General features: G+C 73.5%; 58 protein-coding genes (1 of these 58 only partly in view). 39 read left to right on the top strand and 19 right to left on the bottom strand.

Annotated features, from left to right (window positions below):
• Positions 1-165: 165 nt before the first annotated feature.
• Positions 166-1,122, bottom strand: a complete 957-nt coding sequence (locus ACFYP3_RS28475; RefSeq protein WP_388838345.1) for an IS481 family transposase — start codon at positions 1,120-1,122, stop codon at positions 166-168.
• Positions 1,123-1,238: 116 nt separating this feature from the next.
• On the opposite strand from ACFYP3_RS28475, the gene ACFYP3_RS28480 reads away from it, so the two are divergent.
• Genes ACFYP3_RS28480 through ACFYP3_RS28490 form a run of 3 tightly spaced genes read left to right on the top strand, consistent with a single transcriptional unit; the run spans position 1,239 to position 4,636 of the window.
• Complete coding sequence (locus ACFYP3_RS28480) at positions 1,239-1,925, top strand: epimerase (protein WP_388838348.1); 687 nt, start codon at positions 1,239-1,241, stop codon at positions 1,923-1,925.
• A 57-nt stretch (positions 1,926-1,982) separates the two neighbouring features.
• A complete protein-coding gene (locus ACFYP3_RS28485; RefSeq protein WP_388838351.1) occupies positions 1,983-4,280 on the top strand; it encodes an AAA family ATPase in 2,298 nt (765 codons plus the stop codon).
• Positions 4,281-4,285: 5 nt separating this feature from the next.
• On the top strand, positions 4,286-4,636 hold the full coding sequence (locus tag ACFYP3_RS28490; protein ID WP_351302793.1) for an NTP pyrophosphohydrolase: 351 nt from the start codon (positions 4,286-4,288) through the stop codon (positions 4,634-4,636).
• Positions 4,637-4,643: 7 nt separating this feature from the next.
• Here the strand turns inward: ACFYP3_RS28490 and ACFYP3_RS28495 are convergent, their stop codons facing one another.
• Positions 4,644-5,093, bottom strand: a complete 450-nt coding sequence (locus tag ACFYP3_RS28495) for an SH3 domain-containing protein (protein ID WP_388838354.1) — start codon at positions 5,091-5,093, stop codon at positions 4,644-4,646.
• 471 nt (positions 5,094-5,564) lie between these two features.
• Here ACFYP3_RS28495 and ACFYP3_RS28500 point away from each other — a divergent pair, with 471 nt between their 5' ends.
• From ACFYP3_RS28500 to ACFYP3_RS28510, 3 genes are all read left to right on the top strand, one after another.
• Positions 5,565-6,227, top strand: coding sequence for a response regulator (locus tag ACFYP3_RS28500; protein WP_388838357.1), 663 nt, complete (start codon positions 5,565-5,567; stop codon positions 6,225-6,227).
• Positions 6,228-6,279: 52 nt separating this feature from the next.
• Positions 6,280-6,654 (top strand): YbjQ family protein, encoded by a 375-nt coding sequence (locus ACFYP3_RS28505; protein WP_388838359.1) that lies wholly within the window; start codon positions 6,280-6,282, stop codon positions 6,652-6,654.
• 95 nt (positions 6,655-6,749) lie between these two features.
• A complete protein-coding gene (locus ACFYP3_RS28510; RefSeq protein ID WP_388838362.1) occupies positions 6,750-7,379 on the top strand; it encodes a class I SAM-dependent methyltransferase in 630 nt (209 codons plus the stop codon).
• On the opposite strand, the gene ACFYP3_RS28515 is transcribed toward ACFYP3_RS28510, so the two are convergent.
• Together ACFYP3_RS28515 and ACFYP3_RS28520 are read right to left on the bottom strand one after the other, a co-directional pair.
• Complete coding sequence (locus ACFYP3_RS28515; RefSeq protein ID WP_388838365.1) at positions 7,358-7,582, bottom strand: helix-turn-helix domain-containing protein; 225 nt, start codon at positions 7,580-7,582, stop codon at positions 7,358-7,360. The two genes, ACFYP3_RS28510 and ACFYP3_RS28515, sit on opposite strands and share 22 nt — an antisense overlap.
• 2 nt (positions 7,583-7,584) lie before the next feature.
• Complete coding sequence (locus tag ACFYP3_RS28520; RefSeq protein WP_388838368.1) at positions 7,585-8,535, bottom strand: DMT family transporter; 951 nt, start codon at positions 8,533-8,535, stop codon at positions 7,585-7,587.
• 29 nt (positions 8,536-8,564) lie between these two features.
• On the opposite strand from ACFYP3_RS28520, the gene ACFYP3_RS28525 reads away from it, so the two are divergent.
• The 3 genes from ACFYP3_RS28525 to ACFYP3_RS28535 are packed head-to-tail and all read left to right on the top strand — an operon-like array spanning position 8,565 to position 11,366.
• Positions 8,565-10,178, top strand: coding sequence for a PLP-dependent aminotransferase family protein (locus ACFYP3_RS28525; RefSeq protein WP_388838371.1), 1,614 nt, complete (start codon positions 8,565-8,567; stop codon positions 10,176-10,178).
• Positions 10,179-10,221: 43 nt separating this feature from the next.
• On the top strand, positions 10,222-10,683 hold the full coding sequence (locus ACFYP3_RS28530) for an LAETG motif-containing sortase-dependent surface protein (RefSeq protein WP_388838374.1): 462 nt from the start codon (positions 10,222-10,224) through the stop codon (positions 10,681-10,683).
• 8 nt (positions 10,684-10,691) lie between these two features.
• Entirely contained in the window at positions 10,692-11,366 is a 675-nt protein-coding gene (locus ACFYP3_RS28535) for an RNA polymerase sigma factor (protein ID WP_388838376.1), read from the top strand.
• A 319-nt stretch (positions 11,367-11,685) separates the two neighbouring features.
• Here the strand turns inward: ACFYP3_RS28535 and ACFYP3_RS28540 are convergent, their stop codons facing one another.
• On the bottom strand, positions 11,686-11,883 hold the full coding sequence (locus ACFYP3_RS28540; protein ID WP_388838379.1) for a hypothetical protein: 198 nt from the start codon (positions 11,881-11,883) through the stop codon (positions 11,686-11,688).
• A gap of 38 nt (positions 11,884-11,921) precedes the next feature.
• On the bottom strand, positions 11,922-12,374 hold the full coding sequence (locus ACFYP3_RS28545; RefSeq protein ID WP_388838382.1) for a MarR family winged helix-turn-helix transcriptional regulator: 453 nt from the start codon (positions 12,372-12,374) through the stop codon (positions 11,922-11,924).
• A gap of 195 nt (positions 12,375-12,569) precedes the next feature.
• Here ACFYP3_RS28545 and ACFYP3_RS28550 point away from each other — a divergent pair, with 195 nt between their 5' ends.
• The 3 genes from ACFYP3_RS28550 to ACFYP3_RS28560 all read left to right on the top strand — a co-directional run bounded on the left by ACFYP3_RS28550 (position 12,570) and on the right by ACFYP3_RS28560 (position 16,022).
• Positions 12,570-13,802: an MFS transporter gene (locus ACFYP3_RS28550; protein WP_388838385.1), complete on the top strand. Its 1,233-nt coding sequence runs from the start codon at positions 12,570-12,572 to the stop codon at positions 13,800-13,802.
• 46 nt (positions 13,803-13,848) lie between these two features.
• A complete protein-coding gene (locus ACFYP3_RS28555) occupies positions 13,849-14,277 on the top strand; it encodes a heme-binding protein (protein WP_388838388.1) in 429 nt (142 codons plus the stop codon).
• A 122-nt stretch (positions 14,278-14,399) separates the two neighbouring features.
• The gene (locus ACFYP3_RS28560) at positions 14,400-16,022 is read left to right on the top strand and encodes a glycoside hydrolase family 20 protein (RefSeq protein WP_388838518.1); all 1,623 of its coding nucleotides are present in this window, start codon (positions 14,400-14,402) and stop codon (positions 16,020-16,022) included.
• 56 nt (positions 16,023-16,078) lie between these two features.
• Here ACFYP3_RS28560 and ACFYP3_RS28565 read toward each other — a convergent pair whose 3' ends face one another.
• Positions 16,079-16,900 (bottom strand): endonuclease I family protein, encoded by an 822-nt coding sequence (locus tag ACFYP3_RS28565; RefSeq protein ID WP_388838391.1) that lies wholly within the window; start codon positions 16,898-16,900, stop codon positions 16,079-16,081.
• A gap of 218 nt (positions 16,901-17,118) precedes the next feature.
• Here ACFYP3_RS28565 and ACFYP3_RS28570 point away from each other — a divergent pair, with 218 nt between their 5' ends.
• A complete protein-coding gene (locus ACFYP3_RS28570; protein WP_388838394.1) occupies positions 17,119-17,685 on the top strand; it encodes a DJ-1/PfpI family protein in 567 nt (188 codons plus the stop codon).
• Between the two features lie 51 nt (positions 17,686-17,736).
• Here the strand turns inward: ACFYP3_RS28570 and ACFYP3_RS28575 are convergent, their stop codons facing one another.
• Complete coding sequence (locus tag ACFYP3_RS28575; protein WP_388838396.1) at positions 17,737-18,552, bottom strand: glutamate ABC transporter substrate-binding protein; 816 nt, start codon at positions 18,550-18,552, stop codon at positions 17,737-17,739.
• A 532-nt stretch (positions 18,553-19,084) separates the two neighbouring features.
• Between ACFYP3_RS28575 and ACFYP3_RS28580 the strand changes: the two genes are divergently transcribed.
• Positions 19,085-19,633, top strand: a complete 549-nt coding sequence (locus ACFYP3_RS28580) for a TerD family protein (RefSeq protein ID WP_388838398.1) — start codon at positions 19,085-19,087, stop codon at positions 19,631-19,633.
• A 157-nt stretch (positions 19,634-19,790) separates the two neighbouring features.
• Here ACFYP3_RS28580 and ACFYP3_RS28585 read toward each other — a convergent pair whose 3' ends face one another.
• Positions 19,791-20,423, bottom strand: coding sequence for a TetR/AcrR family transcriptional regulator (locus ACFYP3_RS28585; protein WP_388838401.1), 633 nt, complete (start codon positions 20,421-20,423; stop codon positions 19,791-19,793).
• A gap of 154 nt (positions 20,424-20,577) precedes the next feature.
• Here ACFYP3_RS28585 and ACFYP3_RS28590 point away from each other — a divergent pair, with 154 nt between their 5' ends.
• From ACFYP3_RS28590 to ACFYP3_RS28620, 7 genes are all read left to right on the top strand, one after another.
• On the top strand, positions 20,578-21,504 hold the full coding sequence (locus ACFYP3_RS28590; protein WP_388838404.1) for a phosphatase PAP2 family protein: 927 nt from the start codon (positions 20,578-20,580) through the stop codon (positions 21,502-21,504).
• Complete coding sequence (locus ACFYP3_RS28595; RefSeq protein WP_388838407.1) at positions 21,501-22,448, top strand: DMT family transporter; 948 nt, start codon at positions 21,501-21,503, stop codon at positions 22,446-22,448. The genes ACFYP3_RS28590 and ACFYP3_RS28595 overlap by 4 nt, the downstream gene beginning before the upstream one ends.
• A gap of 111 nt (positions 22,449-22,559) precedes the next feature.
• On the top strand, positions 22,560-22,826 hold the full coding sequence (locus ACFYP3_RS28600; RefSeq protein ID WP_365267034.1) for a GlsB/YeaQ/YmgE family stress response membrane protein: 267 nt from the start codon (positions 22,560-22,562) through the stop codon (positions 22,824-22,826).
• A 176-nt stretch (positions 22,827-23,002) separates the two neighbouring features.
• Positions 23,003-23,482: a ribonuclease E activity regulator RraA gene (gene rraA / locus ACFYP3_RS28605; protein WP_388838410.1), complete on the top strand. Its 480-nt coding sequence runs from the start codon at positions 23,003-23,005 to the stop codon at positions 23,480-23,482.
• A gap of 72 nt (positions 23,483-23,554) precedes the next feature.
• Positions 23,555-25,210, top strand: coding sequence for a peptide-N4-asparagine amidase (locus ACFYP3_RS28610; protein ID WP_388838413.1), 1,656 nt, complete (start codon positions 23,555-23,557; stop codon positions 25,208-25,210).
• 27 nt (positions 25,211-25,237) lie between these two features.
• Complete coding sequence (locus ACFYP3_RS28615; RefSeq protein ID WP_388838416.1) at positions 25,238-26,935, top strand: protein kinase; 1,698 nt, start codon at positions 25,238-25,240, stop codon at positions 26,933-26,935.
• A 100-nt stretch (positions 26,936-27,035) separates the two neighbouring features.
• On the top strand, positions 27,036-27,974 hold the full coding sequence (locus ACFYP3_RS28620; protein WP_388838419.1) for a phytoene/squalene synthase family protein: 939 nt from the start codon (positions 27,036-27,038) through the stop codon (positions 27,972-27,974).
• Here the strand turns inward: ACFYP3_RS28620 and ACFYP3_RS28625 are convergent.
• Together ACFYP3_RS28625 and ACFYP3_RS28630 are read right to left on the bottom strand one after the other, a co-directional pair.
• A complete protein-coding gene (locus ACFYP3_RS28625) occupies positions 27,958-28,722 on the bottom strand; it encodes a transglycosylase SLT domain-containing protein (protein ID WP_388838422.1) in 765 nt (254 codons plus the stop codon). The two genes, ACFYP3_RS28620 and ACFYP3_RS28625, sit on opposite strands and share 17 nt — an antisense overlap.
• 376 nt (positions 28,723-29,098) lie before the next feature.
• Positions 29,099-30,046: a dihydrodipicolinate synthase family protein gene (locus ACFYP3_RS28630; RefSeq protein ID WP_388838425.1), complete on the bottom strand. Its 948-nt coding sequence runs from the start codon at positions 30,044-30,046 to the stop codon at positions 29,099-29,101.
• 119 nt (positions 30,047-30,165) lie between these two features.
• Here ACFYP3_RS28630 and ACFYP3_RS28635 point away from each other — a divergent pair, with 119 nt between their 5' ends.
• The 5 genes from ACFYP3_RS28635 (at position 30,166) to ACFYP3_RS28655 (ending at position 35,614) form a co-directional block, all read left to right on the top strand.
• Complete coding sequence (locus tag ACFYP3_RS28635; RefSeq protein WP_388838428.1) at positions 30,166-31,098, top strand: LysR family transcriptional regulator; 933 nt, start codon at positions 30,166-30,168, stop codon at positions 31,096-31,098.
• Positions 31,099-31,171: 73 nt separating this feature from the next.
• Entirely contained in the window at positions 31,172-32,257 is a 1,086-nt protein-coding gene (locus ACFYP3_RS28640; protein ID WP_388838431.1) for an S-(hydroxymethyl)mycothiol dehydrogenase, read from the top strand.
• Between the two features lie 171 nt (positions 32,258-32,428).
• Complete coding sequence (locus ACFYP3_RS28645; RefSeq protein WP_388838521.1) at positions 32,429-33,733, top strand: alpha/beta fold hydrolase; 1,305 nt, start codon at positions 32,429-32,431, stop codon at positions 33,731-33,733.
• 214 nt (positions 33,734-33,947) lie between these two features.
• Positions 33,948-34,709 carry a PIG-L deacetylase family protein gene (locus ACFYP3_RS28650; protein WP_388838434.1) on the top strand — a complete coding sequence of 254 codons (762 nt, stop codon included), beginning with the start codon at positions 33,948-33,950 and terminating at the stop codon, positions 34,707-34,709.
• A 71-nt stretch (positions 34,710-34,780) separates the two neighbouring features.
• Positions 34,781-35,614 (top strand): enoyl-CoA hydratase/isomerase family protein, encoded by an 834-nt coding sequence (locus tag ACFYP3_RS28655; RefSeq protein ID WP_388838437.1) that lies wholly within the window; start codon positions 34,781-34,783, stop codon positions 35,612-35,614.
• Here the strand turns inward: ACFYP3_RS28655 and ACFYP3_RS28660 are convergent.
• The 3 genes from ACFYP3_RS28660 to ACFYP3_RS28670 are packed head-to-tail and all read right to left on the bottom strand — an operon-like array spanning position 35,601 to position 38,543.
• A complete protein-coding gene (locus ACFYP3_RS28660; RefSeq protein ID WP_388838440.1) occupies positions 35,601-36,401 on the bottom strand; it encodes a hypothetical protein in 801 nt (266 codons plus the stop codon). The genes ACFYP3_RS28655 and ACFYP3_RS28660 overlap by 14 nt on opposite strands.
• A 38-nt stretch (positions 36,402-36,439) precedes the next feature.
• Positions 36,440-37,339, bottom strand: coding sequence for an SDR family oxidoreductase (locus ACFYP3_RS28665; RefSeq protein WP_388838443.1), 900 nt, complete (start codon positions 37,337-37,339; stop codon positions 36,440-36,442).
• Positions 37,340-37,388: 49 nt separating this feature from the next.
• On the bottom strand, positions 37,389-38,543 hold the full coding sequence (locus tag ACFYP3_RS28670) for a hypothetical protein (protein ID WP_388838446.1): 1,155 nt from the start codon (positions 38,541-38,543) through the stop codon (positions 37,389-37,391).
• Between the two features lie 223 nt (positions 38,544-38,766).
• Between ACFYP3_RS28670 and ACFYP3_RS28675 the strand changes: the two genes are divergently transcribed.
• The 7 genes from ACFYP3_RS28675 (at position 38,767) to ACFYP3_RS28705 (ending at position 45,036) form a co-directional block, all read left to right on the top strand.
• Entirely contained in the window at positions 38,767-39,744 is a 978-nt protein-coding gene (locus ACFYP3_RS28675) for an NADPH:quinone oxidoreductase family protein (RefSeq protein WP_388838449.1), read from the top strand.
• Entirely contained in the window at positions 39,741-40,934 is a 1,194-nt protein-coding gene (locus tag ACFYP3_RS28680; RefSeq protein WP_388838452.1) for an acyl-CoA dehydrogenase family protein, read from the top strand. Before ACFYP3_RS28675 ends, ACFYP3_RS28680 begins: the two co-directional genes overlap by 4 nt.
• Positions 40,931-42,073, top strand: coding sequence for an acyl-CoA dehydrogenase family protein (locus tag ACFYP3_RS28685; protein WP_388838455.1), 1,143 nt, complete (start codon positions 40,931-40,933; stop codon positions 42,071-42,073). Before ACFYP3_RS28680 ends, ACFYP3_RS28685 begins: the two co-directional genes overlap by 4 nt.
• Positions 42,074-42,267: 194 nt before the next feature.
• A complete protein-coding gene (locus tag ACFYP3_RS28690; RefSeq protein ID WP_388838458.1) occupies positions 42,268-42,876 on the top strand; it encodes a hypothetical protein in 609 nt (202 codons plus the stop codon).
• Between the two features lie 295 nt (positions 42,877-43,171).
• The gene (locus ACFYP3_RS28695) at positions 43,172-43,711 is read left to right on the top strand and encodes a GNAT family N-acetyltransferase (protein ID WP_388838461.1); all 540 of its coding nucleotides are present in this window, start codon (positions 43,172-43,174) and stop codon (positions 43,709-43,711) included.
• 59 nt (positions 43,712-43,770) lie between these two features.
• Positions 43,771-44,142, top strand: a complete 372-nt coding sequence (locus tag ACFYP3_RS28700) for a tyrosinase family oxidase copper chaperone (protein WP_388838463.1) — start codon at positions 43,771-43,773, stop codon at positions 44,140-44,142.
• A 30-nt stretch (positions 44,143-44,172) separates the two neighbouring features.
• Positions 44,173-45,036 carry a tyrosinase family protein gene (locus ACFYP3_RS28705; protein ID WP_388838465.1) on the top strand — a complete coding sequence of 288 codons (864 nt, stop codon included), beginning with the start codon at positions 44,173-44,175 and terminating at the stop codon, positions 45,034-45,036.
• Between the two features lie 77 nt (positions 45,037-45,113).
• Here the strand turns inward: ACFYP3_RS28705 and ACFYP3_RS28710 are convergent, their stop codons facing one another.
• Complete coding sequence (locus tag ACFYP3_RS28710) at positions 45,114-45,401, bottom strand: chaplin (protein ID WP_388838468.1); 288 nt, start codon at positions 45,399-45,401, stop codon at positions 45,114-45,116.
• 95 nt (positions 45,402-45,496) lie between these two features.
• A complete protein-coding gene (locus tag ACFYP3_RS28715; protein WP_388838471.1) occupies positions 45,497-45,823 on the bottom strand; it encodes a hypothetical protein in 327 nt (108 codons plus the stop codon).
• Positions 45,824-45,921: 98 nt separating this feature from the next.
• Here ACFYP3_RS28715 and ACFYP3_RS28720 point away from each other — a divergent pair, with 98 nt between their 5' ends.
• Positions 45,922-47,403, top strand: a complete 1,482-nt coding sequence (locus tag ACFYP3_RS28720) for a carboxylesterase/lipase family protein (RefSeq protein WP_388838474.1) — start codon at positions 45,922-45,924, stop codon at positions 47,401-47,403.
• On the opposite strand, the gene ACFYP3_RS28725 is transcribed toward ACFYP3_RS28720, so the two are convergent.
• Complete coding sequence (locus ACFYP3_RS28725) at positions 47,381-48,667, bottom strand: alpha/beta hydrolase (protein ID WP_388838476.1); 1,287 nt, start codon at positions 48,665-48,667, stop codon at positions 47,381-47,383. The two genes, ACFYP3_RS28720 and ACFYP3_RS28725, sit on opposite strands and share 23 nt — an antisense overlap.
• A gap of 266 nt (positions 48,668-48,933) precedes the next feature.
• Here ACFYP3_RS28725 and ACFYP3_RS28730 point away from each other — a divergent pair, with 266 nt between their 5' ends.
• On the top strand, positions 48,934-49,962 hold the full coding sequence (locus ACFYP3_RS28730; protein ID WP_388838479.1) for a TolB family protein: 1,029 nt from the start codon (positions 48,934-48,936) through the stop codon (positions 49,960-49,962).
• A 100-nt stretch (positions 49,963-50,062) separates the two neighbouring features.
• On the opposite strand, the gene ACFYP3_RS28735 is transcribed toward ACFYP3_RS28730, so the two are convergent.
• Positions 50,063-50,749, bottom strand: coding sequence for a GNAT family N-acetyltransferase (locus ACFYP3_RS28735; RefSeq protein WP_388838482.1), 687 nt, complete (start codon positions 50,747-50,749; stop codon positions 50,063-50,065).
• Positions 50,750-50,889: 140 nt separating this feature from the next.
• Between ACFYP3_RS28735 and ACFYP3_RS28740 the strand changes: the two genes are divergently transcribed.
• The 4 genes from ACFYP3_RS28740 (at position 50,890) to ACFYP3_RS28755 (ending at position 53,924) form a co-directional block, all read left to right on the top strand.
• Complete coding sequence (locus tag ACFYP3_RS28740; protein ID WP_388838484.1) at positions 50,890-51,690, top strand: alpha/beta fold hydrolase; 801 nt, start codon at positions 50,890-50,892, stop codon at positions 51,688-51,690.
• Between the two features lie 54 nt (positions 51,691-51,744).
• Positions 51,745-52,413 (top strand): (2Fe-2S)-binding protein, encoded by a 669-nt coding sequence (locus ACFYP3_RS28745; RefSeq protein ID WP_388838487.1) that lies wholly within the window; start codon positions 51,745-51,747, stop codon positions 52,411-52,413.
• An 83-nt stretch (positions 52,414-52,496) separates the two neighbouring features.
• On the top strand, positions 52,497-52,784 hold the full coding sequence (locus tag ACFYP3_RS28750; protein ID WP_388838489.1) for a hypothetical protein: 288 nt from the start codon (positions 52,497-52,499) through the stop codon (positions 52,782-52,784).
• 405 nt (positions 52,785-53,189) lie between these two features.
• A complete protein-coding gene (locus ACFYP3_RS28755) occupies positions 53,190-53,924 on the top strand; it encodes an alpha/beta hydrolase family protein (RefSeq protein WP_388838492.1) in 735 nt (244 codons plus the stop codon).
• Between the two features lie 10 nt (positions 53,925-53,934).
• On the opposite strand, the gene ACFYP3_RS28760 is transcribed toward ACFYP3_RS28755, so the two are convergent.
• A protein-coding gene (locus ACFYP3_RS28760) for a S8 family serine peptidase (RefSeq protein WP_388838495.1) crosses the window boundary here: on the bottom strand, positions 53,935-54,678 show its end. The gene runs 1,032 nt beyond the window's last position; only the last 744 of its 1,776 coding nucleotides appear in the window; its start codon lies beyond the right edge, outside the window — the gene reads right to left on this strand; it ends in the stop codon at positions 53,935-53,937.

Here is a 54,678-nt window from a genome sequence, read left to right on the forward strand (position 1 = left end):
GCCCGCTGGGCATCGGTGACCGACAACGGCGGAATCTTCGGGCCTGGACGACTCATGCCCGACTAACAGTGAATCTCTGACTCAGGTCACTAGGGGTGTCTTTCGGATGTTTCCCGCTCGCCGGGGGAGCCGCGGGCTGGTCCACGAAGAGCGCCACGACAGGGCCTAGGTGTATTGACCCGCAGCCTTGTTGATTCGGCTGATGGGTGGCTTGCCTTTGAGTGCGGTGTGGCAGCGGTGGTGGTTGTAGGTGTGGAGGAAGTCTGCCAGGGCCGCTGTCCGTTCGTCGTTTGAGGTGTAGGGCCGCAGGTAGGCCCATTCGTCGAGCAGGGTGCGGTTGAAACGCTCGACCTTGCCGTTGGTTTGCGGCCGGTAGGCGCGGGTGCGCTTGCCGGCCGCGCCGAGGTCGGCGAGTGCCTTCTTCCAGGCCTTGGCCTTGCGGTAGGACCAGGCGTTGTCGGTCAGCACCCGTTCGATCCGGTCGATGCCGTGGCCGGCAAAGAACGTGGCCGCCCTGCGCAGGAAGTCCGCGCAGGTGTCGGCCTTCTCGTCGGTGTGGATCTCGCTGTAGGCCAGGCGGGTGTGGTCGTCGACCGCGGAGTGGACGTAGTCGTAGCCCACGCCGGTCTTCCTGGCCCGCCCGGCCTGGCGGCCCAGCATTTTGTGGCCGCCGCCGTCGGGTATCCGGCCGAGTTTCTTCACGTCGACGTGGACCAGCTCGCCTGGCCTGTCGCGTTCGTAGCGGCGGATCACGGTGCCGGTCGGGCGGTCCATGTAGGAGAGGCGGTGCAGACCGTGCCGGGTCAGGATGCGTTGGACGGTCGAGGCGGGCAGGCCCACAATGGGCCCGATGCGGGCGGGGCCGAGCTTGCGGGCCTGCCGCAGCTCACACACCTGGGCCTCGACGGTGGCGGCGGTCTTGTGCGGCATCGAGTGCGCCCGGCTGGAGCGGTCAGTCAGGCCTGTATCGCCCTCGGTCCGCCACCGGCGGACCCATTTGTGGGCGGTGGCCCGCGATATACCCATCTCTGCCGCGACATGCGCGACAGGCCGGCCCGAGCGGACACGTTCGACGAGCAGTCGCCTACCGAAGACGGTCAGACGGGCATTACGGTGGGACACGAAGACCTCCGTGCGGTGAGTTCCTAGACAGCTCCCACCACACCGGAGGTCTTCGCCATGTTCAAGACCCACCGAGCGTCAACAACGCTCATGATCAATACACCTAGGCTGCTGCCGTGAACGTCATCCTCTTCGGCGCGACCGGCATGCTCGGCCGGGGCGTCCTGCGCGAGTGTCTGCGCGACGACTCCGTCGAGAGCGTCCTGGTCATCGGACGCACCCCGCTCGGCGTGAGCCACCCCAAACTGCGCGAGCGCGTCCAGGCGGACCCGTCCGACCTGGTCGCCGCGGAGGTCGACCCGGCCGCGTACGACGCCTGCTTCTTCTGTCTCGGGGTCTCCTCCGTCGGCATGAAGGAGGACGACTACCGGCGCGTCACCCACGACCTGACGCTCGCCGTGGCCCGGCCGCTGGCCGCCGCCAACCCCGGTCTGACCTTCGTCTACGTCTCCGGCGAGGGAACGGACAGCACCGAGCGGGGCCGTTCCATGTGGGCCCGGGTCAAGGGGAAGACCGAGAACGACCTCCTGGAACTGCCTTTCCGCGCCTACATGTTCCGCCCCGGCATCGTCCAGCCGGTGCGCGGCGTGCCGTCCAAGACCCGGCTCTACCGCGTGCTCTACGCGCTCACCGCGCCCCTGGTCCCGCTGCTGCGGCGGGTCGCGCCGAACCTCGTCATCACCTCCGACACCCTCGGCCGTGCCATGATCGCCGTCGCCACGCCCGGCACCGCGGTCCCCGGCCACGTCCTGCGCCCCGCCGACATCAACCGCCTGGGCGCCGCCCCGACCAGGGAAAACTGAGTACCGGGCAGCCCCTCCCACAGGTGAGAATGGGCCATCTCAATCCGGGAGGAACCCATGAGCCAGGACACCCTGACTCTGCATGACCTGCTGCCCGCCCAGGCGCTGGCGGCCTCGATCGACGCCGGGTACGTGACCCGCAAGTCGCACCCCGAGCTGCCGCTGTCCATCTACACGTACACGAGGACGGCCCAGTACGAGCGCGTCTGGGACGAGGTCACCACCCGCTGCCGCGGACTCGTCGCCGACGACGCCACCGGCGCGATCGTCGCCCTGCCACTGCCGAAGTTCTTCAACGTCGGCGAGCACGAGGCGGGCATGCCGTACGCGCCCGCGCTCCCCGACGAGCCGTTCGAGGTGTACGACAAGGTCGACGGCAGCCTCGCGGTCGTCTTCCACTACGCGGGCCGCTGGCGGGTCGCCTCCAAGGGTTCCTTCATCAGCGCCCAGGCCACGTGGGCCCAGCGCCGGCTCGACGCGAAGGACACCGCGGCCCTGCGCCCGGGCACCACCTACCTCGCGGAGATCCTGTACCCGCAGAACCGCATCGTCGTCGACTACGGCGAGCGCCGGGACCTCGTCCTCCTCGCCGCCTTCGGGCCGGACGGCACCGAGGTGCCGCTCGCCGAGGCCGCGCCGCACTGGGAGGGCATCGGTTCCGTCGTCACGGTGTGGCCCGCCATGCCGCTCGGCGAGCTCATCGCGCTGACCGAGTCCAACACGCTGCCCGGCGGCGCCACCGCGACAGGCATGGACGCGGAGGGCTTCGTCCTGCGCTTCGCGTCCGGCGTGCGCGCCAAGGCCAAGCTGTCGGAGTACGTGCGGCTGCACAAGGTGCTCACCGGCGTCACCGAGCGGGACGTCTGGCGCGGCCACGGCATCCAGCGCTTCGCCGGCCTGCCCGCCAAGCAGCTCGCCCAGGGCCTGAACTGCACGGTCGCCGAGATCGAGGCGTGGGGCGGAAAGCCGCTCGACGCGCTGCTGCAGCAGGTCCCCGACGAGTTCGACCACTGGGTGCGCGAGGTCATCGCACGCCTGGAGGAGCGGGCCGCGCGGCACGAGCGCGCGATCGACGAGGCCTTCGCGGGTCTCGCGCACCTGGCCGCCGACCGGGGCGCCTTCGCCCGCGCGGTCAAGGAGCTGGACGACCGTACGATCCGCCCCGCGATGTTCATGCGGCTGGACGGCCGGACGACCGAGCTCACGACCTGGCGGCAGGTGCGGCCGGAGACCGCCGACCCCTACATCGGCGACGAGGAGAACCGGACCGTGTCGGAGGAGGAGCGCGCACCCGCGTCCGCGTCGACACCCGCGCCCGCGCCCGCGGCCACCGCACCCGCGTCGGCGCCGAGGGTGGCGCCGCGCGTCCCGGCGCCCGCCGCGGAGGAGGCCGCCGCGGACCCCACGGCGCAGGAGCCCCCGCTGCCCGTCGTGCACCTCATGACCGGCCTGCCCGCCTCCGGCAAGACCACCGCGGCCCGCGCCCTCCAGGCGCAGTCCGGCGGCCGGATGCGGCGCGTCAACCTGGACGATCTGCGCGCCATGCTCGACCTGCCGGACCCCGGGCGGGGCCGGTCCTGGGCGCACGAGCAGACCGTGCTGGAGGTCCAGGACGCGGCCGTCCGCGCGGCCGTGGACGGCGGCTTCGACGTGGTCGTCGACAACACGCACCTGACGAAGCACATCCCGAAGCGGCTCAAGGCGGCCGTCGGCGGGCTCGCGACCTTCGTCGTGCACGACTTCACCGACGTCCCGCTGGAGGAGTGCCTGCGCCGGGACGCGGCCCGCGAACGGCAGGTGGGCGAGGAGATCATCCGGGTCCTGGCCGAGAAGCACGCGAAGGCCCGCAAGGGCGGCTGGCGGCTCACGGCCGAATGGCTGAACGGGACGTCCGGCGTGACGGCCGTGCCGCCCGTGACCGCGTACGTCCCCGACCCGGCGCTGCCGTCGGCGGTGATGTGCGACATCGACGGCACGCTCGCGCTGACCGGCGACCGCGGACCGTACGACTTCTCGCGCTGCGAGCTCGACCTGCTCAACGAGTCGGTCCGGCACGCGCTGGACGCGTTCAAGCGGGCCGACGGCGACGTGATCGTGCTGCTGTCGGGACGCGGTGAGGAGCACCGGCCGCAGACCGAGTCCTGGCTGCGGCGCCACCGGGTGCCGTACGACGAGCTGTGGATGCGGGCGGCGGGCGACACGCGCCGCGACGACGTGGTGAAGGCGGAGCTGTTCGACGCCCACGTCCGTCACCGGTACGCGGTACGGGTCTCGCTCGACGACCGGGACCGGGTGGTCGCGGTCTGGCGCCGGATGGGCCTGCCCACCTGGCAGGTCAACTACGGGGACTTCTAGCCGTCATGGCGGGCGTGCTGATCGTGGACGGCGCGAACGTCGTCGGCTCCGTGCCGGACGGCTGGTGGCGGGACCGGCGGGGCGCGGCCGAGCGGCTGCGCGACCGGCTGGCCCGGCGCGGCGGGGACGAGGAGATCATCCTCGTCGTCGAAGGCGCCGCCCGCGGCGTCGAATCCGTTCCCGGGGTGCGCGTGGACGCGGCCCCCGGGAACGGCGACGACCGGATCGTGGAACTGGCCGCGGCGCATGCGGACCGCGGCTGCGTCGTGGTCACGGCGGACCGGGAACTGCGCGAACGGGTCCGGGCGTACGGCGCGGAGTGCGTGGGACCCCGTACCGTACGCCCGGCGGACTGACCCGGGGTCAGTGGCAGTACTTCACCTCGGAGAGGTTCTTGACCCAGCGGGCGGAGACCCAGCGCTGCTTCCCGTAGGCGGCGCGGTTCGGGGCGTCCATCCCCTCGTCCAGGTTCTCGTTGTCGTTCTCGTCGTACAGCCGGTACCAGAGACGGTTCCCGTCGACCTTCTCGCCGTACTTCTTGCACTCGATCTCGAGCTTGTTGTTCGGGTACACGTGGCCGAGGGCCCGCGACTGGGTGGTCGGCTTGCTGCGGACCTTCAGCGGGCCCTTGGAGACGACCTTGCCGATGGCGTGCCTGTAGTCCGGGTACGTGCCGGGCCGGCCGTCGCCGACGACGATCTCACGCGGCGGTCGGTTGTCACCGTCGTCCGCCACTGCGGCGCCCGCTCCGACCAGACCGAGAACCAGGCTTCCGGTGGCGACAGCGAGGATGGTTCTGGTGGGCTTCAGCATGAGCCGGCTCCTCTACGAAGACGTCCGCCGGCCGCGTCGTGCGGCGCGGTGGCGGCAACCAGGCGGTTGCCAGGGACGACTATGACGAGGGCGGAGGTCGTAGCCCCGGTGGCTCACCGGCTTTTAGCCCGATACGAGCAATCTGTCCTACCGGTGCGCGGCGGCCGTGCCCGCCCCCGAACGGGCACGGCCGCGCAGCGGGGCCCCGGGGGGACAGGGCCGGCACCGGCCGGTGGACCGGTGCACGCAAGAACCTACGTGCGGACCGGTTCCGGCCGCGCCCATCCACGGGCTGAGACCGGCCTACCCCCTTGGGTGTCGACGCTGTACAACCAGGGGTGTACCCAAGGGGGATTGACGTGCGCTTCGTCCACGGCACCGCCGGCGGGGGAACCGCCGGGCCCGCCTCAGAGGGCGGCTGGGAGGGCGGCCTCCGGGTCGCCGTGTCACGACCGGGAGGGGGTGCCGGGGATGCCGTCCGTACTCGTCGTCGATGACCAGTTCCTGATCCGGTCCGGACTGACCGCGCTGCTGACCGCCGCACCGGGCTACGAGGTCGTCGGCGAGGCCTGCGACGGCGAGGAGGCGGTCCGGCTCGCCGCCGAGACCCGGCCTGACGTCGTCCTCATGGACATCCGGATGCCCGGCACCGACGGGATCGCCGCGACCGAGCGGATCCTGGCCGGCCAGGACCCGGCCGACGGCGGGCCCAAGGTGCTCGTGCTGACCACCTTCGACTCCGACGAACACGTCTTCCACGCGCTCCGCGTCGGCGCCAGCGGCTTCCTCGTCAAGGACGCCCCGCCCGAGCGGCTGCTCGCCGCCATCGCCACCGTGCACGCCGGTGAGATGCTGTTCAGCCCCCGGGCCCTGCGCGGACTGATCGACGCCTACGCCGCCCCGGCCGCCCGCGCCCCACACCCCGGCCTGGACACGCTGACCCCGCGCGAGCGCGAGGTGCTCGCCCTCGTCGGCGCCGGTCTGCCCAACGCCGAGATCGCCGTACGGCTCGTCCTCAGCCCGGCCACCGTCAAGACGCACGTCCACCGCTGCATGAGCAAGCCGGCCCTGTCCAGCCGCGCCCAGGCCGTCGTCGTGGCCCACGAGTTCGGCCTCGCCGCCCGAATGCGCTGACCGCGCGGCCCCCCGGATGCGGGCGGCGGAGACCCGGGCGAGAGTGGGGCCCATGGGTATCGAAGACTACGGCGGCGGGGTCGGCGCACATGAGACCGGCGTCCTCGTCGTCACGACCAACGACGTCCCCGGCTACCGGGTCGAGCAGGTCATCGGCGAGGTCTTCGGCCTCACCGTGCGCTCCCGCCACCTGGGCAGCCAGATCGGCGCGGGCCTGAAGTCGATGATCGGCGGCGAGCTGAAGGGCCTCACCAAGACCCTGGTGCAGACCCGCAACCAGGCCATGGAGCGGCTCATCGAGCAGGCGAAGGCGCGCGGCGCGAACGCCGTGCTCATGATGCGCTTCGACGTCACCGACGCCGCCGACGTCGGGACCGAGGTGTGCGCGTACGGGACGGCCGTGGTCCTGGTCCCCGCCTCCACCTGACGCGGAAATCGACATCGGCTGCCCGCCATGAGGAAGCGGCCCTGCCCCGCCCCCGCAGTCAGTACGGTGGTTCTCCCGAGACGAAGGGCGGACCGATGAGTCAACGCAAGTCTGCGGCAGAGGTGTTCGACGCGCTGGGGGAGCGCTACGAGGAGGTGTTCGGGCAGGTGCCCGGCCAGCTCGCGGCGCTCGACTGGCTCACCGCGCGGCTGCCCGGCGGGGCCCGTGTGCTGGACGTGGGAAGCGGCACCGGGCGGCCCACCGCCGAGTCGCTGGTCCGGGCCGGCTGCGACGTGACCGGCATCGACGTGTCGGCTGCCATGGTCGCCCTGGCCCGCACCCGGGTCCCGGGAGCGCGCTTCGAACAGGCCGACGTGCGCACGTACACGCCCGAGGCGGGCGGGTTCGACGCCGTGTGCTCCTTCTTCCCCCTGCTGGTGATGGACCAGCCGGAGGTGGCCGGGGCACTGGACCGCATGGCCTCCTGGGTCGCGCCGGGCGGGTACTTCGTGATGGCCACCGTGCCCGGGGACATCCGGGGCCTGGACATCGAGTGGATGGGCCACGAGGTGACGGTCAGCAGCCTGTCCACCGCGGACCACCTGGCCCGGCTCGCCGACCGCGGCCTGGAGGTCCTGCACCACCACACCGCGCCCTTCCAACCCGCCGACCCGCTGGCGGGCCCCGAGGAGCACCTCTTCTGCTACGCGCGCCGCAGCCCGTGACGGATCAGTCGACCCGGCCCCCGGACCGACTGCTGGGCGCGTAGGCGTACGGGTGCCCCGCCGACGCGGCGGCCGAACAGCCGGCTGAAGTAGGCCGCGTCCTCGTAACCGACGCGCCGGGCGAGCCCGGCGACCGGCAGGTCGGCGCGGGCCGCCAGCGCCTTCGCCCGGCTCAGCCTGCTGCCGAGGAGTGGGCCCGGCACCCTCAAGGGGACGCCTCCGCCCGGTCGCCGCGGGGCGTGCGGACGGACGGTCCGGGGGCGCGGCCCGGGCGCAGACCCACGGCCAGCCCCACGACCACCACCGACAGGCCCAGCCACACCGCCGGTCCGGGGACCCCGCTCCCGGCGAGGACCCCGGCGCCGGCCGCGGCCACCGGCGCGACGCCGGTCAGCAGTCCGGCGCGGCCCGCGCCGACGGCCGCGACCGTCCGGTACCAGAGCAGGAACGCCACCGCCGTCACCATGACGGCGAGGTACCCCGCCGCCGCCCACTGGGCCGGCCCGAGCGTCCCCAGGTCGGCAGGGCGCTCGAAGAGCACCGTGAGCCCCAGCAGCATCAGCGCCCCCAGCCACACCGCGTGCACGGACACCCCCCACGCGCCGTGCCGGCGCAGCACCGGGACGGCGAGGAGGGTGAACCCGGCCTCGCAGCCCAGCGCGAGCGCGGCCCAGCCCACCCCGGCGGCGTCCGTCCGGCCCGTCCCCTCGACCAGCACCGCCCCGACCACCACCACGGGAGCCGCCACCAACACCTGACGGCTGGGCCGCCGCCCCTCCAGGAACGGGCCGATCAGCCCCAGCAGGATCGGTACGGAGGCCACCGCGACGGCGATGACGGCCGGTTCGGCGTGCGCCACCCCGCGAACGACGGCCACGTTGAACAGCACCAGCCCGGTCGCCGCGATCCCGGCCAGCCACAGCCACTCCCGGCCGCGCGGCCGCAGCACCGGCACGCCTGCGGCCCGGGCCAACGCGGCCAGCAACAGCGCGGCGGCGGCGTACCGGACGGCCTGCGTGGCGAACAGCGGGGCGTCGACGAGCGAACGGGAGACGGTGACGCTGCTGCCGACCAGTGCCATGCCCGTGACGCCCGGGGCCAGATCCCGGAAGGCGGTCGAGCCTGCGGTGGTGTTCGAGGCGGAAGTTCTCTGCATGCGATCCAGCGTGGCCCCACAATGGACCCGTGAGCAGGTCCAATGAAGGCGCGATCCAGGGGTCCAAAAATCCCAGCTCCACAACCGAAAGGGGCACGCGTGGGAGGTCACGAGCCGAGGGGTCCACGGGCCCGAGCGGTTCGGACTTCCTCCAGCTCGACCTCGGCCAGGCCCCACCGGGCGGCCGCACCGACTGGCTGGCGGGCCGGCTCCGTGCCGCCATCGCCGACGGCACGCTGCCCGTCGGCAGCAGGCTTCCGGCGAGCCGCGTCCTCGCCGCCGAACTGCGCGTCTCCCGCGGTCTCGTCACCGAGGCCTACCAGCGCCTCGCCGAGACCGGCCAGGTCCGCGGCCGGGGCCGCGGCGGCACCGTCGTCGTCGCGGCCCCGCCCCCGGCGGCGGGGCCGACGCCCGCTCCGCACCGCGGCGGGCTGGTGGACGCCCTGCGCGCCATGCCCTGCCGGATCGACCTCTCGCCCGGGGTCCCCGACCTCACGGCCTTCCCGCGTACGGCATGGCTGCAGGCCGAGCGCCGGGTGCTCGCCGGCCTGACCCCGGCCGACTTCGGCTACGGCAACCCCCAGGGCGCGCCCGCCCTGCGCGCGGCGGTCGCCGGCTGGCTGGCCCGCAACCGCGGCATCCGCGCCGACCCCGACGAGGTCGTGGTCGTCGCGGGCGTCGCCCAGGCCCTGGGGTTGCTGGCGCAGGTCCTGCGCGAGGAGGGCGTGCACCGCGTCGCGGTGGAGGACCCCGGCTCGCTCGGCGCCCGACAGCAGCTGGAGTACGGACGGCTGGAGACCGTTCCCGTACGGGTGGACGAGGCGGGGCTCGACGTCGCCGGGCTGCGCGCGAGCGGGGCTCGGGCCGTGCTGCTCACCCCGGCGCACCAGTTCCCGACCGGGGTGGTCCTCGACGGCGGGCGCCGCCGGGACCTGCTCGGCTGGGCCGCTGCCGGGGGCCTGGTCATCGAGGACGACTACGACGCCGAGCACCGCTACGACCGCGCCCCCGTCCCCGCGCTGCGCGCCCTGCTGCCCGAGGCCGTCTGCTACGCCGGCAGCGTCTCCAAACTCCTCGCCCCCGCCCTGCGCCTGGGCTGGCTGCTGGTGCCGCCGCGGCTGCGCGACGCGGTGACCGCCGCCAAGCGCTACGCCGACCTCGGCAACCCGGTCCTCGCCCAGCTGGTCCTCGCCCGGCTGATGGACTCGGGCGAGCTGGAGCGGCACCTGCGCCACGTCCGGCGCCGCCACCGCCGGCGCCGCGACGCCATGCTCCGGGCCCTCGCCGAGCACCTGCCGGAGGCCCGGGTGCACGGCGCGGCGGCCGGCCTGCACCTGATGGTCACCTTCGACGGCGCGGGCTTCGAGGACACGGCCCTGGCCTCGGCGGCGCTGGCCCTGGGCGTCAAGGCGCACCCGCTGTCCTGGCACCGCGTCCGGCCCGGCCCGCCGGGCCTCATCCTCGGCTACGCGGCGGGCTCGGCCGGGGAGATCGAGGAGGGCGTCGCCACCCTGGGCGCCGCCCTGCGGGGCGGTCTGGCTGACGGCCCGGGCGGCGGTCCGGGCGGGCTGCCGGAAACCGGCCGGAAAGTTTTTCCGGATCGGCGGCAACCTCCCGCGGGGTCGCGCGTCGTGCGGGGGTGAAGGGCGCAGTTCCGTGCCCTCGACCCGACCGTGGAGAACCACCTTGAAGAACCTGAAGCGTGTCCAGCGCGTCTCCCTGGCCGTCCGCCGGGCCGCCGTCACCGCTGCCGCGACCGCCGTGGCCGTCTCCCTCGCCGGGCCGGCCTCCGCCGCGAGCGCGAGCTCGCCGGCGCCGGCCCCCTCGGTCAGCGTGCCGGCCGGCGCCTCTCCCAGTGCGGGCGGGACCAAGCCGTCGCCCTCGGTCAGCACCCCGCCGAGCGCGGGTTCGGGCGCGAGCGCGAGCCCCAGCGCCGCGCCCGAGGTTTCCGCGTCGAGCCGGGGGACCGCCGGTCCCACCAGGCCCAGCGCGTCCCCGTCCGCGCCCGGCCCCGCCGCCACCGAGGGCGCGGCCGAGCTCGCGCATACTGGCTCCTCTGCGACCACCACGGCCCTCGGGGCGGGGGCCGCCGGTCTGGTCCTCGCCGGCGCGGCAGCCCTGTACGCCGTACGGCGCCGCGCGAACTGAGGAATCCCGTGCTCCACCTCGCACCACCCGTCGGCCCCCTCACGCCCGGCTTCGGCCGGGCGTGGCGGGGCCTGTGGTCGTTGCTGCGCGGCGAGCGTTCCGCCCCGCCGGCCTCCCCGCGCTCGCACCGGCCCTCGTACGGGCCCTCGTACGGCTCCTCGCACACGTACGGGCCCGAGGGCCACGGCGAGCCGCAGCCGCCCACCGTCACGCAGCTCTACCACGCGCACCGGCTGCGGATGGTGCGGCTGGCGGTGCTGCTCGTCGACGACCTGGCCACGGCCGAGGACGTGGTCCAGGACGCCTTCACGGCCCTGTACCGGCGTCACGGGGAGCGGATAGCCGAGGTCGACAACGCCCTCGGCTACCTGCGCACCGCGGTCGTCAACACCTCGCGCTCCGTCCTGCGCCGCCGGCGCACCGTACGGGCCTGGACCCCGCCACCGCCCGCCGACGTACCGTCCGCCGAGGACCACGTGGTCCTCGACGAGGCGCACCGCGAGGTCCTCGCCGCGCTCGGCCGGCTGACCCCGCGCCGCCGGCAGGTCCTCGTGCTGCGCTACTGGGCGGACCTCAGCGAGGCGGAGATCGCGGCCACCCTCGGGATCAGCCGGGGAGCGGTCAAGTCCAACGCGAGCCGCGGCCTGGACGCGCTGGAACGGATTCTGGAGGGACGGATATGACGCGTGACGGCGAACGCCTCGCCGAACGGCCGGTGGAGCAGCGGCTGCGCGAGGCCCTCGACGCGCGCGCGGACAGCATCGACGTCCGCCGGCTGCGCCCCGCGGTTCCGCCCGGACCGCAGGTGAGGCGGCTGCCGGTGGAGAGGCTGCGACGGTTCGCGCTGCCCCTGGCGGGCCTGGCCGCGGCGGCTGCCGCCGGGATCGGCTACCTGCTGTTGGCCCCGGATCAGGCGCCGGGCCCGACGCCTCCCGCCACCCCACCGAAGGTCACGGGCCCCGGCCCGTCCCACCCGTCGCCGGAGCCCTCGCCGTCGCCTTCTCAGCGGTCCGCGGGGTCGACGGAGCCGAGCTCGGGCGCGGAGGTGTCGAGGAGCCCGGAGGCGTCGTCGCCCCCGGCCGCGGCGGTGAGCCCCAGCCGTTCGTCGCCCGCCGCGCCGAAGGGCTCGGGGTCGGTGTCGCCGTCGTCGGTCCCCTCCACTCCGCAGGGCCGGACGGTGACCTCCTCGCCGCCGGCCACGGGAGGTGCGCGCTAGTCCAGTCGGTACGCGCCGGGTGTCAGCGGCGGAGGTTTTCCACGGCCGACACCAGCGGCGCGAGCTCCGGGTTGCGTGCGGCCTCGTCCAGGGCCTCGCGCAGCGCGGTGTCGTTCGTGGGCCGGGCCGCGGCCAGCAGGGCCAGGCCCGCCTCGCTCACGTCGGTGTAGATGCCCCGGCGGTCGGTGTCGCAGAGGTAGCGGTTCAGCAGGCCGCGGTCCTCCAGCCTGCTGACCAGGCGGGTCGTCGCGCTCTGGCTGAGCACCACCGAGTCGGCGACCTGGTGCATCCGCAGGTGCCCGCCCGGCCCGTTGTGCTGGCGGCTGAGGACGTCGAGGAGCGAGTACTCGCGCACGCTCAGTCCGTGCCCGGCCTGCAGGGCCCGTTCGATGTGCGACTCGATCCGCCCGTGCAGGAGGGAGAGGGCGCACCAGCCCTGGGAGAGGGCGGTGAACGCGCTGTCCGTGGCCGTCATGGGCTTCCTCCGTCGAAGCGTGCGGTGCGAGCGGTGTGATCCCAGGATAGGCCACGTCTGCAATAGCCCGCGCTTGCAAATATCCCGCGTCTGCAATTAATGTGTTCGCATGTAGGCGGCGACCGCAACAGTACTCGCGGACGGACCGCAGCCCCTACCAACACCTCCCCCCTCCCCTGAAGGGCACCTTCCCCCATGCCTCTCGCACTCCTCGCCCTCGCCGTCGGGGCCTTCGGGATCGGCACCACCGAATTCGTGATCATGGGTCTGCTCCCCGAGGTCGCCGGCGCATACGGCGTCTCGATCCCCACCGCGGGCTTCCTGGTCACCGGCTACGCCCTCGGCGTCGTCCTCGGCGCCCCGCTCATGACCGTGCTCGGCACCCGCATCCCCCGCAAGCGCATGCTGATGCTCCTCATGGGCCTCTTCATCGCCGGCAACGTGCTCTCCGCACTCGCCCCCTCCTTCGGCGTCATGCTCACCGGCCGCGTCGTCGCCTCCCTCGCCCACGGCGCGTTCTTCGGCATCGGCGCGGTCGTGGCCGCCGAGCTCGTCGCCCCCGAGAAGAAGGCCGGAGCCATCGCCATGATGTTCACCGGCCTGACCGTGGCCAACGTGGTCGGCGTCCCGCTCGGCACCCTCGTCGGGCAGACCCTCGGCTGGCGCGTCACCTTCCTGATCGTCGCCGCGCTCGGCGTCGCCGGTCTGCTCGGCATCGCCCGGCTCGTACCCGAACTTCCCCGACCCGAGGGCGGTGTACGGATCCGCCGCGAGCTCGCCGCCTTCCGCAACGTCCAGGTGCTGCTCGCGATGGCGATGACCGTCCTCGGCTTCGGCGGCGTCTTCGCCGCGATCACCTACATCACCCCGATGATGACCAACGTCGCCGGCTTCGCCGACTCCTCCGTCACCTGGCTCCTCGTCCTCTTCGGCCTGGGCATGGTCGCCGGCAACCTCATCGGCGGCCGCTACGCCGACCGCGCGCTGATGCCGATGCTGTACGTGTCCCTGGGCGCCCTGGCCGTCACGCTCGCCGTCTTCACGCTCACCGCCCACACCAAGGCCGGTGCCGCCGTCACCGTCGTCCTGATCGGCGCGCTCGGCTTCGCGACCGTGCCGCCGCTCCAGAAGCGGGTCCTGGACCAGGCCGCCGGGGCGCCCACCCTGGCCTCCGCCGTCAACATCGGCGCCTTCAACCTCGGCAACGCCCTCGCCGCCTGGCTCGGCGGGCTCGTGATCGCCGCCGGCCTCGGCTGGACCGCCCCGAACTGGGTCGGCGCCGCGCTGGCCGCCTCCGCCCTGGTGCTCGCCCTCGCCTCCGGCGCACTGGAACGCCGTACGACCGCGCGTGCCGCCGCCGGCGCCGGCCGGGTGGTCGCGTCCGCCGCGGCCCGCGAGGCGACCGCCGCCGCACCCGCCAGCCGCTGATCCACTCCTGTTTCCCGTACACCCCCCCCCGCAAGGAGATACCGGCATGTCCACCACCCCGCGCACCGCCGTCGCCGCCCTGACCACCGAGGACGCCGAGCTGCTCGTCGGCGCCGCCACGTCCGCCGCCGAAGCGGCCGGGGCCACGGTCAGCGTCACCGTCCTCGACGCCGGCGGCCACCTGCTCGCCTTCCGCCGGGACGACCGGGCCGTACTGATCTCCGGCGAGACCAGCACCCGCAAGGCCTACACCGCCCTCCAGCTGAACGCGGCCACGGCCGATCTCGTCGAAGCGGTCCGCCCCGGAGGCCCCTTCCACACGCTGCCCACGGCCCTGGACCGCCCCCTGCTGTTCATCGCGGGCGGGCTGCCCGTCCACCGCGACGGCCGGCTCGTGGGCGCGATAGGCGTAGGCGGCGGGGCCCCCGAACAGGACCACGCCTTCGCCGCCGCGGCGCTCGACGCCCTGGTCTGAGGCGCCATGGACCGGGACGCCGGGCCAGGACGGCCGGTCCATGGCGGCCGGCCCGGGACCCCTCCCGGGTCGCGCGCCCGTGTCCCCCGTGCCAGGTTGGGTACGGGGGACACGGGTGCATGATGCGGAAACCAAGGATTCACAGGAGGGTCCGGGCCAGCGCGACGGCAACGGCGGCCGCGCTGGTCACCTTCGCCGTTCCCGGCTGCTCGGCGGCGTCGGACGAGGCGCGCGCCCCCGCCACCCCGGAATCCTCCACGACGGCGGCCGCCCCGACCGATGCCGCCCCGCCGCCGCCCGCCCCCACCCCGACGCAGACCTACCCCCTGTCCACGGCCCCGCGCACCATCCCCGCCGTGCGCGAACACGTACCCGCCCGCGGCCCCGGCTGGAAGCCCGCCGCCGACGCCCGCGTCGTCGTCGCGCAGGGCGACGCCGCCGCCCTCTCGGACGAGGCGCAGCTGCTCGCCGGGGAACTGGGCCTCACGTACGGCGACTCCGCGGCGCCGCGCGCCGGCGACGTGGAGCTCTCCCTGGAAGGCGCGGGAAAGCCCGAGTCGTACACCCTCACCGTCAAGGACGGCACGGTCCGGATCAAGGGCCCCGACGAGGCCGGGGTCTTCTACGGCACCCGCACCCTCAAGCAGGCGGTGAAGAGCGCCGGTTCGGCCCCCGAGGGCACCGTGAACGACGCCCCGGCCAAGCCCCAGCGCGGCCTCAACCTCGACATAGCGCGCAAGCACTTCACCCCCGACTGGATAGAGGACCGGCTGCGCGAGATGGCCGACCTCAAGCTCAACCAGCTCGGCCTGCACTTCTCCGACGACCAGGCCTTCCGCATCCAGTCCGACACCCACCCCGAGATCGTCTCGAACCCGCACCTCACCAAGGAGCAGGTCCGCGGGATCACGGCGCTCGCCGCCCGGCTGCACATCACGGTGGTCCCCGAGATCGACTCGCCCGGACACCTCGGCGCGCTCCTGCGCGCCCACCCCGACCTGCAACTGCGCGACGTACAGGGCAGGGCGGTCAAGGGCGCGGTGGACATATCCAACCCGGCGGCCGCGAAGCTCGTCGACGAACTGCTGCGCGAATACCAGCCGCTGTTCCCCGGCGGAGCCTGGCACCTGGGGGCCGACGAGTACCAGGCGCTGGTCTACCGGGACCCGCAGGCCTCCTTCCCGCAGCTCGCCCGCGCGGCCCAGCAGCGGTACGGCCCCTCGGCGCGCGTGCAGGACCTGGCCACGGGCTGGCTCGACGACCGCGCCGACACGGTCCGCCCGTCCGGCAAGGCGCTCAAGGCGTGGAACGACGGCTTCTTCGCGGGCGGGGTGACGAGCGCGGCGAAGGACATCCAGGTCGAGTACTGGACCGGCAAGGAGATCGGCGCCCGGCCGCCGCTGGAGTACCTGCGCGAGGGCCGCAAGCTGGTGAACCTCAACGACGAGTACCTGTACTACGTGCTCGGCGAGCCGAACCAGTTCACCTATCCCACCGGGCGGCGGATCTACGAGGAGTGGACCCCGCTGGTCCTGCGCGGTACCACCGCCGTCCCCGCCTCGTACGGGAACCAGGTCCTGGGCGGGCGGCTCGCCGTCTGGGCCGACCTGTCCGGCGCCCAGACCCAGGCCCAGGTGGCGGACGGCATTCGGCTGCCGCTGGCCGCGCTCTCCCAGAAGGTCTGGGACGCGCGCACGCCGCAACTGCCCTGGTCCGGCTTCCAGGCCCTCGCCGACCGGCTCTGAGCGGGCACTCCCGGATGCCGACGGGGCGGCCGCCGTGACGGCGGCCGCCCCGGGTGCTACCAGATGGAGTTGACCCACTCCGGGTGGTCGATGAACGGGTTGCGGTTGTGCTGGTAGGTGTCGAATATGACCTGGTTGCGGCGCTGCTCGAAGGCGTCCGGCGGGTCCATCTGGTTCCACTGCTTCAGCAGGCTGAGCCGGCCGAAGAGCGGCGCGGAGCCGTTGTTGACCTGGTCGTTCAGCTCCAGGTCGGCGAAGCCGTCGCCGCCGTCGTAGCGGACGGCCATGTAGAGCAGCATCCGGGCCACGTCGCCCTTGACCGCGTCGCGCGGCTCGAAGGAGTCGGCGTCGGTCAGGCTGCCGGGGGCCTCGCTGACGGGGCTGCCGCCCTTGTCGAAGTCCTTGTTGCCCCGGGTGCTGTTGACGGTCACGTCCTCCGGGCGCAGGTGGTGCAGGTCGGTGCCCGGGCCGGTGGCGGTGCCGAAGTCGCCGTGGCTCTTGGCCCAGACGTGCTCGCGGTTCCAGTCGTTGACCCCGCCGCCGTTCGACGACTTGGACTGGGAGCGGCCCGAGTAGACGAGGATGACGTTGTTGGGGTTCGCCGGGTCCTGGTCGGTGACCTTCAGGGCGTTCCACACCCCGTCGTAGGTCACCTTGGACTGGTTCTTGATGATGTCGTGCAGGGCGGTCTTCAGCGCGGCCCCGGTCTTGCCCTGGGCGCTCGCGTAGTAGTCCGCGTACGGGTCCGCCGCGGCGGCGGCCGTCGGGATCGCGGGAGCGGTCGTGCGCTGCTGGCCGGCGGACGCGGCCGCCGGTACGGCGAACAGGGCGGCGGCGGCGAGGGCGGCCGCCCAGGGGGTCAGGCGCGAGATTCTCATCGGGTGGGGGGTACCTCTCCATACGCACCGTCCCCGCCCGGGGAATTGGCGGAGTGTCAGTGGCAGAGCGAGAGTCACATTGTCATGTGCCGAACAGGTGAAAACCATGTGTCGACCATGGGTGATCTTCGTGTGTGCCGGCTGTCCGCCGGGGGCAGGGTAGCGATGGCCCCGGGCGGGGCCGGACCGACGACGACCAGCCCCATCGGGAGCAGCCCATGGCAGTGAAGATCCTCATCGTGACCGGCGACGCGGCCGAATCGCTGGAGGTCCTGTATCCATACCAGCGCCTGCGGGAGGAGGGCTACGAGGTCCACATCGCGGCGCCGCAGGTGAAGAAACTGCGCTTCGTGGTCCACGACTTCGAGGAGGGCTTCGACACCTACACCGAGAAGCCCGGCTACACCTGGCCGGCCGATCTGGCCTTCGCGGACGTGGTCACGGAGGACTACGAGGCCGTGGTGGTCCCCGGCGGCCGGGCGCCGGAGTACCTGCGCAACGACCCCGAGGTGCAGCGCATCCTGGCGGCCTTCGCCGAGGCCGACAAGCCGATCGCCCAGATCTGCCACGGGCCGCTCATCACCGCCGCGGCCGGGGGCCTGACCGGCCGCCGCGTCACCGCGTATCCGGCGCTGGAGCCGGACATGAAGGCGGCCGGGGCCGAGTTCGAGGACTCCGAGACCGTGGTCGACGGCACCCTGGTCTCGGCCCGGGCCTGGCCCGACCACTCGCGCTGGATGAGGGAGTTCCTGACCGTACTGCGCGGCAAGGCCCCGGTGGTCTGAGCACCGGGGCCGGGGCCGGGACGGGGGGAGCGGCCCCCGTCCCGGCCGTCGTCAGTTGACGGGGGTGATCGGCGGCGCGGGCTCGTACTTGTAGTTCGGGCCGAAGTTCTTCTTCACGGCCGACTCCCAGGAACCGTCCTGGACCATCTTCTTCAGCGCGTCGTTGATCTTGCGCTGGAGCTCCTTGTCGCCCTTCTTGACGCCGATGCCGTAGTTCTCGGTGCTGAGGCTCTGGCCCGTCAGCTTGAACTTGCCCTCGTTGCCCTTGCGGGCGGCGTAGCCGGCCAGGATGGCGTTGTCCGTGGTCATGGCGTCGACCCGGCTCTCCTGGAGGGCGACGACGCAGTCCGAGTAGGCCCCGAGCTCCAGCAGGGCCGCCTTGGGGGCGAGGTTCTTCTTGAGGTTCTCGGCCGAGGTGGAGCCGGTCACCGAGCACATCGTCTTGCTGTTGAGGTCCTCGGCCTTGTTGATGGACGCGTCGTCGGCACGCGTCATCAGGTCCTGGTGCGCGACGAAGTACGGGCCGGCGAAGTCGACCTTCTCCTTGCGCTTCTCGTTGATCGAGTAGCTGGCGACGACGAACTTCACCTCGTTGTACTGGAGGAGCAGTTCGCGGTCGTTGCTGAGGACCTGCTTGAACTCGATCCGGTCCGCCTTGTAGCCGAGCTGCTTGGCCACGTAGGTCGCGACGTCCACGTCGAAGCCGGAGAAGGCGCCGCCGGTCTCCCGCATGCCGATGCCCGGCTGGTCGAACTTGATGCCGATGGAGAGGGTCCCCTGGTCCTCGTCCTCACCGAAGACGCACCCGGAGGCGGTCAGGGCGATGGCGATCACTGCGGCGACCGCACCGGCCTGGGGAACCTTCATGCTGCACTCTTTCCTGGGGTAACGCGGAATGCGCCATCGGGATCGCCGGGGCATGTGGAACCGCGGAAACGTCGGTGACGTCGAGACGTGTGTACGAGGAAGCTAGGAAGCCCGCGGGCACAGCGTCACTAGATTTGAGCGAAACTTGAGGATAACGATCCGGTTCAGCCGCAGATCCTGCGGTTGAACCGGGCCGGTGCGGGAGAAAGGGGCGGGCGTGGGAACAGGGTCCGTACGCGTGGACGGAACACCCTGCTCCTGGGCGAAGGGGTATAGACCCGGTTCATCCGGACCCTTCGACAATGCGTCGCCGTACCGCCGGGTCTCGGTGCGGCCGGCTCCTTCGCGTCCTGTGGGCAGGACAGGGCCGCCCGCGCCCCGGCGACGGGGCTCGGCGTCGGCGGCGCCGAGGCCGGGCAAACCCGTACAGGACGGCGATGGGCAACGGCCGGGAACGTACGGTCCTTCGGGCGGCGGCGGGGGTCCGTGGGATCATGCGGGGGCAAGTCCTGGTGAACGAAGGGGGAGTTCGGTGACCGGTGTACGCAAGGGCCTGGCCAAGGTGGAGTTCGCGCTGCGGTGGGACCCCAGTCCGGCGGGCACGCCCGCGAGTGACCTCGACATCGTCGCCGCGGTCTACGGCGGCGCGGACCTGCACGGCACGCCGGTCCAACTGGTCCACTTCGGCAGCCGCTCGCCCGACGGGACCATCACCCTGAACCGGGACAGCCATACCGGTCAGGGCTTCGGCTTCGACGAGGTGATGACCTTCGAGCTGGACCGGATGGGCCCCGATCTGCGCCGGGTGGTGGTCGGCGTGGTCATCCAGAGCGGGGGCGCGGACGCGGGCGCCGGAGGCCCCGCGAGGACCTTCGCCGACATCGCCGGCACGGGGTTCCGGATCCGCGAGGGACACACCGACCTCGCCCAGGGCGATTTCGCGTCCGTGCCCTCCGCCACCGCGGCCACCGTCGTCGAATTCACCCGCGACGGTTCGGGCGCCTGGTCGTTCGAGGCGCGACTGCGCGGTTTCGACGTCGATCCGGAGGAGTTCGCCCGCGTCATGGGCGGTGTCCGCTGAAGGCGGCCGCCGGCGCGGTCGCGGTGCCGCACGGACCCGGCGGCGGCCACTCCTCGAGTGAGTGGCCGCCGCCCGGGCCGGGTGGCGCGCTGCCGCCGTCCCCACGAGGCAGCGCGGGCGGGTCGCCGTCAGGTCATCGGGACGGCGGCCCGCCGGTTCAGGGGGTCCCTCCGGCCGGGGGCCGGGCGGGGTGGGAGGGCGCGAGGCCCAGGGACGGGAGCATGACCGCGTCGACGAACCGGACCAGGTAGTCGGCGTCCGCGTACCGTCCTTCCAGTACCGGCCGGATCCGGAGCACGCCCATCAGCTGGGCCGGCAGGAACTCCACGGCCGGGTGGTCGGCGGCGATCTCGCCGCGCGCCACGGCCCGCTGCACCATCGCGTCGAACGCGGCCAGTTCGGGCTCGACCAGCGCCTCGCGCAGGGCGGCCTGGAGTTCCTCGTCACTGAGCACGGCGTGCCCGAGCGCCTGCGTCAGCCGGGTGTCCCGGCCGGACGTGCCGGCCGCGATCCTCGCCGCCTCGCGCAAGTCGCCCGCCAGCGTGCCGGTGTCCACCGCGACGAGGGTGCCGTGACGGCCCGCGCGCAGGGCGGCGGCGACGAGCTGCGGCTTGGTCTTCCACTGCCGGTAGAGCGTGGACTTGCCGCAGCTGGCCCGGGCGGCGATGCCCTCCATGGTCAGCGCCTCGTAGCCGTGCTCACGCAGCTGCTCCAGGACGGCGTCGTAGAACTCCTGCACCCGCTCCGGTGTGATCTTGGAGCGGCGCGCGGGGGGCGGCGTCGACGTCATGGGGTGCGGCTCTCCTCGGGGGCTCCTCGGCGGCGGTTCCACTACGGAAGTGTACGGGAACGCGAACGTATCGGTACACCAGCGTATCGATACGCCAATGTATCGATACACTGGCGTGTCGCAGTGCGCGTAAACAGTGAAGAGAGACCGGGGGATGACCTCCCACACCACACCTGCCGGGCCGGAGGCCGGGCCAGCCGGACCGAGAGCCGCGCGCCGTCGCCTCATACGCGAGCTGCTGCTCGTCGCGGGCTTCTTCACCGTCTACAAGGCCGGCCGGCTGCTCTCGACCGACCGCACCGGGGAAGCGTTCCGCAACGCGGAGCGAATATGGGACGCCGAGCGAGCGCTGCGCCTGCCCGGTGAAGGCGCGGTGCAGCGGCTGCTGCTCCACGGGGACGCCCTCGTGCACACCGCGAACACCTACTACGCGGTCGTCCACTTCCCCGCGACCGCGCTCTTCCTGATCTGGCTCTACGTCCGCCGACCCGCGCACTACCTGTGGACCCGCCGGGTGCTGGCCGTGCTCACCGGAGCCGCCCTCGTCCTGCACCTCGCCTTCCCGCTCGCGCCCCCGCGGATGCTCGAAGCCGCACGGCTCATCGACACCGGGCAGGTCTTCGGGCCCACCGTCTACCGGGCCGCGCCGGACGCCGACACCCTGGCCAACCAGTTCGCCGCGATGCCGTCGCTGCACTTCGGCTGGGCGCTCATGCTCGCGCTCGGCGTGATCGCCGCCACCCGCACGCCGTCCCCCGACGGGAAGGCCCCCTCCCGGTGGCGCCTGCTGTGGCTGCTGCACCCGCTGCTGACCCTGCTGGTGATCGTCGGCACCGCCAACCACTACTGGCTCGACGCGGTCGTGGCCGCCGTCCTGCTCGGGGTGGCCCTGCTGCTGGTCCCCCGGCCGCGCGCGGCCGGATCCGGCACGGTCCCGGCTCCGGACCCGGACGCCGACTCGGGCACGGTCCCGCGCAGGGACTCGGACTCGGACGCGCGCACGGGCCCCGCCGCGGACGCCGTCGCGGGAGCGTCGCCGGATCGGCAGGGCGCCGCGGCCCCCGTAGGGGCGGGGCAATGAACGACACCGTCCTCGCCCTCGCGCTCTGTCTCGCCTCGGCCGTGGCCTACGCCGCCGGCGCCGTCGCCCAGGAGCGCCTCGCCCGCGCCGCCGTCGCGCGCAGCGCCAAGGCGCTGATGGGCTCCGGCGCCTGGTGGTGGTCGGCCGGGCTGAACGCCGCCGCCGCGCTCCTGCACGCGGCGGCCCTGCGGTACGGCCCCCTCACCCTGGTGCAGCCGCTCGGCGCGCTCACCCTGGTCGCCGCGGTCCCGCTGGGCGCGCGGCGCTCAGGACGCCGGGTCGCGGCCACCGAATGGCGGGGCACCCTGGCCACCGTCGCCGGTCTCGGCCTGCTCCTCCTCCCGGCCTCCGGGCCGGCCCCGGACGACACCCTCACCCTGGCCGAGACGCTGGCCGTCTCCGGGGCGACGGCCGCCGTGATCCTCGCGCTGACCGCGTCCAAGGACCCGCGCTCGGGGCTGCGGCACGCGACGGCGTCGGGGCTGGCGTCCGCGGCGGCCTCCGCCCTGACCCAGACGGTGGCCGTGGCGGGCGGGCGCGGCGGGGCCCTGCTCAGCTTCCGGGTCGTCGCGGTGGCCCTGCTCGTCGTGTTCTTCGCCGTCGGCGGGATGCTGCTCTCGCAGCGGGCCTACCGCGGCGGCCTCGGCGCCCCGCTCGCCGTGGTGAACCTCGCCAACCCGCTGGCCGCGGCCGCCATCGGCATGGTGCTGCTCGGCGAGCGCCTCCAGGGCGGAGCGCCGGGGATGCTGCTGGCCGCGGCCGGAGCCCTGCTGGCGGCCCGCGGAGTGGTCCTGCTGACCCGGACGCCGTCCGCCGCGGCGGCGCCCCCGCAGGCGGTTCCCGCCGCGGCTGCGGCCGCCGCCGTGCCGGCCGAGCCCGCCGTGCCCGCCGTACTGGCCGTCCCGGCCGAGTCCGCCGAGCCCGCCGGCCGCGTGGCGGCCTGAGCCGGAGAACCGTTTCGGCCACGGCGGCGTCCTCCCCGGTGAACGTCCGGCCCGAGGAACGACCGGACGTGACGGAACGACCACCGAACCACCGAAGCGGAGTGACTGGGCATGGGGATCGTCAGCTGGATCATCCTGGGACTGCTGGCCGGCGGCATAGCCAAGGTCCTGTTGCCCGGCCGGGACCCCGGCGGTCTGATCGGCACCACCCTCATCGGTGTCGCCGGCGCCTTCATCGGCGGCTGGCTCTCCGCGAAGTTCCTGGACAAGCCGATCCAGACGGAGTTCTTCGACCTGGCCACCTGGGGCTCCGCCATCGCGGGCTCGCTGGTCCTGCTCATCGGCTACCGGATCCTGTTCGGCAACTCCCGGGACTGACCCGGCGCCGCCCACCGGCACCCGCACCACGACCCGTCAGGTTCCGGCCGATGTCCGGCCCCGAGCCGCCGGCCCCGAGCCGGACACGGCACCGCCCGACGGTCGGAGGAAGGCCCCACTACGCTGGCCGGACCACGCGGTGTACGAGAACGAGCAGCGAGGAAGCCGGTACCGCCATGAACGTCACCCCCGTCCCCACGGCCGACCTGTACGACGAGTACGGCGAATCCCTCGGCATCTGCACCACCGCGTTCCGGCAGTTCGGCGGCCGCCGCCTGTTCGCCGGTCCCGTACGGACCGTCCGCTGCCACGAGGACAACGCCCTGCTGCGCGCCCTCGTCCACACCCCGGGCGAGGGCGCCGTGCTCGTCGTGGACGGCGGCGGCTCGCCCCGGACCGCCCTGGTCGGCGATCTCCTCGCCGGCGCGGCCGAGAGCAACGGCTGGGCGGGCCTGATCATCAACGGCTCGGTCCGCGACAGCGTCGCCCTCGGCGGCCTCGACCTCGGCATCAAGGCGCTGGGCACGGTCCCGCGCAAGAGCGGCAAGTTCGGCGAGGGCGCGGTGGACGAGCCCGTCAGCATCGGCGAGATCACCTTCCGCCCCGGCGACACGGTCCACGCGGACGACGACGGCGTGGTCGTCCTGCGCGGCTGACGGCGAGAACCGGCCAGGGCACGCGCAGCGGCCCTGGCACGGCCGGGCCGGCCCGGGTTTCACTGCGGGCCCATGAGACGACACAGGATCACGGGCCTGCTCGGCGCGATCGCGCTGGCCGCCGGCACCCTGGCCGCCGCGGGACCCGCGCACGGCCTCACCCCGGCCGACCCGCCGCCCGCGCAGGGCGTGAGCCCGGCCGACCCGCCGCCCGCCGAGTTCGGCACCGACTGGCACGACCCCCTCACCCCCGCCCCACCCGTCACCCGGCCCGCGACCCGGTCCTGCGAGGTGACCCTCGCCGAGGCGCAGTTCCGCGACTTCACCCCGTACCAGGGCAGCTACGCGCCGCCCGCGGCCTGCGGCACCGGCCGCTGGGCGAAGGTGGTCCTGCGCCTCGACGGCAAGGTCAAGGGCCGCCAGTACGACCGGCTCGGCCACCTCTCCGTCGGCGGCGTCGAGATCCTGCGGACCTCCACCCCCCAGCCCTCGCCCGACGGGATCACCTGGTCCGTGGAGAAGGACGTCACCCGCTACCGCGACACCCTCGCCCGCCCGCAGCCCGTCGACATGCTCATCGGCAACGTCGTCGACGACACCTACACCGGCGTCATCGACGTCAAGGTGACGCTGACCTTCTACGCCGCGGAGGGCGGCGCCGCGGCCCCCGACACCCCCGACCGCGTCCTGCCCCTCGCCTCCCCGACGGTCACGACCCCGCGCAACACCGAGCGCCTCGTCGCCGAGGTGTACGCCACCGGCTCCGGCGGCGGCTGCGAGGAGTACTGGTACATGACCACCCCGGACGCGGCCCCGTACTCCTGCAAGGCCGCCGACGGCCCCCACCGCGAGGTCCGCGTCTCCGTCGACGGGCAACTCGCCGGCATCGCCGCGCCCTTCCCCACCGTCTGGACCGGCGGCTGGTCCAACCCGTTCCTCTGGTACGTGACTCCGGGCCCGCGCGCCTTCGACGTCCAGCCGATCCGCTACGACCTCACCCCGTACGCCGCCCTGCTCAACGACGGCCGCCCGCACCGGATCGAGGTGTCCGTCGCCGGGGTGCCGGCCGGTCAGAGCGGCTGGAGCACCCCCACCAACCTGCTGCTCTGGCAGGACGAGGCCCGGCAGGTCGTCACCGGCGCCCTGACCCGGCACGAGCAGAGCGATCCGGCGGGCCACTCCCGCTGGGCGCCGGCCGCGCCCGGCGGACAGCACCGCCTGGACACCGAGGGCGGCCACCGGCTGACCGTCGCCGGGCACCTGAACACCTCCCACGGCCGGGTGGCCACCACCGTCACCCGCGCCGTGCACAGCACGTCCGTCCACCGCTGGACCGAGGGCGAGAACCTCGACGCCCTCGACGCCACGTGGACCGACGAGGAGAGCGTGACGCACGGGCCGACCACCACCCGGACCGTCCGCACCCACACCATGGACGGCGAGACCACCCTCGGCGCAGGCGACCGGCTGCGCACCGTCCTCTCGCTCGGCGACCGCGCGGACACCGTCACCCTGCGCGGCGGTCGGCCCGTCGACTCGTCCCGGCTCGACGACCAGTACACGGGTGACGCCACCTACACGGCGAACGTCCCCCGCGACCAGCGGCACGCCGTCGCGACCACCTCCGCCCGCTACCGGCTGTACGGGTCTCAAGCACCCGGCGGGTGCTACGACCGCACGGTGGGCACCGTCCAGGGAACGGTCACGGTGGACCGCCGACGCTGCTGACGGTGGCGGCGCCTACGATGATCCGCCATGGACACGAGTGAGGCCGGCAGACAGCTGATCGACGGGCGCTTCGAACTGGTCGCGCCCCTGGGCAGCGGCGGCATGGGTACCGTCTGGCGGGCGCGCGACATAGCCCTGCACCGAGAGGTCGCGCTCAAGGAAGTGCGCCCGCCCGACCCGGCGACCGCCGCCGCCCAGCCCGGCCTCGCGGACCAGCTGCGCGAACGCGCCGTCCGCGAGGCCCGCGCCCTCGCCCGCCTCGCCCACCCCCACGTCGTGACGATCCACCACATCGTCGAACCGCCGGAAGGCGCCGACGGGCACCCGTGGATCGTCATGGAGATGGTCCGGGGCGGCTCCCTGTACGACCGCCTGGAGTCCGGACCGATGCCCCCCGCGGAAGCGGTGCGCCTCGGCCTCGACGTCCTGTCCGCGCTGCGCGCCGCACACGCGGAGGGCATCCTCCACCGTGACGTGAAGCCCGCCAACGTACTGCTGCGCCCCGACGGGTCGGCCGTCCTCACCGACTTCGGCATCGCCGCGCTGCACGACTCCACCGGGCTCACCGCGACCGGAGTGCTGATCGGTTCACCCGAGTACATCGCACCCGAGCGGGTCCGCGGGGAGGAGGGGCTGGCCGCCTCGGACCTGTGGTCCCTCGGCATGCTGCTGTACGTGGCCGCCGAGGGCACCAATCCGCTGCGCCGGGCCACCAGCCTGGCCACGGTCGTCGCCGTGCTCGACGAGCCGATCCCGGCCCCGGTGCGCTCCGGCCCGCTGGGGCCCGTACTGGAACGGCTGCTCGTGAGGGACCCGGCCGCGCGGCCCGACGGAGCGCAGCTGGAACAACTGCTCCGCGACGCGAGCGCTGCTCTCGGCTCCGGTTCCGGTTCCGGAACCGGCCCTGGCGTCCCGTCGCCCGCCGCCTCCCCGATCGCGTCGCCCGGCCCGTACGGCCAGTTCGGTCCGTACGCGCCGGCCGGCGCACCGCACACCCCCTCGCCCTACGGCTCTAGTGGCTCGCCGTACGCCGCGGCCACGACGCCCGTTCCGGTGGCGTCCGCCCCGCGCCGGCGCCCGGCCCTGATCGGCGCCGTGATCACCGCGGTCCTGGCCGCCGGTGTCGTCGGCATCGTGCAGCTGATGCCCGACGGGAACTCCGGCGGCGACGAGGCGAAGGGCGGCGCCGCGACCCGTCCGGCCGTCTCCGCCACCCCGCCCGGGCGGGACGCGTCCTCGGCCCCGGCCCCCAAGGCGAGCGCGCAGAAGGCGGACGCCCCCCGGGGCAGCATGATGACGCCGGAGAACGTCCGCACCGCCCTGGAGGCGTTCAAGAAGGAGACGGGGACGACCACCTTCGTCGACATGACGCTCTACGACGGGTACATCCTCGCCTCCATCCCCACCGCCGCCGGTGCCGAGACCGTCGACTCCTGGCAGTACCGGGACGGCGCGGCCTCGCGCACGGGCCCGGACGGCACGGTCGAGGAGGGGGAGCCGCTGATCGACATGGCCACGGTCAACTGGGATGCGCTGCCCGGCATGCTGGAGCAGTCCAAGAAGGACCTGAAGGTCGAGAAGCCGACCTCGCGCCACGTCATCGTCGACCCGTGGATGATGGACCAGGTCCCCTCCGTCCGCACGTACCTCAGCGACGAGTACGGACGCGGCGGCTACGTCCTGTGGAAGACCGACGGCAGCCTCAGGAAGGTCACCGCCACCTGATCCCGCGTGCCCGAACAGGGCCGCGCGGAGCCGAGCGAGGGCGCGCGCACGCACGCTGCCTTCCCCGCCGCCCGCACGTACACCGAGGAGCTCGACCACCATGCCCAGCTGGCGCACCACCCTCACCGCGGGCGGAATCTCCGCCCCGCGGCTGCGGGACGACTACACGCACGCCGCCCGCCGGGTGCTCCGCCGCGAACCGGCCCCGTACCTCGCGCTGCGGCTGCTCGCCGCGCCCCCGCTGGTGCCGTACCTGGCCGCGGGACTCGCCTTCATGAACCTCGTCGACGACGTGGCCGAGACCGGCACCCCGCAGCAACGGGCCGAGGGACTCGCCGCGCTGGCCGGGCGGACCGAGGCGGCCCTGACATCGGGGGACAGCGCGGACCCCGTGCTGCGCGCCTACGCCCACGCGGTGGACGCCCGCGCCCTCCCCGCGCACTGGGTCTCCCGCTTCCTGGAGGGCGCGGCCACCGCCGAGGCCGCCTTCGACGGCTTCGCCGCCGAGGAGGACTTCCAGGACTATCTCGACGCCTACGCGTGGCCCGGCGTACTGGTCTTCACCGGACTCCAGTACCGGGGCGGCCCCGACGCCGAACAGGCCGCCGGCTGGCGGCGGTTCGTCGACGCCGCCCAGCGCGTGGACTTCCTCGCCGACCTCTGCGGGGACCTCGCGGACGGCCGGCTCTGCATCCCGCGCGAGCGGCTCGCGGCACACTCCGTGACCCGCGCCGACCTCGAACAGGCCCGTGACACCCCGGGCGTGCGCGCCCTCCTCGCCGACGAGAGCCGGCGTGCGCGCACGGCCCTCGACGCCACCCACGGCATCCTCGACCTCGCCGAACCCGGACTGCGTCCGGTGATCGCGACGATGAGGGAGCTCATGGAGCACCAGCTGACCCGCGTGGAGCGCGCGGGCGTGGGTGCCCTGCGACGGGACGTCGGCTACGGCCTGGCGGCGCCCCTGCGGATCCTCGTCCGCGCCGCCCGTCGGTCCGCGCCCTCCGTCACCGAGGCGGGTTCTAGTAGGGCCCGTTGACGTTGTCGATCGAGCCGTAGCGGGCAGCCGCGTAGTTGCAGGCGGCGGTGATGTTGGCGACAGGGTCGTAGGAGTTCAGCGACGTGCCGGGCACGTGGTAGGTCTGGAAGGTCGGGTCGATGACCTGGAGCAGGCCCTTGGACGGGATCCCGTTCTGGGCGTTGATGTCCCAGTTGTTGATCGCCATCGGATTGCCCGAGGACTCCCGCATCACATTGCGGTGAATTCCGTTGTAGCTGCCGGGAATTCCGTGCTTGGCCATGACGGCGAGGGACTCGCGGATCCACCCGTCGAGGTTGTTCGGGTACGCGCTGGCCGGCTTTGCAGCCGGCTTTGCGGCGGGCTTTGCGGCGGCCGCGAGGGCGGGCCGGGCGGCGGACCGGCTCGCACGGGCGGTCTCCGCCTCGGCGCCGAGCTTCAGTTTGACGCCGGGCCGGATGATCGACGGGTCGTCGCCGATGACGCTCCGGTTCGCCGCGTAGAGCTGCTGCCAGCCGCCGCTCACGGAATGGTCCGCGGCGATCTCCGAAAGGGTGTCGCCCGCGACCACCGAATACGTGGCGGGAGTGGCGGTGCCTGCTGCGGGGGCGGCGGTCAGGGCCGCGGGGGCGGCGGTCGTCGGCACCGCACCTGCGGTGGTCGCGCTGATCAGCGGCAGAGTGAGGGCCGCGCCACCGGTGCCGGCCAGGGCCAGCTTGCGGGTGATCGGGTGGTGCTTGGGCCGACGGTGCTTACCCTTTGCAGGCATGGCGGAATTCCTCACGTGGGGGGACGGAAGAGCCCGGGCGGCGGCCTATTCGGCGAGCGGACCACCTGGAGTGAGGTGAAGGTAAGTGAGCGCTGAGGGCGGGAACAAGCCCCGAATTCCACCGATAGATCGACATCCCGCTATCGGCCCGTTAAATGACCATGAAGACCCCGCGGCGACATAGCCGATTCCCTTTCCGGGAAAAGGGAATCGGCCGTCGTGTGGAAATGATGTTGGCCTCTCCCGCGTGACTCACATCACGGGTCGGAGGCCCTGGGCGCAATACGGTCAAGTCCGGTGTGCATGCGCCTCATTCGGACGGCAGGCCCATAACGTGTCGAAACGCCCATCGTGGACTCTTTCCGGCGTCCGCCGCCTACCGTGGCGGGCCGGCCGGAAGCTCGCCCAGCCGTTCCAGGGTGGCCGCCACCGCCGCCTCCGAAGCCGGCAGCAGCGGGAGTCGTACGCCGGGGCTCGGAATGCGTCCCTGTGCGTGCAGCACGGCCTTGACGACCGCCGGATTGGGCTCGGCGAAGGCCGCCGCCGACATCCGGGCCAGCGCGTGCCCCAGCGGCCGCGCCCGGGCCACGTCGCCGGCCCGCCAGGCCGCCGCGAGCTCCACGAACCGTTCCGTCGCCAGGTGCGCCGAGGCGAGGATCCCGCCGACCGCGCCCAGCGCCAGCAACGGCGACAGGTACGCGTCGTCGCCCGCCAGCACCTCGAACCCGGCCGGCAGGTCCCCGAGCAGCGCCACCGCGTCCTGGTCGATGCCACCGCCCGCGTACTTCATCCCGGCGACCCCGGGGAGGGACCCGAGGGCCCGCAGCGCGACCGCGTCCAGCGGCTGCCCGGTGCGGTACGGGATGTGATAGACGATCAGCGGTACGGGGCTCACCTCCGCCAGCCGCGCGAAGTGCGCCAGCACCCCCGGCGCCGAAGGCCGTACGAACGCCGGCACGGTCACCAGCGCCGCCCGTGCCCACGGCCACCGCGCCAGACGGGCCAGCGAGGCCTCGGCGGCCCGGGTGCCGCTCGCCCCGGCGCCGACGGTCAGCAGCGCCCCCCGCTCCCGGCAGACCCCGGCGCACACGCCCGTCACGAGGTCCCGCTCCGCCTCGTCGAGGCAGGCGGCCTCCGCGGTGGTGCCGAGGGCCACGATCCCGGTGGCGCCCGCGTCGAGCACCTCGTGCGCGAGCGCCTCCAGGGCCGGGGCAGCCACGTCCCTGGCGGGGGTGAAGGGAGTGACCAGCGGTACGTGGATCCCGTGGAGCGAGAGATCTCCCGGCGTGTGCGGTGCGAGGTCCCGGGCCGTGTGCTGCGTCATGTCCTGAGTCGTGTGCTGCGTCATGTGCCGTGCCGTGTCCTGTGCCATGCCGAAGAGCCTCACCCGCCCGGAGCGTCAAATCCAGTTCGCGTTCCTTACCCGAACCGTAAGCTGAGCCGATGCTCGATGTACGACGCCTGCGCCTGCTGCGCGAACTCGCCCGCCGCGGCACCATCGCCGCCGTGGCCGAAGCCCTCACCTTCAGCCCTTCGGCGGTCTCCCAACAGCTCGGCGTGCTGGAACGGGAGGCCGGCCTGCCCCTGCTGGAACGCACCGGCCGCCGGGTGCGGCTCACCCCGGCGGGGGAGAACCTGGTCCGGCACGCCGAGGCCGTCCTCGAACGGCTGGAGCAGGCCGAAGCCGACCTCGCCGAGGCGCGCGGCGGCCTGGCCGGAGCCCTGCGGATCGGCGCCTTCCCCACCGCCACCCGGGCCATCGTCCCGGCCGCGCTGGCCGCCCTCGCCCTGCGCCACCCCGCCCTGGAGCCGATGGTCTCCGAGACCGACCCGGCGGCCGTGGCGCACGCCCTGCGGGCGGGCGACCTGGACGTGGCCCTGGTCCACGAGTACGACTTCGTCCCCGCCCCACAGGAGCCGGGCCTGGCCACCGAGCCGCTCTTCGTCGAGGCGATGTACCTGGCCGCGCCCGCCGGGGAGACCCCCGAGCCGGCGGAGGGCCCGGACGCGGGCGCCGCCCTGCGCGCACACGCCCGGGCGCCCTGGATCACCGCCACGCCCGGCACCCTCTGCCACGCCATGACCGTACGGGCCTGCGAGGCCGCCGGCTTCACGCCGCGGGTGCGCCACCAGGTCGACGAGTTCGCCACCGTGCTCGCGCTGGTCGCGGCCGGCCAGGGCGTGGCCCTCGTACCGCAGCTCGGGGTCACCGGCCCCGCGGACCCGGCCGTGCGCCTGACCCGGCTGCCCGTGCGGCGCCGTACCGGCCTCGCCTTCCGCAGCGGGGCCGGCGCCCACCCCGCCGTGGCGGCCTTCGGCGCGGCGCTCCGGGCCGCCGTACCGCCGGATCTGGTCGCGTCGCGCGCCGAAACGTGACACAACTCCCGTACCGCGTGCCGCCCGTGTACGTTCGTTGATCCAGACCGATTCGATCAGAGCGGGGTACGACGTGACGCATCGCGTACGAGGGGTCATCGCCCGGAGCAAGGGCGCACCGGTGGAGACGACGACGATCCTCGTGCCCGACCCGGGACCCGGCGAGGCGCTCGTGCGGGTCCAGGCCTGCGGGGTCTGCCACACCGACCTGCACTACCGCGAGGGCGGGATCAACGACGAGTTCCCCTTCCTGCTCGGCCACGAGGCCGCCGGGATCGTCGAATCCGTCGGCCCGGACGTCACCTCCGTGGCCCCCGGTGACTTCGTGATCCTCAACTGGCGCGCGGTGTGCGGCACCTGTCGCGCCTGCAAGCGCGGGCGGCCCTGGTACTGCTTCGCCACGCACAACGCCACCCAGCAGATGACCCTGGAGGACGGCACCCCGCTGTCCCCGGCCCTCGGGATCGGCGCCTTCGCCGAGAAGACCCTGGTCGCGGCCGGCCAGTGCACCAAGGTGGACCCCGCCGCGGCCCCCGCCGCCGCCGGACTCCTCGGCTGCGGGGTGATGGCCGGCCTCGGCGCCGCCCTGAACACCGGCAACGTGGGCCGGGGCGACTCCGTGGCCGTCATCGGCTGCGGGGGCGTGGGCAACGCGGCGGTGGCCGGAGCCCGGCTGGCGGGCGCCTCGAAGATCATCGCGGTGGACCTGGACGACCGGAAGCTGGAGTGGGCGCGCGGCCTCGGCGCCACCCACACCGTCAACGGCCGCACGGAGGACGTGGTCAAGGCCGTCCAGGGCCTGACCGACGGCAACGGCGCGGACGTGGTCATCGACGCGGTGGGCCGCCCCGAGACCTACCGGCAGGCCTTCTACGCGCGCGACCTCGCCGGGACGGTGGTCCTGGTCGGCGTGCCGACCCCGGAGATGAAGCTCGAACTCCCGCTCCTCGACGTCTTCGGCCGCGGCGGAGCCCTCAAGTCCTCCTGGTACGGGGACTGTCTGCCGGAGCGCGACTTCCCGGTGCTCATCGACGTCTACCTGCAGGGCCGGCTCGACCTGGACGCCTTCGTCTCCGAGACCATTCCGCTCGACGGGGTCGAGGACGCCTTCGCCCGGATGGAACGCGGCGAGGTGCTGCGCTCGGTCGTCGAGTTCTGAGACCTCCCGCCGGCCGCGGCCGGAGTGCCGGCCGCGGCCGCAGTGCCGGCTGGGTCCGGCCCGGCCGGCAGGGCACCCCATAGACTCGGCCCACCGCCACCACCGCGCCCCGCCGCCACCCGGCCGGGGCGCGATGTCCGTACCTCGCACCCCAGGGGGCCGCCCGTGACCATCGCCCACAGCTACCGCCAGCCCGGCACGGTCCTCACCGACCACCGGTTCACCGTCCCCCTGGACCACGCCCGCCCGGACGGGGAGCGGATCGAGCTGTACGCCCGGGAGGTCGTCGCCACCGGCAAGGACCCCGAGACGCTGCCGTGGCTGCTGTACCTGGAGGGCGGTCCGGGCTTCGGCGCCCGCCGTTTCGTCGGCCGGCAGGCCTGGCTGGCACGGGCCCTCACCGAGTACCGGGTGCTCCTGCTCGACCAGCGCGGGACCGGCCGCTCCACCCCGCTGAACCGGCAGACGCTGCCCCTCCGTGGCACCCCGGCCGAGCAGGCGGAGTACCTCGCCCACTTCCGCTCCGACTCCATCGTGCGCGATGCCGAGGCCATCCGCCCCGGCCTGACCGGCGGCGCGCCCTGGACCGTGCTGGGCCAGAGCTTCGGCGGATTCTGCGCGACCCACTACCTCTCCACCGCACCCGAGGGCCTCAGCGCCGCCCTGATCACCGGCGGCCTGCCCTCCCTCACGGCCACCGCCGACGAGGTGTACGAGGCCGCTTTCCCCCGGATCGAGCGCAAGAACCTGGCGCACTACGCCCGTTACCCGATGGACGTCGAGCGCGCCCGCCGGATCGCCGCCCACCTCGCGGACCGGCCGGCCGAACTCCCCGGCGGGCACCTTCTCACCGTCGAGGCCTTCCAGTCCCTCGGCATCCTCCTCGGCGGCGGCGACGGCAGCCACCAGCTCCACTACCTGCTGGAGGACGCCTTCGTGCCGACCCCGGCCGGCCCGGCCCTCTCCGACGCCTTCCTGGAGGGCGTCCGCGCCCTCCTCTCCTTCGCCGGTCACCCCCTCTACGCGCTGGTCCACGAGGCGATCTACGCCCAGGACCCGGCGACGCCCACCGGCTGGGCCGCCGAACGGGTCCGCGCCGGACACCCCCGGTTCGACGCGGCGAAGGCCCTCGCGGGCGACGAGCCGATGCTCTTCACCGGCGAGACCATCCACCCCTGGCACTTCACCACCGACCCCGCCCTCGTCCCGCTGCGCGAGACGGCCGAACGCCTGGCCGCCCGTACCGGCTGGCAGCCGCTCTACGACCCGGCGCGCCTGGCGGCCAACGAGGTGCCGGTGGCGGCCGCCGTCTACCACGACGACATGTACGTGGACACCGCCGACTCGCTGGCCACGGCCCGCGCCGTGCGCGGCCTGCGGACCTGGGTGACGGACGAGTTCGAGCACGACGGCCTCCGCGCGAGCGGCACCCACGTCCTGGACCGGCTGCTGTCCCTCGTCCGCGACGAGGCGTGAGTCGGCGGCGCTCCACGAAGGCGCGGCCCCCGGCGTCGGCGGCAGGGCGATGCCGGGGGCCGGCCGGTGGGCGCCGCCGACCGCGTGCGACTGCCCGCTCGCACGCAGCCGCCCACCGTCCGGTCCCACGCCGGGTCGGCCCGAGGAAGATCCCCGTGGCGTCGAGCGGCGCCACCACGTGTCCCTGACGGTCCGTTCGCCTAGGGTGCGAGACATGACCGAACAACCTGATCAGCAGACCCCCTTGCAGCCCATGCCCACCGACTGGCAGCGCGCTCTCGCGGTGGTGGCCCACCCCGACGACCTGGAGTACGGGTGTGCGGCCGCCATCGCGGACTGGACGGACGGGGGGCGGGAGGTCGTCTACCTCCTCGCCACGCGCGGCGAGGCGGGCATCGACAGCATCGCCCCCGCCGCATGCGGCCCGCTGCGGGAGGCGGAGCAGCGGGCGAGCGCCGCGGTCGTCGGCGTGTCCGAGGTGGAGTTCCTGGACTACCGCGACGGCGTCGTCGAGTACGGCCTCGGTCTGCGCCGGGACATCGCCGCGGCCATCCGCCGGCACCGGCCCGAGCTGGTCGTCACCCTCAACCACCGTGACACGTGGGGCGGCGCGCAGGGCGGCGGCTTCTGGAACACCCCCGACCACAAGGCCGTCGGCCGGGCCGTCCTGGACGCGGCCGGGGACGCCGGCAACCGCTGGATCTTCCCCGAGCTCATCGAGCAGGGCCTGGAGCCGTGGAACGGCGTGCGCTGGGTCGCGGTGGCCGGATCCGCCACCCCGACGCACGCGGCGGACGCCGGTCCCGGGCTGGAGCGATCGGTGAAGTCGCTGCTGGAGCACAAGGCGTACATCGAGGTGCTCACCGACCAGGACCCGGAGGAGTACGTCCGCACCTTCCTCACCGGGAACGCCCAACAGGCGGCGGCCCGCTTCGGCGGCCGTCCGGCCGTGCCCTTCGAGGTCTTCCCCCGCTGATCCGCCACCCCTAGTCTGACGACTCGTCAGTTCTTCTGTCGTCAGCCATCGGACCGGGGGTGCGGGACACGGTGATCGACACCATCTCCACGGAGATCGCGGAGGGTGAGGAGCGGATCCGACTGGAGGTCGCGGACGGCCTCGCGGTCCTCACGTTGTGCCGCCCGGACAAGCTCAACGGCTGGAGCTGGGAGTCCACCCGCCAGCTCGGCCTGCTGGCGGACCGGATCCGCTTCGACGCCTCCGTCCGGGCGGTGCTCCTGCGGGCCGAGGGCCGGGCCTTCTGCGCGGGCATCGACGTGAGCGCCCCCGGCGGCGGCATCACGGGCGGATCCGCCGCCGAGCGCACCCGGAACTACTACGAGGGCATCCGCTGGGTGCACGAGCGCTTCGCGGTCCTCGCCCGCCTCCCGCAGCCCGTGGTGGCCGCCGTCCAGGGCTACTGCCTCGGCTTCGGCTTCGAACTGGCCCTGATGGCCGACGTCCGGGTGGCGGCCGAGGACGCCGTCTTCGCCCTGCCCGAAGCAGGGTTGGGTGTGGCGGTGGACGCAGGAGGCGACCTCCGCATCGCCCGCGAGGCGGGCGCGGGATGGGCCAAGTACCTGGCCCTGACCGGCCGCCGCATCGACGCGGCGACGGCGCAGCGCCTGAACCTGGTCCAACTGCTCGTCCCCGGCGAGGAACTGGAGTCGGTCTCCCGCGTCCTCGCCGCGGAGATCGCCGCGAACGCGCCCCTCGCCGTCCAGGGCATCAAGCGCGCGGTCGACGCGTACGCCGACGCGGCCCTGCCCGCGGCCCTCGACCGGGTGGCGATGACGGCGGCCCTCACCCTCACCTCGGACGACTGCCGCGAGGGCTACGGCGCCAAGGCGGCCCGCCGCCCCCCGCGCTTCAGCGGAGGCTGAGCACCGGCCGGGTCGAGAACTGCGCGTACATGTCCTCGCCCTCCGGCCCGTACACGAACTCCGCCATGTACGGGTTGCGGTTGGCGGTGGCCAGCGGCAGCCAGCCGAGCAGGTCGCCGTATCCACCGCAGACGGCCTCGCCGCCGTCGCCGCCGTGCACCGCGGTCGGGTCCCCGCTCAGCTCCGTGCCGTAGCTGTCGTAGGCGATGTGCAGCCCGAAGGCGTTCGCCTCGTGCCGCACGCCGCCGTCTCCGTACGACGGCTCGTCCAGGGGGCACTCGTTCCCCCAGCGGAACAGGGTGCGGGCCCCGGCCCCGCACGCGTGCTCCCACTCGTCGGCGCCCGGCATGCGCAGGCCGCGCGCCGCGAGGGCGCCCGGTAGGCCGGCCGGGTGGTCGCTCAGGGCCTCGTCCTCCACGGCCATGAGCACGGTGGCCAGCGTCGCGGTGCGCGGCGGGCTGAGCACCGCGGCGAGATAGGACGGGAGGTCGGGGTGGCCGTATCCGTACCCCTCGTCCACGCTCTCCGTGTAGTCGGCGCTCTGCGCGGGCGTCGGCGTGAAGGCGTCCGCGTCGAACCCCAGCCGCACCGTCCCGCCGGGTATGAGGGCGAACTCCTGCCCCTCGCGCTCGATGCGGACGCGGTGCAGCGGCCCGCCCAGGTGCTCCACGGCGTCGAGCAGCACCACCCGGCCGCCCACCTGCGCGGCGGCCTCGTGCGCGAGGCGTCCGGCGGCGGCCGGGTCGAGCGAACGCCAGCGGTCAAGGGTCAGATCGGCGAGAGACATGATCCGATCCTCGCACCGGCCACTGACAATCCACGTCGTCAGGGGGTGAAGGGGCCGCGCCCCAGCTGCTCCCGTACCGGGACGACCGCCGGGTTGACCACCGACCGGCGCTGCCAGTTCGCGCCGTCGACCACCAGGGTGTGGCCGGAGACGAAGCGGGCGTACGGCGAGGCCAGGAACGTGGCGGCCCAGCCCAGTTCGCGCGGGGCGCCGACCCGCAGCGCGGGCTGTCGGGCGTCCTTGGAGTCGGGCGCGGCCCGCTCCAGGCCGCCGCGGACGTCCTCGGTCATGTCGGCGTGCGGGAACAGCCCCGGCACCAGCCCGTTGATCCGGATGCCGTACGGGCCCCACTCGACGGCCAGGGTCTCCACCAGGTTCTTCACCCCGGCCTTGGCGGCGGCGCTGTGGGCGAAGCCGGGCCCGCCCGTCCAGGCGTACGAGGCGCCGATGTTCACGATCGTCCCGGGGGTGCCCGCGGCGAGGTGGCGGCGGCCGAACTCGCGGGTCACGAACCAGGTCCCGGTCAAAGTGATGTCGACGACCGCCCGCCAGGCGTTCGGCGACAGGTCCTCCGCGGGGGAGGGGAAGTTGGCGGCCGCGTTGTTGACCAGGACGTCCGGTGGCCCGACGGCCGCCTCGGCCGCGTCGAACACCTCCGCGATCCGCTCCGGGTCCCGGATGTCGCAGACCGCGGCCGTCACCCGGCCCGCGCCGGGAACGGCCGCCAGCTCCTCCTGCGCCGCCTCGAGCTGCTCGGAGCGGCGGCCGGCGATCACCAGATCGGCTCCGAGGCGGGCGAACTCGGTGGCGATGGCCTTGCCCAGCCCGGTGCCGCCGCCGGTCACGAGGACCACCTGCCCCGCGTAGGTACCGGGGGGCAGGGCGGCGGCGCCGAGCGGCGGGGGCGCGGGCAGGCCGCGCGGGATCTCGTCCGTCATGGGGCATCGATAGCGCGCGGGCGCCGAGATCACCATGCCCCCGACAGGATCAGCTCTTCGGCGCGTACGCCTGCCTGCTCGCGCAGGTCCAGATCACGGCGCCGCCCGCCCCGCTCTCCCGGTCTTCGACGGTGCCGCCCACGCGGTCGTCGTCGGTGGCGGCGAAGGCGCGGGTGCGCGGCACGGCGCCGGGGGCGCCGGCCGGGAAGGGGAGCGCCAGCGGAGCACCCTTGCCGGGCCAGTAGACGGCCTGGAAGTAGCTGGGCCAGCTCTCCTCGAAGGTGGTGGCGGTGCCGACGGCCACGTTCGTGGTGGGGCTGCTGCCCGAGAGCTCCAGGTCGCGGTAGCCGGTCAGCCGGCCCGGGTCGGTGGGCAGCGCGTCGTACGGCTTCTTCCAGACGGCCGGGGTCAGCTTCGGGTCGTTGCGGTAGTAGTAGTCCTCCAGGCCGACGACGCGGCCGCGGTCGTCGATGTCCCTGCCGATCGTGGAGTACGAGTGGTGGTAGCCGTTCCACACCTGGAGGCTGTAGGGCGGGTAGCCGCCGCCGGCCGGCCAGACGACCGGGAAGGTCTTGGTGACCATGATGTCGTTCTCGGCGTCGAAGTAGGAGCCGGTGGCCGTGCCGACGATGTCGCCCCGCTTGTTGATGCCGTTCAGCGAGGTGATCCTGGTGCCGGGGATCTCGCCCTCGGGAACGGGGAGTTCGCGTACGACCTCGCCGTTCACCCACTCCTTGGCGACGCCGTCGTCCACGGCGACGACCCGGCCCGACTCGTTGACGTCGACGCCGACGGTCTGCCACTCGGGCAGGGCCGTGGTCAGGGCCTCGGAGGTCGCGGCGCCCAGCCGGTGGGTGAAGGCGATGCTCGCCCTGTCCGCGTCGCGGGTGGCCGTGCCCACCATCAGCCCCTCGGCGCTGACGGCCTTGACGCTGCCCCGGTCGAAGCCGGCGGGCAGCGGAACGGCGTGGACCGTGTGCTCGGCGCCGGTCCAGTAGGCGGGGCGGCCGCCGCTCTCGCCGACCACGAGAGCGCCGGTGCCGAAGCCCGCCACGCTGCCCCCGCTCACCCCCGGGAGGGAGGGCAGCAGCTCGACGGCGGGGCTGCACGCGGCGGCGCCGGAGGCCGCGGAGGCCGGTCCGGCGGCGGTGATCAGCCCCGCGAGGACGGCGGCGGCCCCCGCCGCGGCCGTCACGCTTCTCATCCTGATGCTGTCCATGGTGCGAATCCCCCCGATGGTGCTGGTCATATGCCGTGCGGCAGATGCCTGTTGACCGATGTCGATCACTGTTGATCTACGGGACACATGCTGCACGACGAACCGGCCCGCTGCACACACCTTCGAAGGCGATGGGTTCACAGAAGGGCAAGCGACCGCTTAGTATGCGCGCGGAGCGTGATTCCTCGACGGCGGCTGGAGGCCCCGGATGCAGGCATGGCGAGTACATACCCCCGGTGAACCCCGCGAGGCCCTGCGCCTCGAGGAGATTCCCGAACCGGTCCCGGGCGAGGGCGAGGTACGGCTGCGGGTGCTCGCGGCGAACCTCAACTTCCCCGACGCGCTGCTCGTCCGCGGCCAGTACCAGATCCGCCCACCCCTGCCCTTCACCCCCGGCGTCGAGATCTGCGGCCTCACCGACGACGGCCGCCGCGTCATCGCCACCCCGAGCCTGCCCCACGGCGGCTTCGCCGAGTACGTGATCGCCTCCGAGCGGACATTGCTCCCGGCCCCGCCGAGCCTGAACGACGCCGAGGCCGCGGCCCTGCACATCGGCTACCAGACCGGCTGGTTCGGCCTGCACCGGCGGGCACGCCTCCAGCCGGGCGAGACCCTCCTCGTGCACGCCGCCGCCGGTGGGGTCGGCAGCGCCGCCGTCCAGCTCGGCAAGGCCGCCGGGGCCACCGTCATCGGGGTGGTCGGGGGCAAGGCCAAGGCGAGCACCGCCGAGGAACTCGGCTGCGACCTGGTGATCGACCGGACGACCGAGGACGTCGTCGCCCGCGTGAAGGAGTACACGGGCGGGCGCGGGGCCGACGTGGTCTACGACCCCGTCGGTGGCGCGTCGTACACCGCCTCCGCCAAGTGCGTGGCCTTCGAGGGCCGGATCGTCGTCGTCGGCTTCGCGAGCGGTGACATCCCCGCCCCCGCCCTCAACCACGCCCTCGTGAAGAACTATTCGATCCTCGGCCTCCACTGGGGCCTCTACGCGGCCAAGGACCCGGGCGCGATCCTCGCCTGCCACGCCGAACTGACCCGCCTCGCCGCCGAGGGCACCATCAAGCCCCTGATCAGCGAACTCGTCGCACTCCCCGCCGTCGCCGACGCCGTACAGCGCCTCGCCGACGGCGCCACCACCGGCCGCGTGGTCCTGGCCATGCCCCGGCAGCCGGGCGTGTCCCGATGACCGCGATCACCGCCGAACAGCTGCGCGCCCGGGTGCGGGACCTGCTCGCCGCCCACCCGCCCGCCGACACCGACCGCGCCGACTTCCTGCGCGCCCGTTTCGACGCCGGACTCGCCTGGGTCCACTACCCCGCGGGCCTCGGCGGCCTGGGTGCGTCCCGCACCCTCCAGGCCGTCGTCGACGCCGAGCTGGAGGCCGCCGGCGCCCCCGACAACGACCCGCGCCGCATCGGCATCGGGCTCGGCATGGCCGCGCCCACGATCCTCGCGTACGGCACGCAGGAGCAGAAGAACCGCTTCCTGCGCCCCCTGTGGGTCGGCGAGGAGGTCTGGTGCCAGCTCTTCAGCGAGCCCGGCGCCGGATCCGACCTCGCCGCGCTCGGCACCCGCGCGGTCCGTGAGCAGGGCTCCGGCGACTGGATCGTGGACGGCCAGAAGGTGTGGACCTCCAGCGCCCACACCGCGCGCTGGGCCATCCTGATCGCCCGCACCGACCCGGACCTCCCCAAGCACCAGGGCATCACCTACTTCCTCTGCGACATGCACGCCCCCGGCGTCGAGGTCCGGCCGCTGCGCCAGATCACCGGCGAGGCCGAGTTCAACGAGGTCTTCCTCACCGGCGTCCGCATCCCCGACGCCCACCGCCTGGGCGCGGTGGGCGAGGGCTGGGCCGTCGCCCGCACCACCCTCATGAACGAACGCGTCTCCATCGGCGGCATGCGCATCCCGCGCGAGGGCGGCATGATCGCACCGGTCGTCACCGCCTGGCGCGAGCGCCCCGCACTGCGCACCCACGCCCTCCACCAGCGACTGCTGGAGCTGTGGGTCGAGGCCGAGGTCGCCCGCCTCACCGGGGAACGGCTGCGCCAGCAGCTCGCCGCCGGACAGCCCGGCCCCGAGGGCTCGGGCATGAAGCTCACCTTCGCCCGGCTCAACCAGGAGATCAGCGGACTGGAGGTCGAACTCCTCGGCGAGGAGGGCCTGCTGTACGAGGACTGGACCATGCGCCGGCCCGAACTGGTCGACTTCACCGGCCGCGACGCCGGCTACCGCTACCTGCGCGCCAAGGGCAACAGCATCGAGGGCGGCACCAGCGAGATCCTCCTCAACATCGTCGCCGAACGCGTCCTCGGCCTGCCCCCCGAGCCGCGCGACGACAAGGACATCGCGTGGAAGGACCTCTCCCGATGACTACGCCGACTACGCCGACCACGCAGCCGACGCCGACCACGCCGGCCGACCTGCTCTACTCCGAGACCGAGGAGGAGCTCCGCTCCGCCGTACGCGCCCTCCTCACCGACCGCTGCGACGCGAAGAGCGTCCTCGCCCGGGCCGAGACCGGACGGCCGCACGACCCGGCGCTGTGGAACACGCTCGCCGTCGGCATCGGCGCCGCCGGGCTCCTCGTACCCGAGAAGCTCGGGGGACAGGGCGCGAGCCACCGCGAGGCGGCCGTGGTCCTGGAGGAGCTGGGCCGGGCCGTGGCGCCCGTCCCCTACCTGACGAGCGCCGTGCTCGCCACGGAGATCCTGCTCGGCTGCGACACCGCGGAGGCCGCCCCGCTGCTGCGGGAGCTGGCCTCCGGGCACACGGTGTGCGCACCGGCCGTGCCGCTGACCCTCGCGCCCGGGGCGCCCCTGCCGCCCGCCGTCCGGGACTCCGGTGCCGGGGTGCTGACCGGCACCGTCACCTCCGTCGCGGACGCGGTGGCCGCCGACGTCCTGCTGGTCCTCGCCGACACGGGGCTGTACGCCGTCCCCGCGGCCTCCGCCGAACTGACCCCGCGGGTCCCGCTGGACCTGACCCGTCCGCCCGCCACCGTCACCCTGCGGGCGGCCGCCGGCACCCGGCTCGCCGACCCGGCCACCGCCCGGGCGGCTGTGGCCGGCGCGCTGCTCGCGGGGGCCGGACTGCTCGCCTCCGAGCAGCTCGGGCTGGCCGAATGGTGCCTGACGGAGACGGTCGGGCACGTCCGCACCCGGCACCAGTTCAACCGGCCCGTCGGCTCCTTCCAGGCCCTCAAGCACCGCCTCGCCCGGCTCTGGCTCGACGTGGCGTCCGCGCGCGCGGCGGCCAGGGCCGCAGCCGACGCCCTGGCCACCGGGGCCCCCGACGCGCCGCTCACGATCGCCGTCGCCCAGGCCTACTGCTCGGGCGTGGCCGTCCGCGCCGCCGAGGAGTGCGTACAGCTGCACGGCGGCATCGGCATGACCTGGGAGCACCCCGCCCACCTCTACCTCAAGCGGGCCAAGGCCGATTCCCTGGCCCTCGGCACCGCGGGCCACCACCGCGGCCTGGTCGCGGACTTCGCCGAACTCCCGGCGCCGTAGACCCGCGGGAGCCGGAGGGAAAGATTCCTACTTGGGGCCTTTGTCGTTTTCGGACAGACCCACGGGAATTCAGGTCATCGTCTCCGAAGGGCCTCCCTGACCCGGGCGGCGTTGCGCAGGCTGGAACGTGTCCGCGCCCCGGCCGGGGCGCGGACACCGGACACTCGGGGGGTCAACCGATGCGGGTACGTGGGGTGAGGCGCGGAGCGGCCGCCGTGGCGGCGGCCGCGGTGCTGGCCGTGGTGACGGCGGGAACGGCGGTGGGCGCGGAGCCGTGGCGGCCGAGGCCGGGGACCTTGTACATCTCCGACATCCGCCTCGGGGACGGCGTCGGGTGGTCGGCCCCGCCCGTCGAGCGGGGCTGGGGCTCGCGGTACGTCTGCCTGCAGGACTGGTCCTGGCAGCCTCCCGAGGTGAACGTCTGGCACCGGGAGTTCTCCACCGCGGAGACCGCCTCCGCACAGCAGAAGGTCGTGGTCTTCGCGACGGAGGCCGAGGCCGTCGAGTTCGCGGACGCGGCCCGGCGTAACTTCGCCGACTGTCCGCGCCGGGAGAACGAGCGGCCCGGCATCACCGCGACGGGATCCGACCACGGCGTGGTGAACGTGGAGGAGGGCGCCACGCTCCAGGGCATGCACACCGTCGACGCCGCAGCCCAGGAGCGTCCCTACTTCAACTACCTGTGGGGCGTGGGCCGCGACGGGGACACCGTCACCCTCGTCGAGTGGTCGAGCTACTGGGGCGCCCCGCCGGTGGACGCGTGGAAGGGCGTCCTGCGCACGGCGGTGAACAAGCTGTACTGACGCGTCGCCCCGCCACGGGAGGACACGAGGCACGAGGCAGGCCGAAGGTGCGGGGGAGCGGGGGACCGCACCTTCGCCGCAGCGGTGCCGCCGCCGGGTGCGGCAACCTCGGCGGGGCGCCCGCATGGTCGTTGAGGCCGTCGGGCCGGCCGTCATCGGCGCCCGCGCGAGGACGGGTACGCAGACCGCGCCGGGGCCCCGGACACGGTCGGCACCCCGCGCACGGCCGCGGTCTTCCGCGACCTCCACCCGCCCCGCCCGCCGCGGCTCCCCGGGTGATCCCTACGCTCACCGCATGACGAAGACCATCACCGCGCTCGACGCGGCCGGACTCCGCGCCCACCGCGACGAACTCGCCGCGCTCCTCCTCGCGGTGGTCGAGGGCGGCTCCTCCCTCGGCTTCCTCGCCGGCCTCGACCACGAGGGCGCCGCCGCCTGGTGGGACTCCCTGCTGCCCGCCGTCGAGGACGGATCCCTCGCCCTGTGGGTCTCACGCAGCGGCGACGACGGCCGCGTCGACGGCACCGTCAGCTGGTACCGGGAGTCCAAGCCCAACGGCCGCCACCGCGCCGAGCTGCGCAAGCTCATGGTCCACCCGGCGGCCCGCGGCCGGGGCACCGCCCGCGCGCTGCTCGCCGAGGCCGAGAGCGCGGCCGCCCGTGCCGGGGTGGTGCTGTTGTTCCTGGACACCGAGACCGGCAGCGGCGCCGAGCGCGTCTACCGCTCCGCAGGCTGGACGGAGGTCGGCACCATCCCCGACTACGCCACCGATCCGGCCGGGCGTCTGCACCCCACCACCCTCTACTACAAGCGGCCCCGTCACGCTCACGGGTGACTTCGCCCGCCGCGCGGCGTTAGACCCGTAGCCGCCGACCACCGAGCGAGGGAGACCGTATGTCCGCTGCATCCGACGCCGTACCACCGACCCGCCGCGCGGTCCTCCGTACGGCCTTCACCGCGGCCGTGCTCGCGGGTACGGCCGCGGCCCTGGCGCCCGTCCTGCGCGCCCGGCGCCCCCGGCAGACCCTCACCCCGGCGCCGCTCGCCGAGGAGGAGACGTACCGCGGCCGGCACATCGCCGTCGACGTCGCGGGGGTCCGCATCGACGGCCGCCCGCTGCACGTCATGCGACGGGCGGACGGCAGCTACCTCAGCGGGATCAACCACTTCCAGTCCTATGGGACGCCGATGGAACTGGCCCGGGCCGCCGTCGACGAACTGGGCACGGCGCAGCTGGCGTTCGCGGCCGCCCCGCACCACGGCTGACACATCCACGGGAACGGGAGGAGCCCCGCGTTGCACACCCGGCAGAACCAGAAGAACCTGACCAGTGCCCAGAAGAAGCGGTTCACAGCGGCGGTGCTGGAGCTGAAGCGCAACGGCACCTACGACACGTTCGTGCGCACCCACGACAAGTACTTCGTGCCCGACCGCGACCGCAAGCTGCGCGTCGGGCACATGTCGCCCTCCTTCTTCCCCTGGCACCGGCTCTACCTGCTGGAGTTCGAGCGGAAGCTGCAGGAGGTCGACGCGGGGGTGTCCATTCCGTACTGGGACTGGACGACCGACACCAGCCCGGTCTCCTCCCTCTGGGCCGACGACTTCCTCGGTGGCACCGGCCGCTCGAGCGACCGCAAGGTGATGACCGGCCCGTTCGCCTACGACAGGGGCAACTGGACGGTGACCGTGGGCATCACGGAGTCCGCCTTCCTCACCCGCAACCTCGGCCGGCCGCAGAACCCGATCAAACTGCCCACCGCGGCCGAACTGCAGTGGGCGATCGACGACCCGGTCTACGACAGCGCTCCGTGGGACTCCACCGCCGCCGACGGCGGCTTCCGCAACAAACTGGAGGGCTGGGCCGCCCCCAAGAGCGAGCGCTGGCGCAACCACAACAAGGTCCACCAGTGGATCGGCGGTCACATGACGGGCGGCACGGCCCCCAACGACCCGGCCTTCTGGCTGCACCACGCCTTCGTGGACCTGATCTGGGACCGCTGGCAGCAGAAGCACCCCGCCGCCGGCTACCTGCCCGCCACCCCCCTCGCCCGCGGCGACCTCCAGCAGGGCCGGGTGATCTCCCTCGACGAGCCGATGCCACCGTGGAACATCCCCCCGCGGGAGGTCCTCGGCCACCGGAACCTCTACCGCTACGAGTGACGTCGCAGAGGACGGGGCACGGGAAGGGCCCCCGCCGATCCGGCGGGGGCCCTTCCTTCGATCAGTCGATCAGGCGATCAGTGGCCGTAGCCCTCGCCCTCGGTGTGGTGGTCGTCGTCGTGGCCCGACGCGTTGACGCAGGTGTTGCCGAACGCGGGGTTCAGCAGACCGATCACGTTCACGGTGTTGCCGCAGACGTTGATCGGGACGTGGACCGGAACCTGGAGCAGGTTGCCCGACAGGACACCGGGGGAGCCGACCGCCGCACCGTGCGCTCCGGCATCGGCGACGGCCAGACCGGCACCGGCGACCACGGCGCTACCGGTGACAGCGGTGATGGCGAATGCCTTCGCGATACGCGACATCAAGATCTCCTCGTGAGATGTGGGGCGCCGCAGAGTGTGCGGCATTTGACATGGCATACAACGCAGGGGCGGCCGAGGGGTCACGGCCGCTGGGCCTACCCGGTGACGGGAAAACCCACAGAGGCGAAGTACGGCTGCACCTGGCCGACGGCGCCGGGCCGCAGCACCCCGACCACCCGGCCCGAGCAGCCCGGGTCCCGGTAGAGGGTCGCCGCGCCCCGGGTCCCGTTCGTGACCGCCCGGGCGCCGCCGCCCTCCGCCTTGACGCAGCCCTTCGGCGCGGTGAGCCCGTGGACCTGGTCGTCCTGGCCGACGTACTGGAAATCCGGCCCGGTCGCGGCCAGGGCCGGGCCGCCGAGGAGCGCGGCGCCCGCGAGCAGCAGGACGGGCACCGTGGTGTGGTGGATACGCACGATTCGCATGCCCGTCCAACCTGGGCGGGCCCGGGCACGGTCACGCCTTGTCACCCGTTGGACGGCTGTGCGACCGTGCGACCGGCACCAGGGTTCAGGAGGACGGGATGAGCGCAGTGGGCGACGCCGGAGCCGCGGTCGGCGGCCGGCCGAGGGTCAGGACCGCGGCCGGTGTGGTAGAGGGCCGGACCGGGCCCGACGGGACCGCCGTCTTCCGGGGCATCCCGTACGCCGCCCCGCCGGTCGGCCCCCTCCGCTTCGCGGCGCCCCGGCCCCCGGCCCCCTGGGACGGCGTGCGCGACGCCTCCGCCTTCGGCCCCACCGCGCCCAAGGTGCCCTACCCGGACACGTTCGCGGCCCTGCTGCCCGACCCCGAGATCCCCGGGGACGACTGCCTCAGCGTGAACGTGTGGACCCCCGATCCGGCGCCCGGGGCCCGGCTGCCCGTCATGGTGTGGATCCACGGCGGCGCGCACACCCGCGGCTCCTCGGCCGTCCCCGTCTACGACGGCTCGGCCTTCGCCCGCGACGGGGTCGTGCTCGTCTCCTGCAACTTCCGCCTCGGCGTCCTCGGCTACGGCCTCTTCCCCGACGCCCCGGCCAACCGCGGCCTGCTCGACCAGATCGCCGCCCTGGAATGGGTCCGCGACAACATCGAGGCCTTCGGCGGCGACCCCGCCCGCGTCACCCTCTTCGGCGAATCCGCCGGAGCCATCAGCATCGGCGCCCTCCTGGCCGCCCCCCGCGCCACCGGGCTCTTCACCCGGGCCGTCCTGCAGAGCGGAGCCCCCGAGGTCCTGCCGCGCGACAAGGTGCGCACCATGGTCCGGCGGATGGCCTCCCTGCTCAAGGTCGACGCCACGGCCGAGGCCTTCACGGCCACCGCCCTGCCCACCCTGCTCGCCGCCCAGGCGGCCGTGCTGCGCCGCTCCGGCCCGCTCCTCGGCGGGCCGGCCTTCGGCCTGGTCGCCGATCCCGGCACCATCCCCGGCGACCCCCTCGACGCCCTGGCCGGCTCCGCCGTCTCCGCGGACGTGCCCCTGCTCCTCGGATGGACCAGCGACGAGTACCGGCTCTGGCTCGCCCCCACCGGCGGGATGCGGCTGCTCGACCGGCTGGGCCCGCTCGCGGTGGCGCTGGCCCGGGCCCGCGCCGGGAAGGAGCGGGCCGACGTACGGGCGCTGCGCGCCGCATGGCCCGCGGCAAGGCCTGCCGAGCTCGCCGGCCAGCTGCTCACCGACCGGCTGCTGCGCGACCCGCTGCGCAGGCTCGCCGGGGCGCGGCGGGCGGCCCCGAGCTTCCTGTACGAGTTCGGCTGGCCCTCCGGCGTCCCGGGGCTCGGCGCCTGCCACGCCCTGGAGATCGGCTTCGTGTTCGACACGCTCGCCGCGCCGGAGGCCGCCTGGCTCGCCGGGCCGGACGCCCCGCAGGCGCTGGCCGACGAGATGCACGCGGCCTGGGTGCGGTTCGCGGTGACCGGCGACCCGGGCTGGGCGCCCTGGGACGGCGACGGCCCGCCGAAGCTGTTCGGCGGGCCGGAGCTCGATCGTGCGGGGACGCCGGTGGTTACTCGACGGGTCCTTCCATGACCTTGCTGATGTACTGGACCGGTCCCTCACCCATGTTGGGGACGTAGGTCTTGGCGTTGTGCTGGCCGCCCTTGATGACCCTCAACTCGGCGTGTATGGGCCCCTTGTTGCCGTAGGTGGCGATGAACTTCTGCACGTCCGGCAGGGTCTTCTTGTTGTTCTCGCTGTCACCGACCTGGAAGGCCAGGTAGACGTCCGGACCCTTGCTGTCGATGAGCTGCTTCGCCAGCACCTCCGGGTTGTTCTCGGCCTTCTCCTTGTCGTGGCCCTTCCACAGGGAGGAGTCCGGGACGATGTCCGGGCCGGAGGCGATCACGGCCTTGAACTTGTCCGGGTGCTTCAGCACGGCCTTCAGACCCGCGAACCCGCCGGTCGAGGAACCCATGAAGGCCCAGCCGTCACGGGACTTGACGGTGCGGAAGTTCGCCTTCATCAGGTCCGGGACGTCCTCGGTCAGCCAGGTCCCCATCTTGGGCTGGCCGGGTATGTCGGAGCCGTCCCAGTAGACGCCCTTGTCGTCCGGCGCCGGATTGAGGACCGGCATCGCCAGGATGAAGGGCTTGCTCTTCCCCTCGGCGTACCACTTGCCGATGCTGGTCTGCAGACCGAGGTCGGTGCCCATCCAGTAGTTGCTGGGGAAACCGGCGCCGCCCGGGAGGGCGATCATGACCGGGAAGCCGCTCTTGGCGAACTTCGGGTCGTTGTACTCCTTGGGCGCCCAGACCCAGACCTTGCCCTTGAAGCCGGACTTCTTGCCGTCCAGCGTGGTGACGGCCACGTGGGTGCCGTCGGGCAGGGTCATCGAGTTCTTGAAGTCGGCGGCCGGACCCGTCGGCATCAGCATCTTGGAGTTCGCCGCCTGCTGCGGAGCGTCGTTCTTCTTGCCGCCGCCCGCGGAGGGCTGCCCCCCGAAGGACACGGCGGATCCCTTGTCGGTGAAGGGGGGTATCTCGTAGTGGTTCATCACGAGCGCGGCTATGCCCGCGAGCGCGAGGACGCCGGCGCCCGCGATCAGCCAGCGCTTGCCCCGGGACCTGCGGCGCGGGGGCTCGGGCTGCTCGTGGTGGTCCTGCGGCTCGTACTCGTACTGCGGCTGCTGCCCGTACGGAGGCTGCGGCCGGCCGGGGGGCTGCTGCTGCCCGCCCCCGGCCCCGTACGGCTGCTGTCCGTACGGCTGGCCGTACTGGTCGCCGTGGGGCGGCTGCGGGCTCTGCCCTTGCGGCCGGTACGGCTGGTACTGCTGCCCGTCGGGTGCGTACGACATGTGCGGTGGCTCTCCGGCTGGTGCTGCCCCAGAGGGGCGGGGTGGTCTGGAAGCGGGATCCTTCCGTTCGAAGGATGAACGAAAGCATGTCAGGGTTCCGCATTTTTCCTTCTCTTGGGGTGCCCTGGGGGAGGTCATTGCCTGCTGCCCGCACGTCACATGGAGTTCTCCCACCCGCCGCCGTACGACCCTGGCTCATGCGGGGGCCGCTGGGTATGGTGCCCCCGCCCAAGCCCCCGGACCCCCACCCCGCCCGGAGCCGCTCCGTGACCTTCCAGCGCCGGATCCTGCTGTTCGCGACCGCCGTGCTCCTGCTCGCCGCCGTCGGCGTGCTCGCCGTCCTGCGGGCGTCCTCCCGGGCCGAGGAGAAGGACCACGCCCGGGCGGGCGGACCGCGGCTCTCGGCGGGCGCGCTCTCGCTGGCCCCGGGCGAGGGCGGCCGGCGGATCGTGTTCCGGAACATGGCCTGGGGCCCGCACCGCGACGAGCTCGCCACCGTCCCGGCCGGCGCCCCCGAGGGGGACCGCACCGCGTCCGGGGTGAGCTGCCTGCGCTTCCATGCGGCCGGCGGCACCGGGATCTGCCTCCGGGCGGACCGGGGCGGGGTCCAGGACGGCTACAAGGCCGTGGTCCTCGACGCCCGCCTGAAGGAGCTGTCGGCGCATCCGCTGAACGGCGTCCCGACCCGTGCCCGGGTCTCGCCCGGCGGGCACCTCGTCGCCTGGACCGTCTTCGTCGGCGGGGACTCCTACGCGGGCACGGACTTCTCGACGCGGACGTCGGTGCTCGACCTGCGCACGGGCAGGCTCGACGCCTCGCTGGAGGACTTCACGATCCTCAAGGACGGCAGGCCGTACCGCAGCGCCGACGTGAATTTCTGGGGAGTCACCTTCGCGGCCGACGAGCGGACCTTCTACGCGACGCTCGCGACCGGGGGCCGGACCCACCTGGTCCGCGGGGACGTGGACGCGCGCACGGTGACCACCCTGCGCGAGAACGTCGAATGCCCGTCGCTGTCACCCGACGGGACGCGGGTGGTGTTCAAGAAGCGGGTGCCGGGCCTGCCGGCCGAGGCTCCCTGGCGGCTGTACGCCATGGACCTGGCCTCCGGTGCGCAGACCCCGCTCGCCGAGGAGCGCAGTGTGGACGACCAGGTGGTGTGGACCGACGACCGGACCGTCGTCTACGCCCTGCCCGGGGACTTCGGCGCCGACCTGTACTCCGTACCGGCGGACGGGAGCGGGGCCCCCGCCCGGCTCATGGACTCCGCCCTCGCCCCGGCCTTCCTCGGATGAGGAGGCCGCGGCGAGGGCCGGGTACGCCCGGCCCCCCTCACGACCGGCTGTCGGCAGGTCGGAGCGGGGGCAGGACCGTTTTTCCGTTTGTCTGTTCCGGCTAGGCCGGGATGAGCGTCTTGCGGCGCCGCTTGCGCTGCGCGCCGGCCGACAGCCTCAGCTCGATGATCGACCGCACGGCCGGCCACTCCTCGTCGAGGATCGAGTAGAAGGCGGTACTGCGGACGGCGCCGTCCAGTCCCCGCGAATGGGCCCGGCGGACCCCCTCGCAGGTGAAGCCGAGACGTTCCATCGCGGCTCGCGACCGGCCGTTGCGCGCGTCGGCGCGCAGCGAGATGCGCCTCACACCCCAGGTCTCGAAGGCATGGCGGAGCATGAGCAGCTTCGCCTCGGTGTTGATGCCGGTTCCCTGGGCGGTGGGGGACAGCCAGGTGTTGCCGATCTCGGCGGCATCGGGGATCGCCGTCGCCGGATCCCCGAACGGGACGCCCGGCACGGCGGGCCACACCAGGGGCCCCTGCCAGTAGTCGAGTTCCAGGAACCGGGTCGAACCGACGACACGCCCGTCAGTGGCTCTGACGATGGCGAAGGGGAGCGATCGACCCGCCGCCTGATCGGCGAGGGCACGGTCGATGTACTCGTGGGACGCCTGCACCCCATGGGGTACGGGGGTGAAGGCGTAAGTCGTACGATCCTCGGCCCCGGCCACGGCCAGAGCCTCGGTGTGGCGGGGGGCGAGGGGCTCGAGCCGCACGGTGCGGCCCGCGAGGTGTACGGGTACGGGCACGGAGCCTTCGGTCCTTCTGGGCGGTGGGGTGGTTGCACAGTCTGCGTCCATGACGTCGCCCCCCGTGCAAAACACGAGTGAAAGGCAACCGGCTGTCAGGTGAACGCGAGTGGCTCAATGTAGCCCCTTAATGTCCTCTCATGAACCCCCAATTTGGCAATGGTGTGACGCTGGTTTTCGAGGACTTGGGTCCCCGCGCCGGAGCGCCCGTAATCCTGATCCACGGACATCCCTTCGACCGCACGATGTGGGCCCCCCAGACGGCCGCGCTCACGGCCGCCGGATACCGTGTGATTGCCCCTGACCTGCGGGGATACGGGGAAAGCCCGGTCGTGCCGGGCAAGGCCCTGCTCGCCGATCTCGCCGATGATCTCGCCTCCCTCCTCGCCCGCCTGGGCATCGAACAGGTGGTCGTCGGTGGTGTGTCCATGGGCGGTCAGATCGCGATGGAGCTCCGACTGCGCCACCCGGGTCTGGTACGGGCCCTCGTGCTCTCCGACACCTCGCCCGTCCCGGAGACCGACGAGGGCGCGAAGCTGCGCCGGGAGACGGCCGAACGGCTGATCGCGGAGGGCATGCGGCCGTACGCCGAGGAGGTCATGGACAAGATGCTGGCGCCCTACAACGTGACCGGCATGCCCGAGGCAGCCGCACGAGTGAGCGCCATGATGTGCACGACCGACCCGCAGGGAGCGGCCGCCGCCCTGCGCGGACGCGCCGAGCGCCCCGACTACCGGCCCGTGCTCGCCGAGACCGCCGAGCCCTGCCTGGTGCTGGTCGGCGCGGACGACGTCTACACCCCGGTCACCGAGGCCGAGGCGCTGCACGTGCTGCTGCCGAACGCGGTGCTCGCCGTCATCGAGGGAGCCGGTCACCTGCCCGGCGTGGAGCAGCCGGAGGCCTTCAACCGGGTGCTGCTGGAGTTCCTCGCAGGGCTCTGAGCCGGCCGCGCCCGGCCGTGGGGCCCGCGGGCCCCGCCTGAGATCATGGCGGGCATGGACGACGTACTGCGGCGACTGGCCGCCGTGGGGCCCTTCTTCACCGTCCCGTACGGGACGGAGCCGCCCGGGCCCGGCTTCCGGCCGCTGACGGCGCTGTACGGGGAGCGGCTGGGGCCCTACGTGGCCGAGGTGGGCCGGCGGCTCGGCAGCGGCCCCGGGCGGGTGGCCGCCTCGACGGCCCAGCTGGGGATCGCCTCCCGGCTGTGGTCGCTGGGGCTGGGCTGCGCGGCGCTGGCCGGGCGGGTGCCCGACCTGGCCGCCGACCGGGTGTGGTGGCGGCTGCCGGACGCGGGCTCGCTGGAGCTGTGGCTGCCCGAGCCCGCGGACCGGCCGGCCGAGACGCTCGGCGAGAGCGTCCTGGGGAACCTGGCCGTGCTCGACGCGGGCCTGCGTGAGCGCTTCGGTGTCTCGCCGAAGGTCCTGCGGGGGAACGCGGCGTCCGGGCTGGTCGGGGCGCTGCGGGTGCTCATCGACCGGGTGCCGGGCGGCCCGGCCGTGGCGCTGGCGGGCGCCCTGCTGGCCGAGGGCGGCGCACTGGCGGGGACCGGCGCCTTCCTCCACGAGGAGGGCCTCGGGGTGGCCTTCGTACGGCGCAGCTGCTGCCTGTACTACCGGGTGCCCGGCGGCGGGCTCTGCGGGGACTGCGTGCTGCGGACCCGGTAGCCGGCCCGGCCGCGCGGCCGTTCGGATGAGCGCCGGGTGTGGCTGGCTGCGGCGCCACCGGGTCTGCTCCTACGGTCCGCAGCATGACCGCTCCTTCGCCGCACCAGCCGTCCGAGCTCTCCCGCCGCGCCGCGCTCACCGGACTCGCCGCCGGTGCGGGCTCCCTCGCCCTGGGCGGCGGCGCCCCGGCGGCCGCCGCCGCACCCGGGCCGTCCGCCTCGGGCGACCCGTCTGCCTCGGCCGAGCCGGCCGCGGACGCGGACCCCGCGCCGGGGGCGATGAAGCTCTTCGCCGACCCGGTTTCAACTTCGCCGCTCTGTTGGCCCTCGGCGGGGCCGGAATGCATGCCTCCGAGGTCGGCGAGGTACTGACCGCCGTCAAACGCGATCAACGCCGCCGGGCTGTCGGAGCAGAGCTTCAGCGACACCTTCCGCTCCTGGGGCGACAAGCTCGCCGCGCCGCCCACCGCCGGCCGTGGCGGCCACGAGGCTCCCTCGCAGACCCGGCGCTTCCGCTCCCTGCGCGCCGCCCAGTACTACGCGCAGGCGCTGTTCTACGTCCTCGGCACCGACCACCCCGGGGACGAGGAAGCGCTCTACCGGGCCGGACGCACGGCATGGGACACCTTCGCCGGGCTCTGCAGCCCGGCCGCCGTCCGCGCGGAGGTCCCGTTCGGCCGCACCCGCCTGCCGCTCTGGTTCTTCCGACCCGCGGGCCCCGAGACCGCCCGTCCGACCGTCATCCTCACCAACGGCAGCGACGGGCAGAACCTCGACATGTGGACCTACGGGGTGTCCGCGGCCCTCGACCGCGGCTGGAACGCCCTCGTCTACGACGGCCCCGGCCAGGGCCAGCTGCTCTTCGTGGAGGAGATGCCCTTCACCACCAAGTGGGAGGAGGTCGTCCGCCCGATCGTCGACTGGCTGGACGCGCGCAAGGACGTGGACAGCGCACGGATCGCGCTCACCGGCCTCAGCATGGGCGGCAACCTCGTGGCCCGCGCCGCCGCCTTCGAGCACCGGCTCGCGGCCGTCGTCTGCCAGCCGGGCTGCGTCAGCCCGTGGCTGGGCTTCGACAAGGGGCTGCGCGACATCGTCACGCCCGACAAGGAGGAGACCAACCGGATCTGGAACGAGGACGTGGTCCCGGAGCTGACCCCGCAGCTGGCCTTCACGGTCAAGAAGCGCTTCGAGATCTTCGACCGTCAGGCCCTGCTCCAGGCCCGCGCCGGGAAGGTCCTCACCGACGTCTGGACCCCGGCGCAGGTGGCCATCGGCCTCGACGTCACCAAGCTCGTACCGCGGATCAAGGCACCGGTGCTCGTCCTCGACTACGACTTCGAGACCTTCTACCCGGGTCAGCCGCAGCAGATGTACGACCTGCTGACCTCCCGCAAGGAGTACGTGAAGATGAAGGAGGCCACCGGGGCGCAGTTGCACTGCTCCCCGATGGCCCCCCAACAGCACTGCGAGGTCGTCTTCGACTGGCTCGCGGACGTGCTCAGGTCCTAGGACCGCCCTCTCAGAAGGTCAGGTTCCAGGAGTCGATCCTGCCGGTGTCGCCGCCGGCGTTGTCGTTCACGCGGAGCTTCCAGGTGCCGTTGGCGACCTCGGACGAGGCGTTGACGGTGAAGACCTGGTTGATGTTGTCGGTGCTGCCGCCGGCCCGGTTGTGGACCGTGTAGACGGTGCCGTCCGGGGCGATCAGGTCGACCTTGAGGTCACCGATGTAGGTGTGCACGATGTTCACGCCCACCTTGAGGGTGGCCGGGGCGTTGCCGGTCACCCCGCTGACGGTGATCGGGCTCTCCACGGTGGTGTTGTCGCCGATGGCGAAGTCACCGGTGTTCTCGAAGTACTTACCGGGAGGCGGGGTGGAGCCGACCGCCTTGAGGGCGTCGACCTGGCCCTCGCCGAAGAAACCGTTCTTCGCCGTGGTGCCCTTGCAGCGGCTGTCCGACGGGCAGGCGACGTCGTTGGCCTGGGTGGCCAGCTTGTCGCGCAGCTGCGCCGGGGTGATGCCCGGGTTGGTGCTGGCCAGCAGGGCCGCCACACCGGTGACGTGCGGGGACGCCATCGACGTACCGCTCATCGTGCCGTACTTGCCGCCCGGCTGGGTGCTGTAGATGCCGACGGTGTCGCCGCCGGGGGCGGTGACGTCGACGACGTTCAGGCCGTAGTTGGAGTACGAGGCCTTCGCGGTGGTGCCCATCGCCGAGACCGTGACCACGCCCGGGAGCTCGGTCGGGATGTCCAGGCAGGCGTT

Source organism: Streptomyces sp. NPDC005533, assembly GCF_042871845.1.
Classification (GTDB): Bacteria; Actinomycetota; Actinomycetes; order Streptomycetales; family Streptomycetaceae; genus Streptomyces.

Coding starts and splice junctions, on each gene's coding strand:
- ACFYP3_RS28710 (WP_388838468.1), bottom strand. CDS start 45,401: ATGTCGCGTATCGCGAAGGCATTCGCCATCACCGCTGTCACCGGTAGC.
- ACFYP3_RS28600 (WP_365267034.1), top strand. CDS start 22,560: ATGGGGATCGTCAGCTGGATCATCCTGGGACTGCTGGCCGGCGGCATA.
- ACFYP3_RS28680 (WP_388838452.1), top strand. CDS start 39,741: ATGACCGCGATCACCGCCGAACAGCTGCGCGCCCGGGTGCGGGACCTG.
- rraA (WP_388838410.1), top strand. CDS start 23,003: ATGAACGTCACCCCCGTCCCCACGGCCGACCTGTACGACGAGTACGGC.
- ACFYP3_RS28570 (WP_388838394.1), top strand. CDS start 17,119: ATGGCAGTGAAGATCCTCATCGTGACCGGCGACGCGGCCGAATCGCTG.
- ACFYP3_RS28630 (WP_388838425.1), bottom strand. CDS start 30,046: ATGACGCAGCACACGGCCCGGGACCTCGCACCGCACACGCCGGGAGAT.
- ACFYP3_RS28500 (WP_388838357.1), top strand. CDS start 5,565: ATGCCGTCCGTACTCGTCGTCGATGACCAGTTCCTGATCCGGTCCGGA.
- ACFYP3_RS28505 (WP_388838359.1), top strand. CDS start 6,280: ATGGGTATCGAAGACTACGGCGGCGGGGTCGGCGCACATGAGACCGGC.
- ACFYP3_RS28565 (WP_388838391.1), bottom strand. CDS start 16,900: ATGAGAATCTCGCGCCTGACCCCCTGGGCGGCCGCCCTCGCCGCCGCC.
- ACFYP3_RS28595 (WP_388838407.1), top strand. CDS start 21,501: ATGAACGACACCGTCCTCGCCCTCGCGCTCTGTCTCGCCTCGGCCGTG.
- ACFYP3_RS28635 (WP_388838428.1), top strand. CDS start 30,166: ATGCTCGATGTACGACGCCTGCGCCTGCTGCGCGAACTCGCCCGCCGC.
- ACFYP3_RS28695 (WP_388838461.1), top strand. CDS start 43,172: ATGACGAAGACCATCACCGCGCTCGACGCGGCCGGACTCCGCGCCCAC.
- ACFYP3_RS28510 (WP_388838362.1), top strand. CDS start 6,750: ATGAGTCAACGCAAGTCTGCGGCAGAGGTGTTCGACGCGCTGGGGGAG.
- ACFYP3_RS28550 (WP_388838385.1), top strand. CDS start 12,570: ATGCCTCTCGCACTCCTCGCCCTCGCCGTCGGGGCCTTCGGGATCGGC.
- ACFYP3_RS28745 (WP_388838487.1), top strand. CDS start 51,745: ATGGACGACGTACTGCGGCGACTGGCCGCCGTGGGGCCCTTCTTCACC.
- ACFYP3_RS28495 (WP_388838354.1), bottom strand. CDS start 5,093: ATGCTGAAGCCCACCAGAACCATCCTCGCTGTCGCCACCGGAAGCCTG.
- ACFYP3_RS28725 (WP_388838476.1), bottom strand. CDS start 48,667: ATGTCGTACGCACCCGACGGGCAGCAGTACCAGCCGTACCGGCCGCAA.
- ACFYP3_RS28720 (WP_388838474.1), top strand. CDS start 45,922: ATGAGCGCAGTGGGCGACGCCGGAGCCGCGGTCGGCGGCCGGCCGAGG.
- ACFYP3_RS28555 (WP_388838388.1), top strand. CDS start 13,849: ATGTCCACCACCCCGCGCACCGCCGTCGCCGCCCTGACCACCGAGGAC.
- ACFYP3_RS28665 (WP_388838443.1), bottom strand. CDS start 37,339: ATGACGGACGAGATCCCGCGCGGCCTGCCCGCGCCCCCGCCGCTCGGC.
- ACFYP3_RS28675 (WP_388838449.1), top strand. CDS start 38,767: ATGCAGGCATGGCGAGTACATACCCCCGGTGAACCCCGCGAGGCCCTG.
- ACFYP3_RS28590 (WP_388838404.1), top strand. CDS start 20,578: ATGACCTCCCACACCACACCTGCCGGGCCGGAGGCCGGGCCAGCCGGA.
- ACFYP3_RS28750 (WP_388838489.1), top strand. CDS start 52,497: ATGACCGCTCCTTCGCCGCACCAGCCGTCCGAGCTCTCCCGCCGCGCC.
- ACFYP3_RS28650 (WP_388838434.1), top strand. CDS start 33,948: ATGACCGAACAACCTGATCAGCAGACCCCCTTGCAGCCCATGCCCACC.
- ACFYP3_RS28620 (WP_388838419.1), top strand. CDS start 27,036: ATGCCCAGCTGGCGCACCACCCTCACCGCGGGCGGAATCTCCGCCCCG.
- ACFYP3_RS28485 (WP_388838351.1), top strand. CDS start 1,983: ATGAGCCAGGACACCCTGACTCTGCATGACCTGCTGCCCGCCCAGGCG.
- ACFYP3_RS28740 (WP_388838484.1), top strand. CDS start 50,890: ATGAACCCCCAATTTGGCAATGGTGTGACGCTGGTTTTCGAGGACTTG.
- ACFYP3_RS28610 (WP_388838413.1), top strand. CDS start 23,555: ATGAGACGACACAGGATCACGGGCCTGCTCGGCGCGATCGCGCTGGCC.
- ACFYP3_RS28560 (WP_388838518.1), top strand. CDS start 14,400: ATGCGGAAACCAAGGATTCACAGGAGGGTCCGGGCCAGCGCGACGGCA.
- ACFYP3_RS28685 (WP_388838455.1), top strand. CDS start 40,931: ATGACTACGCCGACTACGCCGACCACGCAGCCGACGCCGACCACGCCG.
- ACFYP3_RS28575 (WP_388838396.1), bottom strand. CDS start 18,552: ATGAAGGTTCCCCAGGCCGGTGCGGTCGCCGCAGTGATCGCCATCGCC.
- ACFYP3_RS28755 (WP_388838492.1), top strand. CDS start 53,190: ATGTGGACCTACGGGGTGTCCGCGGCCCTCGACCGCGGCTGGAACGCC.
- ACFYP3_RS28490 (WP_351302793.1), top strand. CDS start 4,286: ATGGCGGGCGTGCTGATCGTGGACGGCGCGAACGTCGTCGGCTCCGTG.
- ACFYP3_RS28615 (WP_388838416.1), top strand. CDS start 25,238: ATGGACACGAGTGAGGCCGGCAGACAGCTGATCGACGGGCGCTTCGAA.
- ACFYP3_RS28670 (WP_388838446.1), bottom strand. CDS start 38,543: ATGAGAAGCGTGACGGCCGCGGCGGGGGCCGCCGCCGTCCTCGCGGGG.
- ACFYP3_RS28660 (WP_388838440.1), bottom strand. CDS start 36,401: ATGTCTCTCGCCGATCTGACCCTTGACCGCTGGCGTTCGCTCGACCCG.
- ACFYP3_RS28700 (WP_388838463.1), top strand. CDS start 43,771: ATGTCCGCTGCATCCGACGCCGTACCACCGACCCGCCGCGCGGTCCTC.
- ACFYP3_RS28585 (WP_388838401.1), bottom strand. CDS start 20,423: ATGACGTCGACGCCGCCCCCCGCGCGCCGCTCCAAGATCACACCGGAG.
- ACFYP3_RS28625 (WP_388838422.1), bottom strand. CDS start 28,722: ATGCCTGCAAAGGGTAAGCACCGTCGGCCCAAGCACCACCCGATCACC.
- ACFYP3_RS28520 (WP_388838368.1), bottom strand. CDS start 8,535: ATGCAGAGAACTTCCGCCTCGAACACCACCGCAGGCTCGACCGCCTTC.
- ACFYP3_RS28545 (WP_388838382.1), bottom strand. CDS start 12,374: ATGACGGCCACGGACAGCGCGTTCACCGCCCTCTCCCAGGGCTGGTGC.
- ACFYP3_RS28715 (WP_388838471.1), bottom strand. CDS start 45,823: ATGCGAATCGTGCGTATCCACCACACCACGGTGCCCGTCCTGCTGCTC.